We start from the raw sequence: 54028 nt of genomic DNA on the forward strand, positions 1-54028 counted from the left end.
CCTCCGGCTTTGCGCCAGCGAGAGCGGCGCTCGCCTTGAGCTTGGCGTCCTCGCCGCCGCGGTCGCCCCGCTCGCCCTTCTCCGGGGTCACGAATCGATAACCGACGTTCCGGACGGTCCCGATCAGCGACTCGTGCTCGGGCCCGAGCTTGGCGCGCAGCCGTCGTACGTGGACGTCGACCGTGCGCGTACCGCCGAAGTAGTCGTAGCCCCAGACCTCCTGGAGCAGCTGGGCGCGCGTGAAGACGCGGCCCGGGTGCTGGGCGAGGTACTTGAGGAGCTCGAACTCCTTGAAGGTCAGGTCGAGGACCCGGCCCTTGAGCTTGGCGGAGTACGTCGCCTCGTCCACGGAGAGATCGCCGTTGCGGATCTCCATGGGGGAGTCGTCGTTGACGATCTGCTGGCGGCCCATGGCGAGCCGCAGCCGCGCCTCGACCTCGGCCGGTCCGGCCGTGTCGAGGAGCACGTCGTCGATGCCCCAGTCGGCGGTGACGGCGGCGAGGCCGCCCTCGGTGACGACGAGGATGAGCGGGCACCCCGGTCCGGTGGAGCGGAGGAGCTGACACAGGCTGCGCACCTGAGGCAGATCCCGGCGGCCGTCGATGAGGATGACGTCGGCACCGGGGGTGTCGACGAGAGCGGGGCCCTCCGCCGGTGCCACACGCACGTTGTGCAGTAGCAGGCCGAGGGCCGGAAGCACCTCCGTGGACGGCTGGAGGGCATTGGTCAGGAGCAGCAGAGAACTCATAAGTCTGGTTCCTCCTCGGTCCCTGCGAGGACGTGTGTCGTGCGGCACAGCGTTTGCGATCCCGAGGGCCCTGTATCACCGGCGGCCACCTGTGGTTTCCCGTGGTGTACCGCTTCGTATACAACGCTCCCGGAAGCACAAAAGGACCCGGGGGCTTCGCTGCCCGAGTCCTCTGTCCAGCAGAATAGCCCACATGAGCGCTGGTACGGCAGGTCATGTGGCACGATCCACCGTTCGTCCGAACTCTGAGACGATCAGACGCACACCTTTGCGGACGTTTCTGCACACCGACGACGGGGTGACGATCGATTCCGTATACGACCCGGGGGTGGCCGTATACGACGCCTCCCCGCCACCTTCCGGTGACCTGGTGTTCGTCGTCGCGCACGGTTTCACGGGCGACGTGGACAAGCCGCACGTGCGCCGGGTGGTCGAGGCGTTCGCCCAGTACGGGGCCGTGGTCACGTTCTCGTTCAGGGGGCACGGAAAGTCCGGCGGACGCTCCACCGTCGGTGACCGCGAGGTCCTCGATCTGGCCGCGGCGGTCGCCTGGGCGCGGGAGCAGGGGCACGCGCGCGTGGTCACCGTCGGCTTCTCGATGGGCGGTTCGGTGGTGCTGCGGCACGCGGCGCTCTACGGCCCGGAGGGTGAAGCGGACGGTCAGGGGCGCAGGGGGCGCACGGAAGCGCACACGGACGCGGTGGTTTCGGTGAGTGCGCCGGCCCGCTGGTACTACCGGGGCACCGCCCCCATGCGGAAACTCCACTGGCTGGTGACCCGCCCCGAGGGCCGCCTGGTCGGCCGCCTCGGCCTCAAGACCCGTATCCAGCGCAGCGGTTGGGACCCGGTCCCGCTCTCCCCGGTCGAGGCGGTCCCGCGCATCGCGCCCACCCCCCTCCTCGTCGTGCACGGCGAGATCGACGGCTACTTCCCGCTCGACCACCCCCGCATGCTGGCCGAAGCCGCCGGTGACCACGCCGAACTCTGGCTGGAGCCCGGCATGGGCCACGCCGAACACGCGGCCTCCGACGACCTCCTGGCCCGCATCGGTCACTGGGCCGGTTCACAGGACAGTTAGCCTGGCCGTTGCAGCCCCCGATCGATTGAGGAAGCGGATGGCAAAGGTCACGGTGCGCTACTGGGCCGCCGCGAAGGCCGCGGCCGGGATCGCCGAGGAGCCGTTCGACGCGGCCACCCTCGCCGAGGCCCTGGCCGAGGTGCGCGAGCGACACCCCGGGGAACTCGCCCGCGTACTGCTGCGATGCTCCTTCCTCGTCGACGGTGACCCCGTGGGAACCCGCGGACATGAGACGGTACGGCTGGCCGAGGGCGCCACGGTCGAGGTGCTCCCGCCGTTCGCAGGAGGATGAGCGAAGCGATGAGCAACCAGCCGTACGAGGGCTATGGCGAGGGCTACGACCCCTACGCCCAGCAGCAGCAACAGCCGCAGCAGGCCCAGCAACAGCAGGCACAGGCCTGGCCCGGGCAGCAGCAGGCGTACGAGGACCCGCAGGCGGCCCAGCAGTACACCCAGCAGTGGCAGGGCCAGACCTGGGACACCCAGGTCCAGCAGTCCAGACCCTCCGCGTCCGACCTGGCGTACTTCCCGCCGCAGAACTACCAGGCGCCGACGCCGAGTTACGACTCCTACGCGCAGGCCCCCGTGACCGCGCCCCCGGCCCCCGCCGCCGCGGACGAGGCGGTCGGCTACGGCCCGCCCTCCCTCGCCGGGAACGCCCGCATCACCGACGCCCAGCGGGCCCGCCTCGAAGGCCGCTCGCCGATCATCGAACCCGGGATGCAGCCCGCCGGCCTCACCGCCCTCCTGGCGCTGCTCCTCTCCGGCACCGCGCAGATCGGGTCGTACGCCCTCGTCGTGCCGCTCGTCGTGCTCCAGGCGGTCACGGCCGCGGGCTGGTTCCGGCTGAACGGGATGTGGCCCGCGCGGCAGGGCATCGCGCTGGCCTTCGCGGGCGCGCTCGTCGCGGACGTGGCCCTGCTGGCGGCCGGCCGGGACAACGGCCCCGCCGCGATCCTCGGCACCCTCGGCGTCTGGGTCCTGCTCTCCCTCGTGATGCAGCTGCGCTCGCACGCCGACCCGGACACCCGCATCACGAGCCTGATGGCGACGGTCGCCTCGGCGGCCCTGGCCATCGTCGCGACCGGCCACCTCGCGGCCGACCCGGACGCGGTCACCGTCGGCGCGGCGGCGGTCGCGGTAGCGATCCTGGCCCGCGCGCTCCCGCTCCCGACCGTGGCGTCGGTCGTCGTCTCGCTCCTCGCCGCCGCTGGTGCGGGCATCGCGGTCGGCGGGGCGACTGGCCTGGGCGCGAAGGGCGCGTTGCTGGGCGCGGTCGCGGCGGGTTGCGCGCTGATCGGTCACCGGGTGGCGAGCTACGACTACCCGTCCCGCTTCGTCCACTTCACGGCGGGTGTGGCCCTCCCGCTCGCCGCGGCGGCCCCGGCGGTCTACGTACTGGGCCGCGCGCTGGTGTGATCGCGCCGCGTGTCACAGCGGCGGTGGCGGTAGCGATCCTGGCTTGCGCGTTGCCGTTGCCGACCGTGGCGTCGGTGGTCGTCTCTCTGCTCGCCGCCGCCGGCGGGATGACCGGCATCGGTGCGAAGGGTGCGTTGCTCGGTGCGGTCGCGGTGGCCCCGGTGGTCTACGTACTGGGGCGTGCGCTGACATAAACACGCCCCGTGTCACAGGTGATCGACAATTTCCTGCTGCACGCATCTCGCGGGACTACGCTCGCGATTCGCGGCCACAAGGTCGTTGAACCGCTTTTCGTCTTTCGTCGATGACAGCCAGGTGGGGGAACACCGTAAATGCGTGGGCTACGAATACTTCTGACCGTAGTGGTGATTCTGGGTGTTTTGTTTGTCGTGGTGGACCGGGTCGCGGTCTACTTCGCGCAGGACGAGGCCGCGGGCAAGGTGAAGACGAGCGAGAACCTCGCCTCCACCCCCGACGTCTCCATCAAGGGCTTTCCCTTTCTGACCCAGGTCGCCTCCGGTGAGCTGGACGACGTGGAGCTGGGCATCAAGACCTACGAGGCGACGACGGCGAACACGACCGGCGCCGGGACCTCCACGATCCGGATCGACGATCTCAAGGCCGACATGAAGGACGTCAAGTTCTCCAACGGCTACAGCACCGCGACCGCGGCCAGCGCTACCGGCTCCGCGAGCATCGCCTACGACCAGCTGCTCAAGGCGGCCAAGTCCGAGCCGACGAACATCTTCACCGGGGTCGACGCCCAGGTCGTCAACCTCTCCGACGGCGGTGACGGCAAGATCAAGGTCGACGTCAAGATCTCAGTCGGCGGCCAGGAGACGACGTATCCGGTGCTCAGCACGGTGACCGTGGACGGCGACACCGTGAAGGTGCACGCCGACAACCTGCCCAAGCTGGTCGTCGACCTCGCCGACTCCCGGATCCGTTCGATCACCGACTTCCAGCAGACGATCGACCAGCTGCCGGGCGGTGTGAAGCTCGACAGTGTGCAGGCCGCGAAGAACGGTGTGGAGATCAAGGTGAAGGGTTCGAACGTCAGGCTGGCCGGGTAGGACGCACGCCGGGTAGGACGGACGAGGTCCGGCGGACGGCGGCTGTCCGAGGAGCGAGACGGCAGTGTCCGTACGGCAGTTGCCGTAACGGCGAAGGGCGCGCGGATTCCCGGTGACGGGGCCGCCGCCCGCCCGCTGATCTCACATCACGGACGATCGCGTCTCAAAATACGACACACCGGTGACATGCCCCGTCGTCCGTCCCTACGATCGACCCTATGAGGCAACAGGCGGATCTCACGAAGCGGCGGGCAGTGGACCTGTGCCGCGTCGCCGCCATGCTCTGTCGCACTTTCTGAGCGGAAGCGCAGGCTTCCGTCTTCCCCCGTGCCCGTATGCCAGGGCACCCGCGCGAGCGCGCACCCCTCTCTCACGCACCGCACCGCCGTAACTGCCCCGGAGGAGAAAAGCATGAGCCGCAGTGACGTCCTGGTCGACGCCGACTGGGTCGAGGCCAACCTCGACAACGCGGACATCGCCATCGTCGAGGTCGACGAGGACACGTCCGCGTACGAGAAGAACCACATCCGCAACGCCATCCGGATCGACTGGACCAAGGACCTCCAGGACCCGGTACGCCGTGACTTCATCGACCAGGAGGGCTTCGAGAAGCTCCTCTCGGCCAAGGGCATCGGCAACGACACGCTGGTGATCCTCTACGGCGGCAACAACAACTGGTTCGCCTCGTACGCGTACTGGTACTTCAAGCTCTACGGCCACGACAGCGTCAAGCTGCTCGACGGCGGCCGTAAGAAGTGGGAGCTGGACGCCCGCGAGCTGGTGGAAGAGGTCCCCGCGCGTCCCGCCACCGACTACAAGGCGAAGCCGCAGAACACGGCGATCCGCGCGTTCCGCGACGACGTCGTGGCCGCGATCGGCGCGCAGAACCTGGTCGACGTCCGGTCGCCCGACGAGTTCTCCGGCAAGCTGCTCGCCCCGGCCCACCTCCCGCAGGAGCAGTCGCAGCGCCCGGGTCACGTCCCGTCCGCCCGCAACATCCCGTGGTCGAAGAACGCCAACGACGACGGCACCTTCAAGTCGGACGACGAGCTGAAGGAGCTCTACGCCGAGGAGCAGGTCGACCTCGCCAAGGACACCATCGCGTACTGCCGTATCGGCGAGCGCTCGGCCCTGACCTGGTTCGTGCTGCACGAGCTGCTCGGTGTCGAGAACGTCAAGAACTACGACGGCTCGTGGACCGAGTACGGCTCCCTGGTCGGCGTCCCGATCGAGCTGGGCGCCAACAAGTAAGCCCGACCAAGCCCAAGCCCCAAGCCCCAAGCCCCAAGCCCTAACCCGTAAGGACAGACCATGTGTGGAGCGAAGGCCGGCGGCCCCGACGCCTCGACGATCAAGCCCGGTGAGACCACCATCCAGGGCCAGGTGACGCGCAACGGCGAGCCGGTGACGGGCTACGTCCGTCTCCTGGACTCGACCGGCGAGTTCACCGCGGAGGTCCCGACCTCCGCCACGGGCCAGTTCCGCTTCTACGCGGCCGAAGGCACCTGGACCGTCCGCGCCCTCGTTCCGGGCGCCACCGCCGACCGCACGGTCGTCGCCCAGACGGGCGGGCTGGCGGAGGTGGCGATCGCGGTCTGATCGCGACAGCCGACCGCTGATGACCGCTGAGGGGCCGCACCTTTTCCTGGGTGCGGCCCTTTCGCGTGCCCAGGCCTACCCTGGAAACATGCTGGCACGCCGCCGTCGCACCTACTTCGTCATGATGGGCATCTGCATCGGACTCTTCGTCCTGGCCTGGGGAGTCGTGCGGATCTGGTCGGTGCCCGTGGCCGTCGGCATGTGTGTGGTCGCGATGGTGATCCCGCCCGTCGCCGCGATGGTCGCCAACCGCCGTGGCCCGGACGACCGTTGGTGGGACGACCCGTCCGGTGACCCGAAGTCCGACGAGTGGTGGGACGAGCTGGACGGCAAGAAGCGGCGCCAGTAGGAAGGCAGGCATGTCGCCTACGAGACTGTCCACCGTGGTGCTCGACGCGTACGACGCGCACGAGCTGGCCGGCTTCTATCTCCGCCTCCTCGGCTACGTCGTCCGGGCCGAGGAACCCGACTGGGTCCTGATCGGCCCGCCCGACGGCGGCACCGGCCTCTCCTTCCAGACCGAGCCGGAGTACGTCCCGCCCGTGTGGCCCACCCGCAACCCCGGCGAGCAGCAGATGATGCTGCACCTCGACATCGAGGTCGACGACCTGGAGGCCGAGGTCGAGCGGGCCCTGGGCCTGGGCGCCACGCTCCACGCCCACCAGCCGCAGGACGACGTACGGGTCCTGCTGGACCCCTCGGGGCACCCGTTCTGCCTCTGGCGGCCTACACCACCGGTGGGTTGAGGCGGGCGAAGCCTTCCTGGCGTTGGTAGGGGAAGTACGGGTAGGGCGCCGTCCTGGCACTCGCCGCGTCGAGTTTCGCCATCTGGTCGGGCGTGAGCGTCCAGCCCACGGCACCGAGGTTCTGGCGGAGCTGCTCCTCGTCGCGGGCGCCGATGATGACGGAGGAGACGGTCGGCCGTCGCAGCAGCCAGTTGATGGCGATCTGCGGAATGCTCTTGCCGGTCTCCCGCGCGATCTCGTCGAGGGCGTCGACCACGCGGTAGAGGTGTTCGTCCTCGACCGGCGGGCCGTAGTCCGCGGTGTGGTGCAGTCGGCTGCCGGCCGGCAGTGGTTGGCCGCGGCGGATCTTGCCGGTGAGCCGTCCCCAGCCGAGCGGGCTCCAGACGAGGGCTCCGAGGCCCTGGTCGAGCCCGAGGGGCATCAGCTCCCATTCGTAGTCCCGGCCGACGAGGGAGTAGTAGACCTGATGTGCGGCATAGCGCGGGTGGCCGTATCTCTCCGCGATCGAGAGGGACTTCATCGCCTGCCAGCCGGAGAAGTTGGAGATGCCGAGGTAGCGGACCTTCCCCGCTCGTACGAGGTCGTCGAGTGCGGACAGGACCTCCTCGATCGGCGTGCCGGCGTCGAAGGCGTGCGGCTGGAACAGGTCGATGTGATCGGTGCCGAGCCGGCGCAACGCGTTTTCGCACGCGGTGATCAGGCGCGAGCGGGAGGAGCCCGCGTCGCCCGGGCCGTCGCCCATCGGCAGGCCGGCCTTGGTGGACACGATCACCTGGTCCCTGCGGCCCTTGATCGCCGCGCCCAGCACCTCCTCGGAGGCGCCGCCGGAATAGACGTCGGCGGTGTCGAACATCGTGATCCCGGCGTCGAGGCAGATGTCCACGAGACGGCGTGCCTCTTGTGCGTCGGTGGTGCCCCAGGCGCCGAACAGCGGCCCCCGCCCGCCGAAAGTTCCGGCGCCGAAGCTCAGTGCGGGGACCTTGAGGCCGGATGCGCCCAGCCGCCTGTATTCCATGGCTGTTCCTCTCTCGCCGTCGACTCTCACCGCCGACTTGGCTAATGGTTCTAGAGTTCCATTAGTGTGGGGGTCAACGTAGCAGGCGTGAGCGATTAACGAAACCGGAGTCCCGTTATGGCGTTCGATGGTGCGGATCCCGGGACCGTCCGTCCCGGAGGGCGTACGGCACGGGTGCGTACGGCGGTGCTGCGGGCGGCCGGAGACGCCTTGGCCGAGCACGGCTTCGCACACCTGGACCTCGCCGACGTCGCGCGCCGTGCCGAGGTCGGCAAGACCACCGTCTACCGCCGCTGGGGAACGGTGACCGGCCTGGTCGCCGATCTGCTGCTGGACATGGCCGAGCAGTCACTCCCGCGTACCGAGACGGGCTCGCTGCTCGGTGACCTCAAGGCCAACGCCCGGCTCGTGCGGCGCACCCTGGCCGACCCGCGGCAAGGAGCGCTGTTCAAGGCGGTGATCGCCGCCGCCACCTGCGAGGCGAAGACGGCCGAGGCCCTGCACCGCTTCTACGACATCCGCGTCGAGGAATGGGCACCCTGCGTCCAACAGGCCGTCGACCGGGGCGAGTTGCCCGAGGGCACCGATGTCCGCGAGGTCGTCCGCGCTGTCTCCGCCCCGCTCTACTATCGCCTGCTGACCACCGGCGACCGCCTCGACGAAGCCGCCGCGGACCGGGCCGCCGAGGCCGCGGCGGCGGCGGCGCGTGCGGGAGCGTACGTGCGGATCAAGCCGTCGCGATGATCGCCATCAGCAGGCCGCCGATGCAGAGCGCGGTGAGCGCGCCGGACCAGAAGGCGTCGTCGCGGAGGGCCCGGGGTGCGCGGAACCGTCGTCGGCGGCGGGTGGGGGGTGTCTGCGGTTCGGGTGCGGCCGGTGGTGGTTCCGGGGGATCTACGGCCGGCATGAGCGGGGGCGGGAGCGTCTGGACCGGGAGTACCTGGATCAGTTGATGCGGGAGCGGGCGGTTCATCCGGGGTGGGCCTCGATCTGGTGCTTGCGGAGCAGGACATTCGCGTCGGTCTCGGCGCTGTAGTCCTGTTCCGTGCGGGCGGTGGCCCGGAGCCCGGCCAGTTCCGTGCAGGTGGGGCAGTCGGCGACGGGCCGGGGCGGGATGGCGACGAAGAACGGCACGTCGGTCCGCGCACGGGCGTTCACGGCACGGACCTCGGCGCTGAGCCGCTCTGCGTCCGTGGCCGGTCGCAGCGAGGCGGGGTCGGCCTGCCACTCGCGCCCACCGCCGACGGGGCGGAGCAGGGCGTAGGGCCCCGACTTGTCCTGGTACTCGCCGACCTTGTCGGTGGCCGGGTCGTACAGCAGCGCTCCGGTTTCCATCGGCTCCTCCTCCTTTTTGTGTAACTTCCATACAGAATGCGACAGTTGAACTACTCTGTGCATTCGCGGGTGTTACGAGGATGACCCACGTCGGAGGCCAAAGCAGCGCCAACGGGCTCAACTTCCGTACAGGGCGCGCCAAATTCCACAAATTCCACAGGAGGTCGTAATGCCGCAACGGCTGGTGGTCACGGAGATGAGCCATGAGCCCAGGAAGCGGTTCGCCGAGGAGTTGCGGCGACTGAGGAGCGAACGGGGCTTGACCCTGCGGGACTTGATGAGGGCGGTGGGGTGGGATGCGTCGCTGTTCGGAAAGATGGAGCGAGGGGGCACGTTGGGCGGGCCCGAGGTCGTGCAGGCGCTGGACCAGTACTACGGAACGGGGGCCCTGCTGCTCATCTTGTGGGAGCTGGCAGTTGGCGACCCGACACAGTTCAAGGAGCAGTACCGGCGCTACATGATGCTGGAGGCCGAGGCGGCGAGCCTGTGGCACTACGCGGTGAGCGCCCCGCCAGGTCTGCTCCAGACGGACGGGTATGTTCGCGAAGCCCTTGCGGCGGGTGGGCTCCAGGGCGAAGAGCTAGAGCAGCAAGTCGAAGCGCGAGTTCGGCGACGAAAGTTGCTGGAGGGTCATGACGCGCCGCCGTTCCGCACCATCATGTCCGAAGCGGTCCTGCGTCTGGCGCTGCGCGACAAGCGGTCCTGGAGTGAGCAGTTGAGGTTCCTCGCGGAGGTCGCTGAGCGCCCGGACGTCACGATCCACGTGTTGCCGTTCGGTACCGGACTACACGGCCTGACGAACACCGACACCATGTTCCTGAGGCTGTCCGACGGTCGTACCGTGGCCTACACGGAGAACGATGTACGTGGCGAACTGATCGAAGAAACCGAACGGGTTGAGCGGCTCCAGCGTGCATATGATGCGGTACGCGACCTGGCGCTATCTCCGGCCGAGTCGCGATCGTTCATCCTGCGGATGTTGGAGGAAGTGCCGTGCGAGCCATCGACCTGAGCAGCGTGACGTGGCGCAAGAGCAGCTACAGCAACACGGACGGCGGCCAGTGCGTCGAGTTCGCCCCCAACCTCCCCGCCCTCGTCCCCGTCCGTGACAGCAAGGACATCGGCTGGGGCGTCCTCCTTTTCGAGGCGGGTACGTGGTCGGACTTCGTCGGGGCCGTCAAGCGTGGGGAACTCGACCGCTGACCCTCGGAACCCGTAGGCCGGCCCGTTCAGATCCGGCTGAGGTCGACCTCCAGCGGGAACGGCGCCGTCACCTTGACGATGCCGGTGAACACGCCCGCGTCCCGGTAGACCCTGGCGGCCGGATCGAGAACGTAGGTGTATGCCAAGGGCACGCCCGTGGCCGCCTGCTCGATCCGCCAGTAGAAAGCGATGCCCGCCCTGGCGTACTGGTCCACCTTCACCACCCGGTCCGTGGTCTCCGAACCCGGCGAGACCACCTCGACGACCAGCAGTACATGCTCGGGACGGGTGGGCGTGAGATCGATGGTGTCCGCGCGGTACACCACCACATCCGGACGACGATTGGTCAGCGGAACATCTTGCAGCCGCACGTCGAAGTCCGTATCGGCGTTCCATTCCGCACCAGCGGCCTCGTCGAGCGCGTTCGCCAGAAGCCGCGCCAGACGATTGTGGCGCTTGGACGCACTCGGGCTCACTACGATCATCCCGTCCACGATCTCGATGCCCGCGCACTGCTCCTTTGACCAGGAGTCGTACTGTTCCGCGGTGACCTGCTCATGCATCCATGCCGGGGCGACCATCTCAGCAGCCATGAGGTGCCTCCTGAACGAAACTGCGGGCGAGCCCGGTCCTGCTGTCGTGAGTCTCCCACAGGCACATCAGGCATTCGTTCAGTAGACCAGCGCCTGCGTCCCGTCTCCCAGCGCTTCCTGTACGAACACCTGTGCCCCCGCGATCCGTACGCCCTCCAGCACGTCCTTCTCCGTGATGTCCCGGCGGGCCGCGCACTGCGTGCACAACGTCACGCGGCCCGCGGCGAGGATCGAGTCGATCAGGTCGGGGAGCGGTGCGGCGTGCGGGAGTTGGAACTCGGCGGCGCGGCCCGGCAGTGCGAACCACGCGGACTCGCCGGTCAGCCACAGGGAGACGTCGACCCCGCTGGCGACGGCCACCGCCGCCACCGTGAACGCCTGTGAGCAGCGTTCGGGGGCGTCGGCCCCCGCGGTCACCTTGATCACGAGCTTCTTCGACATGACCGAATCGTAATCAACTTCCTTACAACTCCCTGCAACGGCCACGAGTCTCCTGTGCGCGCATATGGAATGCGCATGCCAGGTTCCGTGGGGGACGTTGTGGAAGTACCAGAAGTACCAGAAGTACCAGAAATACCCGAAGAAACAGTCTCGGAAGTACCTGAAGTACTTGAAGTACCCGAGGACTCAACCGAATTGGTGCCCCGGCCGCCGCGCCGCCGTGGCCGCACCACACTCCTGATCGCCGTAGCCGCCGTACTCGGTGTGGTCGCCGGAACCTGCACGGGTTACCTCGTGCAGGCGGACCGCGCACCCGACAAGCTGCCCTCGCTCTCGCAGTCGACGCTGACGCAGGCGAAGGGCCCGGCGCCCGAGCCGCTGTCGGCCGCGCAGGACCGTAGGGTCAAGACGGACGGTGACCTGCGCAAACTGCTGCTGAAGAAGCCGAGCGGGGCCACCGGGACGCTCATTCCGCTGGGCGTCGACGGCTGGATGGACCTGGCCAGTTACTCGGAGACGTACACGGAGCCCGACGGGGAATTCGCCTACGAGCACAGTGCGGAGTTCCGGCGCGTGGCCGTCACCGACTGGTCGGAGGGCTCGCGGGAGGTGGACATCTACCTGGTGCAGTACCGCCAGGAGGACACGCTCGGTGCCATGGACGCCATGAAGGGCGCGTTCTCCTATGCCGACGTAGAGCCCGACACCGACAGCTGGACCGTGCCCGGTACGGCGGACGGGAAGGCGTACGTCCACCACGCGGACCACGACGGGTACAGCGCCGAGGCGCACGCGTACCGCGGCGACATCTACATGGAGATCTGGGTCAACGACTCCAAGCCGATCACCAAGGCGAAGATCATGGACCTGGCCAAGCGGCAGATGGAGCGGCTGTGACGGAGAACCAGTTCGGTGAGGTCGGACCGGTGGAGCCGGAAGGGCCGACCGAGGTGCTGGCGTCAACTCCCGTGCCCGGGACCGGAGTCGACGCCGAGGCCGCGAGGAGGAAGCGCGCCCGGCTGGGCCGTGTCGCCGCGGTCGTCGGCTGTGCCCTGCTCGCCGTGGCGGTCGTCGGCGGGGTCGGCTACACGGCCGTCACCGTGAACGGCGCGGACCGGGACGCGGGGGCGCCCGTGTGGAAGTTCCCCAAGTCCCGGGCGGAACGGAAGGCCGCGCCGGCGAAGGGGCTTGCGGCGATGCTCCAGCCGTACGACTACTCGTACGAACGCGGCCCCGACATCGCGGAGTTCGGCGCGGACGTCCAGCTGAGCGGGCGCGAGGCCACGGCGCTGCGCAAGCAGGCGATCAGCGGGCTGCCCCGCTCCGAGCGGCTGCTGCTGGAGAAGCAGATCGACAAGGAGCAGATCAAGGGCATCGCGATGCGCAGCTACGCCTACCAGGCGTCCGAGGACTCCAACGCCTACACCATCGAGGTCCAGTTGGCCCAGATGGACGAGAAGGCGGCGCGGACCATCGCCACGTACGAGAACGAACTCCTCGACAACACCCCGGACACGTTCCGCAAGGGCCCGACCGTCCCCGGCCACAAGGAAGCACGGTGCTTCCTGCCGACCCGCGCGGACGACGAGAAACTCGACGAACTGCGCTGCTTCGCCAACGTGGGCGACGTCCTGATCACCGTCGACTCGTCCGGCACCAACTCCATGGACAAGAAGGGCATCGCGGCCTTCCTCGCCGGACAACTCAACCGCATCAAGACGACGGGGACAGCGGTATGACCAACGAACACCACCCAACACCCCTGCCTCCGACGGAACTTCCGGAGGAGCCCACGCCCCTGCCCACGCCCCCGCCCACGCCTCCGGCGACTCCTCCGGCGACGGAGACCCAGACCGAGCCCCTTCCCGTCGCCCCCGTCGCCCCCGTCGACCTCCTCGCCCCCCTCGCCGCTCCTCCCGTGCGCAAGGAACGGCGGGTTCTGCGGGCCGTTCTGCGCTGGACCGCCGCCGTCGTGGTGTTCGCGGTGGCCGGGACGGGGACGGCGTACGGGATCACGCAGATGAAGCGGACGGACGTACCCGGTCTCGCGACCGCGTCCGACGGGCGCTGGGACTACCCGGAGATCACCAGGCCGCCCCTGCCCTCGGGCAGCCCGGGACCGTTCGCCACGGACAACAAGGCGAACGCCCACTACGCGGACCAGCGCGCGCTGCTGCTGCCTGCGCCGAAGGGCGCGAAGGCCGACGCGACGCTGCGGGGCACGGACGGGTGGTTGCCGGCGAAGAGCTTCCTCGCGCAGTACGCCGACCCGGACGACCGCAAGGAACTCGGCCAGAAGCTCACCGACGACGGCCTGCGGCACATCGCCGCACGCGGCTGGACCACCCCGGACGGCACGCACACCCGGATCTATCTGCTCCAGTTCGACTCGGCGGCCGTGGCCGACGAACTGTTCTCACCGGACCTGATCTCCTACGACACCCCGGTCTACGCCCTGGCCGCCGCCCCCGCCACCACCTACGACGACGCGGTCAAGTCGGAGATCCTCGACGGCAACGTCAAGGCCTCGGCGTACACCGAGGACAAGCCGTACGGCGCCGAGGACGTCCGCCAGGCCTACCTCTCGGCGGGCGACACCCTCGCGCTGGTCGTCCAGTCCCGCAAGGGCGCCGCGAAGAAGATCCCGTTCCTCCAGACCATCGCCCTACAGAGCCAGCTGCTCGGCTGATACCCGCACAGCCGTACCTCGCAGAGAGCACCGGGCCCCGGCCGACTAAGCTGGGGCCCGGCCCTGATTACGCGCATCGCTCAAGGAGCACCCGTGGAGATCTTCTTCGAAACCCTGCTGGTCCTGGTCTGCGTCGGCGTCCTCGCCTTCGCCGGGCTGACCGTGAAGAAGCTGTACCAGGGCCAGCGCTGACCCCCACCGAGGAACTGCTGACGTCATGATCGAGATCCCCTCCGACCTCCACAAAGACCTGGTCCCCCTCGTCTTCCTGCTCGGCGAGTGGGCAGGCGCGGGCGTGCACGACTTCCCGGGCTCCGAGAAGTGCAACTTCGGCCAGGAGGTCTCCTTCACGCACGACGGCCGCGACTTCCTGGAGTACCGCTCCCACACCTGGGTCCTGGACAACGACGGCAACAAGATCCGCCCCCTGGAGACCGAGTCCGGCTTCTGGCGCATCGACGCGGACCGCAAGGTCGAGGTCACGATGACCAGGGACGACGGAGTCGTCGAGATCTGGTATGGCGAACTGGCCAAACAGAAACCCCAGATCGACATCGTCACGGACGCCGTCGCCCGCACCGCCGCCTCCGGCCCCTACACCGGCGGCAAGCGCCTCTACGGCTACGTCAAGAGCGACCTCATGTGGGTCGGCGAGAAGCAGACCCCCGAGGTCGAACTCCGCCCCTACATGTCCGCCCACCTGAAGAAGGTCGTCACCCCCGAGGACGTCGAACGCTGGGCGAAGGCCCTCCCGGACGACATGCCGGACGACGGAATCGCTTTCTTCAAGTAGGCCTAGACTCGTGGGTGTGGTGAGCACCCAAGGCACTGACTGGAAGAGTGATCTGCGGCAGCGCGGTTACCGGCTGACTCCGCAGCGGCAGCTCGTGCTCGAAGCCGTGGACACCCTGGAGCACGCGACCCCCGACGACATCCTCATCGAGGTGAGGAAGACGGCGTCGGGGGTCAACATCTCCACCGTGTACCGGACCCTGGAGCTGCTCGAAGAGCTCCAGCTGGTCAGCCACGCCCACCTCGGGCACGGGGCGCCGACGTACCACCTCGCCGACCGGCACCACCACATACACCTCGTCTGCCGCGACTGCACGAACGTCATCGAGGCCGATGTCGAGGTCGCCGCCGAGTTCCGGGCCAAGCTGCGCGACACCTTCGGCTTCGAGACCGACATGAAGCACTTCGCGATCTTCGGCCGCTGCAAGGACTGCGCGGGCGGGAACGCGAACGGCGAGACTTCGACCGAGTCTTCGATTACCGAGTCGTAGGCTTACCCGTATGAAGAGTCCCCTGCTGTCCCTGCCCGGCGCCGTCTCCGCCGAAGGAGTGGACGAAGGCGTCGCCGCCCACTACGGCGATCTGTTCCGCGAGCAGCGCGCCCTCGCCGACGGCACCGGTTTCGTGGACCTCTCGCACCGCGGTGTGGTCGCCGTCACCGGCGACGACCGGCTGAGCTGGCTGCACCTCCTGCTCACCCAGCACGTCACCGACCTCCCCGTGGGCGTCGCCACCGAGGCGCTGATCCTCTCCGCGCACGGCCACATCGAGCACGCCCTGTACCTCGTCGACGACGGCACCACGGTGTGGATGCACACCGAACCCGACACCCAGGACGCGCTGATCGCCTACCTGGAGTCGATGAAGTTCTTCTACCGCGTCGAAGTCGCCGACCGGACAGGGGAGTTCGCGGTCGTCCACCTCCCCGCCGGGTCCATCGCCCCGGTCCCCGACGGCGTCGTCGTACGCGAGACAGCGTACGGCCGCGACCTCTTCCTCCCGCGCGCCGACCTGGAGTCGTACGCCGAGAAGGCGGGCCCGCCGGCCGGACTCCTCGCCTACGAGGCGCTGCGCGTCGAACACCACCGCCCCCGCCTCGGTTTCGAGACCGACCACCGCACCATCCCGCACGAACTGGGCTGGATCGGCACGGCAGTTCATCTCCAGAAGGGCTGCTACCGGGGGCAGGAGACGGTCGCCCGCGTCCAGAACCTCGGCAAGCCCCCGCGCCGCCTCGTCTTCCTCCACCTCGACGGCAGCGAGGTCCATCTCCCGGGCCACGGCACGGAGTTGAGGCTCGCGGGGGACGGGGAGGACGGCCGGAAGATCGGCTTCATCACCACCTCCGTACGGCACCACGAACTCGGGCCGATCGCCCTGGCCCTGGTGAAGCGGAACGTGCCCCTGGACGCGCCCCTGCTGGCCGACTCGACGGCGGCGGCCCAGGAAGTAGTCGTAGAGCCCTAGTAGTAGTCGTAGGGCGCTAGGAGTCGTAGGGCCTAGAGGTCGACCACGACCGTGAACGGGCCGTCGTTCGTCAGCGCGACGCGCATCTGCGCGCCGAAGCGGCCCGTCGCCACCGTGGCGCCCAGGGCGCGGAGTTGGGCCACGACCTCGTCGACGAGCGGCTCGGCGATGTCTCCGGGAGCGGCGGCGTTCCAGGTGGGGCGGCGGCCCTTGCGGGCGTCGCCGTACAGCGTGAACTGGCTGATGACGAGCAGAGGCGCATCAACATCACTGCACGACTTCTCGTCGTGCAGCATGCGGATCGACCAGAGTTTGCGGGCCAGTTGGGCCGCTTTCTCCTTGGTGTCCTCGTGGGTGACCCCGACGAGGACGCACAGTCCCTCGCCCTCGATCGCCCCGACCGTCTCGCCCTCGACCACGACGCTCGCGCCGTCCACCCGCTGCACCACTGCTCGCATGGACCCCATGATGCCGTGCGGACGGGAACGACCTCCGGCGGGCCTATTTTTGTTCCTTAACCCCCCATCTGGGGCCGTTCGGGGGCACTCGGTCACATAGCGGCCACTTGGGGTGGCACGATGCTGTCACCACGCCGGTCGAGGGGACGGGTAGAGGCACATGAGCACACCGAGTACCGGGCAGCCCCCCGGGACTGTCTCGCTGATCCGCACGGGAGCACCGGCCACGCGCCGCCCGCCCGTGCAGCGCGTCGACAGCCCGCTGCTGCCCGCCGAACCGGACGCACCCGACCTGACCGCACTGCGCCTCCCGGAACTGCGCGCGCTGCGCCGCGACGCCCAGCGCGACGAGGCCGACCTGAGCTACGTACGACGGCTCCTCCAGGGCCGTATCGACATCCTGCGCGCCGAACTGGCCCGCCGATCCCCGGCGGGCGCGGCCTCCGTGGTCGACCGTCTGTCGGAGATCCTCACCGACGCGCCCGCCCGCCACCGTTCCTCGGCCCGGCACGTCACGCTCGGCACCCCGCACAGCGAGGAGTACCGGCTGCTGGCCGCCGAGATGCTCGCCGAGGTCGAACTGTCCGACCTGGAGGCCCGCACCGACGTCGAACTGACCACCGCGATGGGCCGCCTCGTACGGTACGAACAGCAGGTGTCCCGGCGCCGTCAGGTCCTCCAACACACGGCCGACGGCTGTAGCGCGGAGATCGCTCGCAGGTACCGTGAAGGTGAGGCGCAGGTGGACGACCTGCTCGTGTGACTCGCGTGAGGGGTGCCCGAAGTGACGGCTGAAGGTTCCGCTGTGGCACCCCCGGTGCTCGCCGAGGTGGTCCGCTCCGGTTTCGTCGAGAGCCGCCACCGGGGCAGCCTGGTGATACTGGCGCGGGACGGCTCGGTGGAACTCTCCCTGGGCGCCACGGCCACCCCCGTCTTCCCCCGCTCCTCCAACAAGCCCATGCAGGCGGCCGGAGTCCTGCACGCGGGCCTCGACCTCACCGGCGAACGCCTCGCCCTCGCCGCCGCGAGCCACTCCGGCGAACTCTTCCACAGAGACCTAGTACGCCGACTTCTCGCCGAACACGGCCTGGACGCGGGCCAGTTGCAGTGCCCGCCGGACCTCCCCCTCGACCCCGTCGAGCAGGAGACGTACCTCGCCTCGGGCGCCGTACGCGACCGGATCGCCATGAACTGCTCCGGCAAACACACCGCGATGCTGGCGGCGAGCGCGCTGCGAGGCTGGCCGCTTGACTCGTACCTCGACCCGGACCACCCACTCCAGAAACTTATCCACAGGGTTGTGGAAGAAGCGGCGGGCGAGCGGGTGGCGGCCGTAGGCATGGACGGCTGCGGCGCCCCGCTCCTGGCGATCACCCTCACCGGCCTGGCCCGCGCGTTCCGCTCCTTCGTCCTGGCCGCCCCCGCCACCCCGGAACGCCGGGTCGCCGACGCGATGCGCGCCCACCCCGAGTACGTCGCCGGCACCCGCCGCCCCGACACCCACCTGATGCGCGCGGTACCGGGCCTGCTGTCGAAGATGGGCGCGGAGGCTGTCCAGGCGGTCGCCCTGCCGGACGGCCGGGCCCTCGCCTTCAAGGTGGACGACGGGACGGGCCGGGCGCTACGACCCGTACTGGGCCGCGCGCTGGACCTGATGGGCGTACGGGTGCCGGACTTCGGCAAGGTCGCAGTGCTGGGAGGGGGCCGTGCGGTGGGGGAGATCCGCGCGGCCTTCTAGGCTTTTCAGCCCGTTGGGGGTCCCCCCTCTGGGGGAGCTTGAGGACGAGGCCCCTTCAGGGCCGAAGCGGGGGTCTGGGGGCGGCAGCCCCCAGGGACGGGACGGGTAGGGGCGGCGGGGGCGAAAAAATCCCCGCCGAACCCACCCCCACCCGCCCTACCGTGACCCCATGACCACCACCCGCCAGCACGACCTCCCCGTACGCCCCGTAACCACCCCCGAGATCCCCGACTGGATCCGCGCCCTCAACACCGGCTTCCTCCGCACCCCCACCGTCTCCGAAGCGGAGCGCGCGGACCGCACCAGCTACATCGACCCCGCCCGCACCCTCGGCGCCTTCGACAACGGCCGCTGCGTGGCGACCTTCCGCTCCTTCCCCCAGGAACTCACGGCCGTGGGCGGCACCCCCGTCCCCGCCGACGCCATCACGAACGTCAGCGTGACGGCCACCCACCGCCGCCGCGGTCTGCTCACCCGGATGATGAGCCAGGACCTCGCCGCGGCGAAGGAGCGCGGCGACGTCGTGGCGACGCTCATCGCCGCCGAGTACCGCATCTACGGCCGCTACGGCTTCGGTCCGGCCACCACCGCGACCCAGTGGGACATCGATGTCCAGCGCGCGGGCCTGGACCCGCGCTGGTCGGCCCCGGAGGACGGCGGCCGTATCGACCTGGTGGACGCCGAGGACGTCCGCAAGCTCGGCCCCGAACTGCACGAGCGGCTGCGCCGTCTCCAGCCCGGCGCGATCAACCGCGAAGACCGCTGGTGGCAGGTCGCCACGGGCGCCGTACGATCGGACCGGGTGTCGTGGCACGACCCGTTCTACGCCGTGTACCGCGCGGCGGACGGCGAGGTGCGGGGCCTGGCCGCGTACGTCTGCGACGACTCCTGGACCGACGCGAAGCAGCCCGGCGACACGGCCACGGTGAAGGGCCTCATCGCGACCAGCCCGGCCGCGGAGCGCGCCCTGTGGCAGCACGTCTGCTCGCTGGACTGGGTGACGAAGGTGAAGTCGGACTGGCGTGGCCCCGACGATCTGCTGCCCCACTTCCTGCCGGACCCGCGCGCGGCCACGATCACGAGCCGGGCGGACTGGCTGTGGGTGCGGATCCTGGATGTCGTACGGGCCATGGAGGCGCGGTCGTACGAGGGGGAGGGCATGCTGGTCTTCGAGGTGACCGACGCGGGCGGACTGGCGGGCGGGCGCTACCGGTTGACGGCTTCGACGCAGGGGGCGTCCTGTGCGCCGACCACGGAGAGCGCGGAACTCGCCCTCGACGTGCGGGAGTTGGCCTCGCTGTGGCTCGGCGACGCGTCGGTGCCGAGACTCGTGGCGCTGGGCCGGGTCCGGGAAGAACGAGCGGGCGCCGCCCGAGTGGCCGACGCCCTGCTGCGTACGTCCGGGCGGCCTTGGTGCCCGGACATCTTCTGAACGCTCCTTGCTGTGCGGCCGGTTGGCGGCGGGTGGGTGGACTCAGTGGACTCATCCGTAGCTGTTCAGTTGTGGTTGTCGCCATGCGGTCGAGCCGGCCGACCGGGCTCTCGGCTCCCCTCCAGGAGAGAGGTCCGGTCGGCCAAGTTACCTAAGTTGGTAACCAACTCTTCTCTAGTTATCTCCTCTTGGATGCGTCTCATAACCACCTTTCCATGAACTGCCCAAAGATGGCGAGAAGTTGTAGGGTTTGGTCGTGGAGCCCGAACACGCCACCGTCAATGGACGGTCGAGGTCACCACGGCCACAGTGGTCACACCATGAACTGGCCGACGAGCTGCGCACCCGGATCAGGTCCGGTGTCCTGCGGCCCGGCCAGCGCATGCCCACCCAGGCCAAGCTGGCGGACGAGTTCGGCGTCGAGCGCGGGGCCGTACGGCAGGCGCTGCGCATCCTTCAGTCCGAGCGACTGCTCACCAATGTGTCCAAGGGGAGCCCGGCGACCGTGGCCCCCGACCTCGGACTGGCCCTGACCGGCCCCGGAGCCCCGCCGCAGCCCACGATGGTGGGCCTGGCGCCGCGTATCGCGGAGGCCTTCGCGCAGCCGCACGTGGAGATCGAGGCGCTGTGTCTGACGGCGGTCTCGCTCACGCTGGCCATCGGCGAGCCGCTGCGTCAGATCCACGCCGGGCTACTGAAACCGGCCAAGGTCGACATGCGGGTGCTGCTGCCGAGCAGCGACATCGAGCTGGCGTTCCCGTCCCTGGTGGACTCGCCGGAGGACGGCCGGCCGCAGCAGCGCTGGCTGGCCCAACGCAACGCGCAGGGGCAGGTGTTGCGGCACAATCTGCTGGCCCTGCGCGCGACGCACGACATCGACGTGCACATCACGTTCCGCGCCCTCCCCTTCACCCCGCCCGTGAAGCTGTACCTGCTCAACGGCTCGGAGGCGTTATTCGCGTACTACACGCTGAGCCAGCGCGAGGAGGAGATCGGTCAGGAGCAGGTGGAGATGTACGACGCGGAGGGCACCCAGTCGATGCTCTTCGCGTTCGAGCAGGGCGCGGGACTGCGGGACACGACGTTCGTGGAACAGTCCCAGCTGTGGTTCAACGCACTGTGGGAGACGATCAGTTCGGAGCTGAGGCTGACGAGCTGATCGCCTCCCGCGGTGGCTGATCCGGGGGGCGGCTTTCGGATCACAGAGCGGGTCCGGTGAACAGCAGGGCCAGGACGACGGCCCCGATGGAGCTGATGGCCGGGCTCTTGGCCTTGATGCCGATGGAGATCAGGAGCAGGCCGATGATGCCGGTGGCGCCGAACTTCCACTGGACGATCTGTTCGAAGCCGACGACGAAGACGGCGGACAGGAGGGCGATGGCAGGCACGGTGGTTCCCCCTTCGGGCTACGGAAGCAAAACTTCCACCAACTCGGAGAAGTTGGCAACCAACTCTGCTTAAGTTGTTCCCGTTTGGTACCTACTCACACCTACTCACAATCAAGTTCCAAACAACTCCCCTTAGATGGGGCAGAGTTATACCGTTTGGTCGTGACCCAGGAGAACGTGGCAGTGAACGGCAGCAGAAGCTTCTCGCCCCAGGAGATCGCCGACGCCCTACGGGACCGTATCCGTGCCGGTGACCTCAAGGCGGGAGACCGCCTGCCCACCCAGGCCGACCTGGCGGAGGAGTTCGGCGTGGCCCGGGGCGACGTACGACAGGCCCTGCGGGTCCTCCAGGAGGCCGGGCTGCTCACCAACGTCAGCAAGGGGAGCCCGCCCAGGATCGCGGAACCGCCGGCCCCCGCGCTCGGCGAACCCCAGACGACGATGGTCGGGTTGGCGCCACGTCTGGCGGCGGCGTTCTCGGCGACGCACGTCCGTATCGATGTCGTGTGCCACACCGCCGAGACCCTGATGCTGGCCATCGGCGAAACCCTCCGCCAGATCCACGAGGGCCGCCTCACCCCCCGGTCGATAGAGGTCCGCATCCTGGTTCCCTCCAGGGAGATCACCCTCGCCTTCCCCGTCCCGGTCGACGACACCGGCGAGGACGACTCGGTCCACCAGCGCTGGCTGTTGATGCGCAACTCCCAGGGACAGGTGCTCCAGCACAACCTGCTGTCCCTGCGCGCCACCCACGGCATGGACGTCAAGGTCACCTTCCGGGCCCTGCCCTTCACCCCGCCCGTCAAGCTGTATCTCCTCAACGGCGAGGAGGCGCTGCTCGGTTACTACATGCTCACGAGACGGGAGGAGGAGTACGGCAGCCAGACCCTGGACATGTACGACGTGCTCGGCAGCCAGTCCCTCCTCTTCTCCTTCCAGCGGCAGGCCGGTCAGCGCGACGCCTCGTTCGTCGAGGAATCCCAGAAGTGGTTCGACGCCCTCTGGGAAACCATCACGACCGACCTCACACTCGCTTAGTGACCCCTTATGCGGCGCAGACTGTTCCGGTGACAGAAGAGACAGGCAACGTACGGGAATTGATCAACGGTGCTCGCTTCGTCCTTTTCGACTTCGACGGCCCGATCTGCCGGCTGTTCGCGGGACTCTCGGCGGAGGATGTGGCGAAGGACCTCGTGTCCTGGCTGGAACGGCAGGGGCTGAGAGAGCTGTTGACGCGGGAGGAGCGTGAGCACCCCGATCCGCAGTTCGTCCTGCACGCGGTCAACAAGCGGCACCCGCGCAGCGATCTGGTCGACGAACTGGGGGAGTTGCTCACCCAGCACGAACTCAAGGCGGTCGACTCGGCGTACCCCACCCCGTACGCGGACCCGCTGATACGCACCTGGAGCGCCGTCGGCGTCCATCTCGCCGTCGCCACCAACAACTCCCCGCGCACGGTGATGGATTACCTCCACGGCCGGGGCCTGCTCGACTGCTTCACCCCGCACGTCTACGGCCGCACGAACGACCTCGACCTTCTGAAGCCCAACCCCTACTGCCTCAACCGGGCCCTGCGCGCGATGGGCGCCGCCCCGGCCGACGCCCTGATGATCGGCGACACCCCCTCGGACTTCGAAGCGGCCCGCCAGGCGGGCATCCCGTTCCTCGGCTACGCGGGTAAACCGTCCAAGGAAACGTTGCTGCGCCGAGCGGGAGCAGAGGCCGTCGTGGACTCCTTCGAGCCCCTACTCGACTTTGTACGGCGGCCGTAGCGGGACAGTAGGGCGGGCCACCCCGGTCGGATGTACGTGCCGTCCCCCGCGGCGGTTCAAATGGGCGGGTTCTCCGGCGTCGCTCCAGACCTCTGGAGTAACGTGCGTCATCCCTTACATCGGCTCAACCGGAACGGGCTGAAACCAGCGAATGACATCCCAACTCACCGGTGTCCGGCGGCGAGCCGTCGCACTGGTCGGCGAAAGCGGCGTGGTCGCCGGCCCCCTTGAGGGCTACCACCACGAGACCTATGTGCTGACCATGCCGGGCGAGACGCGGACCGTGAAACTCAGGGAACCGCGCGAGCGGATCCTGTGGTTCGACCGCAGGTGCTTCCGGTCGGAAGAGGCCCTGCTCCGCGCACTGGACGGACGCATCACCCGCATCCCCGTCGTCCACGAGGTGGAGGGCATGGCGTTGCAGGTCTTCATCGAGGGCCGCACCCTCAAGTCCCGCGCGTGGGACGACCGGCGGGTCCCGGACGCGGTCCACCGTCAGATCGTCGCCCTGTTCGGGGAGTTGGCGCAGGTAACACCGGACACCCTTGAAGTGGAACGCAGTTGCGAGGTCCAGGACCGCGCGGAGGACGGCGACTGCGACGGCTTCCTGGAACGGCTCATCGTCTTCGTGGAGAAGCAGGTCTACGAGAAGAACTCCCCCGACTTCGGGCGGCTCTTCACGGCCCTCGGCCTCCACCCCGACGCGTTCGTCCAGCTCAGAAAGAACGTTTCCGGACTCACCCGACGCGACTTCTCCCTGCTCCACGCCGACCTGCACCGGGAGAACTTCGTCCTCGACCCCTTCGATCAACTCTGGTCCATCGACTGGGAGTTGGCGATGCTGGGAGACCCGCTCTACGACCTCGCCACCCACCTCTACCTGATGTCCTATCCGGCGGAACAGAAACGCCGTATGGCCGAGGACTGGGCGGAAGCCGTCGGCGACGTACGTCCCGGCAGCGTGCGGGGCTGGCAGGACGACCTCGACCGCATCCTCGCCTTCAAGCGAGCGCAGTCGGTGTTCACCGACGTCATCCGGCTGTCGCTGTCCCTGCGCGACGGATCGCGGGTCGACGAGGCCCGGCTTCCGTCGGCGGTCCGGAAACTGCGGACGATCATGCGGGCCGCCGCGAAGCCCCTGGGCCTGGCCGAGGTTCCGAGCGGACCCCTGATCGCCGAGGCACTCGTACGCTGGGTCGCCACGGCCGCCCCGACGGCCGTCGAAGGGGCGGTAGCGTCCGGGGCATGACTGATGCCACCGACTTCACCGACTTCGAGGACATCCCCACCACCACGCTCGCCGAACTCCTCGGCCGTGAACGGGTCATGGACATCGGCATCCGGCCCCTGTGGGGCCCTCTGCCGCGTCTCACGGGACCGGCCTTCACCGTCCGCTGCCCGCCCGGCGACAACCTCATGCTGCACGCCGCCATCTACCGCGCCGAGCCGGACTCGATCATCGTGGTGGAGTCGGGCGACCTGGACTACGCCCTCGCCGGCGGAAACGTCTGCGCCATCGCCCAGCGACGCGGCATCGCCGGCTTCGTCCTCGACGGCGTGATCCGCGACCTCGGCGAGGTACGGGCGGCAGGCTTCCCCGTCCTCGCCCGCGGAATCATCCCGATTCCCGGTATCAAGAAGGCCGTACTCCCCCTCAACGAACGCGTGCGCTGCGGCGGCGCCACGGTCGACGCCGGAGACATCGTGGTGGCCGACGAGGAGGGCATCGTCGTCGTACCGGCCGACCGCCAGGCGGAAATCCTCACCGCTGCCCGGTCCCGCCTGGAGAAGGAGTCCACCGAGACCCTCGACGACTGGGAGACGGCGCATCGGGCGCGGGTGGATGAGTTGTTGCGCGCGGGCGGTTTTGAGGGGTGACGGTTTGGAACTCCGACCGCTGCCCTGACATTCTCGGGGGCTGTGTCGTCGTAGACGTATGAACAGAATCCGGTACGTCAGCCTCGGTCTGTTGGCCGTGGTCGCGCTGTACACAGGAACCTGGGCCTATTTCGCGCCGACGCAGTGGTACGCGAACTTCCCGGGCCTCGGACTGAGCTGGTTGCCCCAGCTGGGCCCCTACAACGAGCACCTCGCCAAGGACGCGGGAGCCATGTTCCTCGCGCTGGCCTGTCTGACGCTCGTCGCGCTGCGCCAGGCGCACAACACCAGGCTGGTGCAGACGACGGGTGCGGTGTGGCTGGTCTTCAACGTGCTGCACTTCAGCTATCACGTACAGCACCTCGACATGTACGGGACGCGGGACCAGGTCCTGAACGTGGTCTTCCTGGCCGCGCTCGTACTGCTGGCGGCCGTGCTGCTGGTGCCGGTGACCGCCCTCTCGGCGCGACGGGGTGACACCAAGTGAAGGAGCGGAACGGTATGCGGATCGCGGTGGCGGGCGGAACCGGGCTGGTCGGCCGGTACGTGGTCGAGGAGCTGGCCGCGGCCGGACAGGAACCCGTGGTGCTCAGCCGCTCGCGGGGCGTGGACCTCCTCGCGGGCGGCGCCGGGCTCGATGCCGCGCTGGAGGGGGTGGACGCGGTCATCGACGTCAGCAATGTGACGACGACCAGCGCGAAGAAGGCCGTCGCGTTCTTCGACACCGTCGGGCACCACCTCCTCGACGCGGGCGCACGGGCCGGCGTACGGCATCACGTGGTGCTGTCGATCGTCGGCATCGACCGGGTCGGCCTCGGCTACTACCGGGGCAAACTCCGGCAGGAGGACGTGGTGGCGAGCGGCCCGCTGCCGTGGACGGTGCTGCGCGCCACGCAGTTCCACGAGTTCGCCGCGCAGACCCTCGACCGGGTCCCGGGGCCCCTCGCCGTGGTGCCCCGGATGCGGACCCAGCCGGTCGCGGCCCGCGAAGTGGCCCGGCACCTGGTCGAACTCGCCCTCGCCCCGGCCCGGGGCATGGCCCCCGACCTCGCCGGGCCGCGCGTCGAGCAACTCGTCGACATGGTGCGGCGGTTGCTGCGGGCCCGGCACCAGCGTCGGCTGCTGCTGCCGGTACGGATGCCGGGCGCGACCGGGACGGCGATGACGGGGGACGGGCAACTGCCGCTCCCCGGCGAGCCGTTGGGGCCGCGGGGCAGCCAGACCTTCGACGAATGGCTCGCACAGCATGTCCAGCACATCGAGCCACCCGCCGTCCAGGGAGGATGACCACGCCGTGCCCACCCCGCCGCCGCTTTCGCCGCCCGGATCGGGCGATCCCACCCTCGGTTCCCTCATGGCCGAGCGTCGCCGACTGCTCAACCTCGGGTACCGGATGCTCGGTTCGGTGCAGGACGCCGAGGATGTCGTACAGGAGACGTACGCCCGTTGGTACGCCCTGTCGGAGGAGGCGCAGCGGGAGATCGAGGCGCCGCTCGCGTGGCTGACCCGGGTCGCCTCGCGGATCTGCCTCGACCAGCTCGGGTCGGCGCGGGCCCGGCGCGAGCGCTACACCGGGGAGTGGCTGCCCGAGCCGGTCCGGCACAGCGGCACCTGGGCCAGCACGGGCGGCGCGGGCGCGGACGATCCCGCCGACCGGATCACCCTCGACGAGTCGGTCAGCATGGGCATGCTCGTGCTGCTGGACTCGATGACTCCGGCGGAGCGCGTCGCCTTCGTCCTGCACGACGTCTTCGGCCTGCCGTTCACCGAGATCGCCGAGACGGTGGGCCGCACCCCGGCCGCCTGCCGCCAACTCGCCTCGTCCGCGCGCCACCGGCTCGCCCGCAGGCCGCCCGGCGGCAGTACGGCCGAGGAGCACGGGCGGGTCGTCTCCGCGTTCCGCGAGGCCTGCGAGACCGGTGACCTCGACGCGCTCGTCGCCCTGCTCGACCCCGACGTCGAGTCGCGCAGCGACGGCGGCGGCAAGGTGCGGGCCGCGCTGCGACCGGTCGTCGGCCGGGACAAGGTGGCCCGCCTCTTCCTCGGCCTCATGCGCCGGGAACCCGAGATGGAACTCGTCGAGGAGGACGTCAACGGCACGCCCGGTGTCTCGGTCCGCATCGCCGGCACGACCTTCGCCGTGCTCGCGGCGGATGTGCGCGAAGGGCTGATCACCGACCTGTGGCTGGTGGTCAACCCGGACAAGCTGCGGGCCTGGACGGGGCACGAGGGCGAGGGCGAGGGCGAGGGCGAGGACGAGGGCGGTGCGCGTGGATTGGACTAGCTAGGCCGACAGCTCTCCTTCCAGGATCGTCTGGACGATCAGGGGGCGGTCCCAGAGGGCGAGGATCTCGTTGGCGAGGGTCACGTACGGCAGCGGGTTCCATTCCCCGTGCGCGATGATCTCGGCGGCCGACAGGCCGCGGGGCACGGCGTCGGCGTCGAGCAGGACCCGCCAGTCCTCCGGGCCGAGTTCCAGGAACTCCAGTCCGGTGAGCCCGGCGATCTCCAACGGGTCGGCCAGCGTGCCCGGGTAGGCGGTCAGGGTCCGCAGGCCGGGCAGCCCGAGGACCGGGGCGAGGCTGAGCGGCGCACCCTCCCACACCCCGATGGACAGCACTTCGAGACGGGGGTGCGCAGCGGCCTCGACGCTCTTCAGGTTGCGGATGTTGACCCGGGCCACCATGGGTGGTTGCCGCTTCCGAGGGCCCGCGGGTTCCGCTTCCGCGGCGAGTCGGCCCAGCACCAGGTCCGTGAGCGAGTCGGCGATCAGCGCGGCGCCGGTGTCCTCCTCGTGGGAGAGCAGGATGACCTGTCCCACGTGCCCCCGCGGGCCGGGGGTCAGGTCCACGGCCAGCCGGTCGCCGCCGCCGTTGTCGCCGAAGACGATCCAGCCCGGTGAGCCGACGAGGCCCTGCACCGCCGCGTCGGGCGGGGTGTTGACGGCTTCCAGCGCCCCGATTCCCCAGGCGCTGCGGCGGTACGACGCGTCGGCGACGTACAGGCCGTCCAGGTCGAAGGGCTCGCAGCCGAGCGCCTCGGCTTCGCGCTCCTCCGACTCGTCGTCGCCGTCGTGGTCCTCCCAACGGGCCCGTGTCACGCCGTAGAGCGCCTTGAGTTCGGCGGGCAGCGCGAACCCGAGGCGGGTCTCGGCGGCGGCGATCTCCTCCTCCGTCGCGCCGATGGCGCCGGGCAGCCGCTCGCGCAGCGACCTCGCCAACGCCTCCGGGTCCGCCGAGGGCGCGGGCGCCGCCGCCGTCCCGGTCACCGGGTCGGGAAGCCGCCGCCAAGGCTCGGGAACGGCACCGTCGACCAGGACGAGCGCGCCGGGGTGCGGGTTGCCGACGCCCGCTTCGACCGCCGGGCTCGGGTCGAACAGGTGCAGGATGACCCGTCCGGTCCGGTATATCTCCGCGGAGAAGGAGACGTTGTCGATTCCGGCGTCCGCGAGCGCGCCCTGCACCCGCTCCGCCGCGTCGTGCTCCTCCTGCACGTCCTCCATCTGGAGGGCCCGGCCCGGCGCCGGCCGCGGTCGCCGTAGGTCCAGACTCCAGCCGTGCTCCCTGATACGTCCCGCCACTCGGACGGAACCCGCGGACGCGCCGCCGTCCCGCCTCTCGCGGTCGGCGCCCAGCAGCCGTAGCAGGGGTTCCCAGGTCGCGAAGTCGTGTATCGACGACGGCGACTGCCTTTGATCAGCCATGCCGACGACCGTACGCGCCGCCACTGACAACGGGTTCACCGCTACTCGAACTGTCGGTGTCGGGCGCGCGCGACCCGCTCCGTACAGCTGCGGGCGACCGTGTCCGCGAAGGTGCGGGCGAGCGGGGTGAGGGCGTCCCAGCGGCGGACGGCCCAGCCGACCGGGAGCGGGGGCAGGTCGGGGAGGGGGACGAGGCGGAGCGGGCCGGTGCCAGGTGTCTCCCAGCCGGGCAGGAGGGGGACGAGGGCGTGACCGAGGCCGAGTTCGGCCAGCAGGAGCGCGGTGTCCCAGTCGGCGACCCCGGTGTCGGAACTGCTCCGGACGCCGAGTCCGGCCAACGCGGCGTCGAGTCGGGCGCCCGAGGTGGAGTTCGGGGGGAGGCGGATGAGGCTGATGCCGTCGAGTTCGGCGGTGTCGACGCGGGGCCGGGCCGCGAGCGGATCGTCGGCGCGGACGGCCAGCACCCACGGCAGTTCTACGACGGGACGCTGCTCGATCCCGCGCACCGGGCCGTCGATCGTGACCCACGCGAGGTCCAGGTGACCGGCGCCGAGCGCGTCGAAGCAGGCGCGGCTTGAGGTCTCCGTACGGAACTCAAGACCCACCTTCGGGTAGCGCTGCCGGAAGGCGACGACCGCCTCCGCCATGAAGTGCCGCACGGTGGTCCCGCCGGTCGTGACCCGCACCGAGCCGCCGTCGCCGTTGACGAGGTCCCCGAGCCGCCGCATGGCCAGCTCCAGCCCGGCCACACTCTCCGAGGCGGCCTCGCACAACACCCGCCCCGCGTCCGTCGGTACGACACCTCGCGGCCGACGCTCCAGCAGGCGCACGCCGGCCTCCCGCTCCAGCCGCTTCACATGCTGACTCACCGCCGACTGGGTGCGGCCCAGGTCACGGGCGACGGCGCTGAGACTCCCCGCCCGGCACACGGCCACGAAGACACGCAGATCCTCCAGAGTCACAACCCCAAGCTACAGCTTGGGTGTTGACGGAAATCCATAGGATTGACGGGGGTCACGGACTCGACGACGATCAGTACAGGGCCCGGGGCCCAGGGCCCAGGGCCCAGGCGGCAACCCGTCCGGCGCCTTCGCCTGCCGGTCCGGACCCAAGGCGAAGACACGGACGGGTGCCGACCTCCTGGTTCCTGCCTCCTGCCTCCGACGAGCGACGGAAGGAGACCGGTTCGTGTCTGACTCTCCTACGTCAACTGGTCACTCCGCCCGTGGTGTTGGCGCTGCCGACGCGGCCGTGGCACTGCTCCTCCGGCTCGGCGCCGCGGACATCACGCACCCGGGCGGCACTCTCGCCGCCCACCTCCGACGCGTCCGGGACCGCCTCGCCGACTGGGGCGCCCGTCCGGCCCTCCAACTCGCGGGCCTGTGCCACGCCTGCTACGGCACCGACGGCTTCCCCATCGCCCTGTTGCCGGTGGACACGGGCCGCGCCGAACTCGCCGAGGTGATCGGCGCGGAGGCGGAAGGCATCGTGTATCTCTACGGGGCGTGCGACAGGAAGGCCACCTACCCCGGGCTCGCGGAGGCCGACGGGGTCTTCCGGGACCGTTTCACGGGCCGTGCCCACACTCCCGACCCGCGCCTGCGCCGGGACCTCGCCGAACTGACCGCGGCCAACGAACTCGACCTGGCCCACCACGACTTCGCCTTCCGTGAGAGATGGGGACCCGAACTCCTCGCCCTCCTCACCGGGTTCAGGCCCCTGCTGAGCCAACCCGCCTGGTCGGCCTGCCGGTTGGGCCTCACGCCGTGATGGACTCCGTGACGGACTCCGCGACGGACTCCGCGATCCGCCGGGCGGCTTGGGCGGGCGTGAGGTGGGTGGTGTCGACGACATGGGCCTCGCGGTGCAGCCAGGTGCGGGCCGCGTCGGCGTAGGGCTCAAGGTAACGGAGCCGGAACGGGGAGTCGGGGCCGAGGACGGTGTCGCCCGCGATCCGTCCGCGGAGGGTGTCCTGGTCCGCGTGGAGGACGAAGTGCCGTACCGGAATGGCGTGTTGGGCCAGGCCGGTGCTGATCTCGCGCCAGTACTGCTCGACCAGGACGGTCATGGGGACCACCAGGGTGCCGCCGGTGTAGTCGAGTACGCGCCGTGCGGTCTCCACGACGAGCTGCCGCCAGGGCGGCCAGTGCTGGAAGTTGTCCGTCGCGGGCAGCCCCGGCGAGATGTCCATGAGCGTCTCGCCGACCTTCTCGGCGTCGAACACCCGTGAATCCGGGATGAGTTGCTGCACGAGCGGACTCGTCGTCGTCTTGCCCGCGCCGTGGGTGCCGTTGAGCCATACGATCATGGGCTCGACGCTAGCGGCTGGCGGGGGAGCGGGGAGCGGGACATCGGGTCCGCCGGTTACATCGGGTCCGCCGGTTACGTCGGTGGCCCGTCGAGCTTGGCGGCCACCGCGTCGAGGACCCAGTCCAGGCCGGTCGCGAAGGTGGTCTCGGCGTCCACGTCCGTGCCGTCGTGCACGGCCTTGGACAGTGCCGGGAAGCGGCCCGTGGCCAGCATCCTCGTCACGTGCGGGCCGGAGGCGCGCTGCCAGTCGAGCTTGGACAGGCCCGTGGCGCGCTCGGCCCGCAGGTTCGCGGTCTCGCGTCTGATCGCGCCGGTGAAGTACGCGCTGACGGTCTCCACCGCGCGCATGACGGTGTCGATGTCGGCGTGACCGTCGAGGGCGGCCAGCGTGGCCTCGGTCACGGCGAGGCCGTTCGGGCCCAGGCTCGGACGGTTGCCGAGCAGGTCGGCCAGCCATTCGTGGCGGAGGGCGGCCAGCCTGGTGCGGTGGGCGAGGACGCGCAGCGCCTCCCGCCAGTCACCGGCCCGCTCCTCGGGGAGGATCTCGGCCTGGACCTCGTCCACCATGAGGTCGAACAGCTCCTCCTTGGTGGAGATGAAGCCGTACAGCCGCATCGGGCCCGCGTTCAGCCGGGCGGCGACCTTGCGCAACGACACCGCCTCCAGCCCGCCCTCGTCGGCCAGCGCGACGGCGGCGGCGACGATCCGCTCCCGGTCGAGCGGCACGGGCCGGGTCGGCGGCTCCGGACGGTCCCACACAGTCATGAACGCATCGTACTGTTGCGATACGGCGCACCGAATCAATACAGTGTATCGGTATGAGACATCGCATCGCAGTCGTCGGGGCTGGCCCCGCCGGCCTCACCTTCGCCCGCGTCCTGCACCGCCACGGCCACCCCGTCACCGTCCTCGAACGCGACCCCGGCCCCGACGCCCGTCCCCCCGGCGGCACACTGGACCTGCACGAAAAGCTGGGCCAACTCGCCCTGGACAAGGCCGGGTTACTGGCGGAGTTCCAGGCGCTCGCGCGTCCCGAGGGACAGGCCATGCGCATCCTGGACCCGGACGGGACCGTCCTGCGCGACTGGCTGCCCGGCCCGGACGACCTGGCCAATCCCGAGATCGACCGCGGTCAACTCCGTGACCTGCTGATCGGCACCCTCGACGCCCTCGACGCCCGGTGGGGGCAGGGCGTGACACGGGTGGTGCCGGGGGCCCGGGACGGCGTACTCGTCGAGTTCGCGGACGGGCGACAGGAGTCGTACGACCTTGTCGTCGGCGCGGACGGCGCCTGGTCCCGGGTCCGTCCGGCGGTCTCGCCGGTGGTGCCGCACTACACCGGCGTCACCTCGATCGAGACCTCCCTCGACGACGTCGACACCCGCCACCCCGACCTCGCCCGGCTGATCGGCGACGGTTCCGTGGCCGTGTACGGCGCGAACCGGGGCATCGTCGCCCAGCGCAACAGCGGCGGGCACGTGAAGGTGTACAGCAAGTTCCGCGCACCGCTGGACTGGCACACGGAACTGGACGTGGACCCGGCCGACGCCGAGGCCGTGCGGTCGAGCCTGCTGACCCTGTTCGACGGCTGGTCCGCCCCCGTCCTCGACCTCCTCCGCCGCGGCACCGCCTTCGCCCACCGCCCCTTCTACGTCCTCCCCGTGTCCCACACCTGGACCCACGTCCCCGGCGTGACACTCCTGGGCGACGCGGCCCACCTGATGCCCCCACTGGGCGTCGGCGCGAACCTCGCGATGCTGGACGGCGCCGAACTCGCCGAGTCCATCGCCATCGCTACCGCCACCGGTACCCAGGATCTGGACGAGATCGTCCGCGCCTTCGAGGAACGGATGTGGGCACGGTCAGGCAAGTGGGCCGAGATCACGACGGCCGGCCTGGAACGCCTGGTGAGCCCGGACCCGGCCGAAGCGATCGCGGTCTTCGACGAGGTGCAGTCGTAGCGCCAGTCGTAGCGCCCCCCAAGGGTTTCTGCAGACTGGCTTCCACGCTTCCACTGACTGGTTTCTACTGGCCGCCCAATCGCGCGTGCAGCGTGTCGAGTGTCGGCCAGGGCGGACCGTCGTGCAGTGCGCGCAGGAGTTCCTCCCCGAACCATCTCCCGTTCGGAAACTGGTCGCCGAGTTCCCAGCGCCACGCGGCGACCATCGCGAGGACGACCTGCCGGCACTCGTCCAGCAGCCCCTGGTCGATGTCCGGGTAGTGCTCCCACACCGCCTCGGGAACATGGGCGAGGTCGAACTCGACGGGTCCGCGGCAGCACGTCTCAAGGTCGATGAACAACGGGCCGTTCCTCGTGCCGAGCACATTGCCCGGATGCGGCTCGCCGTGGAGCAGTTGCTCCACGGCGCCGCGGTCCTCGATCGCCCGCCGCAGGCCCGCCAGCCTGCCGCCGAGGAACACGCGTTCCGCGTCGGCGAGTTGGGGCGAGCGATCCGGGTCGGCGACGACTTCTTCGGCCTCCGTGATCCGGTCCGTGAACCTCGGGCCCGGCACATCGACCTCGCGCATGCCGGCGTGCAGTTGCTCCAGCGCCTTGGCGTAGTCGACCGGTGCGGTGCGAGGTGACACGGGCTCGCAGTACGTCCACAGCGTCACCGCGAAGCCGTCGCGCGTGTACACCCGCGGGTCCACCCGGGGCTCCAGGGGACACACCGGGCATCCGGCCTCGACGAGCCGCTGGGCGAGTTCGACCTCGAACCCCGCGACCTCTTGCCCCACATGGGCGACCCGGGCGAAGACGTCGCACGGCGACAGCCGCAGAGCCAGCTTGTTCGAGTTGTGCAGGACGACGGCGTCGTCGGCGGCCAGACCGATCGACACGGCGATCGCAGTCGCGGCCGCGATCGCACGCGTGACGTCGGTCGTCTCCATCCCCGCATCCTGACATGGTTCACCGAGGGCGGTGCCGAATAATCGGCGGCCATGATCGCCTCCGTCGACGAGGCTCAGCTTCCTTACAGGGAACGGGAGTTGGCGCCTCAAGGGGTCGGGCGGGCGGCGAACCTTGTCCCACCACGACCCGGCGGGGATCATGACCGCGTGCAGCGCCAAGAGAAAGTCCATGAACTGCTCGCGCGTGCCGGACTCACGGTCGTCGAGGACGTGGGCCCGGGCAGCCTGTTCCCGCCGGAGGCCGGCTGGCGCATCGCGCGGGGGATCGCGGCGCCGGACGGCGCGGCCCGCGAAGCGCTCGACGCCGAGTGGTGGCGGCGCCTCGCGGATGCCGACGGCGGCTTCCTGGTGGCCGTCCTCGGGTACCGGATCGGCGGCAACGACGACTGGTGGACCCACGTCCGGTACACGGGCGACGGTGTGCCGGAACTGACCGACGACCCCGGGTTCGTGGCGCTCTCCCTCGACGGACAGGTACTGCTGGCAGCGGTGCCCAGCGCGGACGGGCCGCGGGTGACGGCTCGTGACGGGCGGGTGGACGGGTCGCGGGTGGCAGCCCGTGACGGGCAGGCGGACGGGTCGCGGGTGGCGTCCATCGACCGGCAGGCTGACGGGCCTCGCGCGGCGGCCTTCGACGGGCAGGCGGGCAGGCCCCGGGTGACGGCCTTCGACCGGCTGCCCGAGCGGCTGGTGGAGGCGGCCGAGGCCGCCGGGCGCGAGACGGAGGACGAGCGTGCCGAGGTGTGGGCGGCGGTGCCCGGTCGGCCCGCGTGGCCCGTGCGCTGGGCGGAGGGGATCGGTTTCAATCCGGCCGCACCGGACGACCTGCTGATCCGGCTGCTGGACGTGACGGAGGGCTTCCTGGACGGCTGCGACCGGCCCGCCGTCCTCGACGCCGCGCTCACGCACCCCGATCCGCGGGTGCGGTCGGCACCCGCCGACACCTTCCGGCCCAAGCTCACGTCCGACCAGTGGACACGCCTGGTCCGCGCCGAACCGTCCCCGAGCCGGCGCGTGTTCTGGGCCGGGCGGGCCCACGACTGGGGCGCCGAACTCCCCGAGGACCTGTACGACGACCTCCTCGCCGGTACGTCCCGAGCCCAGGCCGCCGCACTCCCCGGGCTCCCCGCCCGTCACCTCCCGAGCCTCGCCGCCGACACCGATCCCCGGGTGCGGGCGGCCGCCTGCGCCCGCTGGGAGGACCTCGCCGCACCCCTGCGGGAACGGCTGCTGGCCGACACCGCCGACGCGGTGCGAACGGCGGCACTGCTCGCCCACCACACCGCCGTCCCCATGCCCCGTGAGAACTTCACCGCGCTCCCCGCGCCCCGGCGAGCGCTCGAACAGTGCCGTCTCGCACCCGAGTTGGAGGCGGAACTGGTCCGGGACGAGGACGCGGAGGTACGCCGGACACTGGCCGCCAACCCGGGGCTCGGAGCGCACGGTGTCGCCGTCCTGGCACAGGACCCCGACGACGCCATCCGCTCGACGGTGGCGCTGCGGGCCGACCTCACCGAGGAACAACGTGCCGAGGTGCGCCACGACTTCGACCCGGCGTCGATGTCGATGTCGCACGCCCTGCCCTGGGTCGCGAGCCTGCACGGCGACGCCGACGCGATGCGCCGCCTGGCCGTGTCGCCGCATCCGCTCGTCCGCCGCAGCGTGGCCCGCGCCCGGCATCTCCCACCGGACGTGGTGGAGCGGCTGGCCGGGGACGAGGACCGGGTGGTCGGCCTGTTCCTCGCCGAGTCGTGCGACGACGCGCCGGCCGAGTTGCTGCTGGAGGTCTGGCGCTGGTGGGACGGCAGCTTCAGCCACCCCGGCCGCCCCCGCAGCCACCCCAACTTCCCCCGCACGGGCCTGCTGCGCTACGCCGACGACCCCGTCGGACGGATGCGCCGCCTGGCCCTGGACGATCCGGAGTCCACGCCCGCCGACGTCGCGCGTCTCGCCCGCGACCCCGAGGCCGAGGTCCGCCACCGCGCCGCTCAGGACCCCCGCCTGTCACCGGCCGACGCGGTACGGCTGCTCAACGACCCGGCGAGCCACGTCCGCGCGACCGCGACACGCAACCCGCAACTGCCGTCCCGCGTCCTCGCCGACCTGCTGCACGACCGCGTCACGGCCGGGGACGCGGTCATGAACCCGGCCATCCCGATCCCGGTCCTGCACCGCATCGTGTCTGTGACCGCGGCAGCGGCAGCGGGGGCGGCAGCGGCAGCGGCGCGGTGAGTGGCGTGGCGCACTTTTGCAAGCAGGTGCTTGCAATAGTTAGCAAGGGTGGTGCAAGGTGAAGGCATGGCATCGCTCAACGTCGGCAATCTTGGTGAGTATCTGCGGGAACAGCGGCGCACCGCGCAGCTGTCCCTGCGGCAGCTCGCCGATGCCGCCGGGGTGTCCAATCCGTATCTGAGCCAGATCGAGCGCGGGCTGCGCAAGCCGAGCGCGGAGGTGCTGCAACAGGTCGCCAAGGCCCTGCGGATCTCCGCCGAGACGCTCTACGTGCGGGCCGGCATCCTCGACGCCGAGCGGGACGGAGAGGAGCGCCGACGGGAGGACGCGACACGTGCGGTCATCCTCGCCGATCCCACGCTCACCGAACGGCAGAAGCAGGTGCTGCTTCAGATCTACGAGTCCTTCCGCAAGGAGAACGGGTTCGAGATCGCCGACGGGGACCAGGGCGTGGAGAGCGGTCCCGGCGTGAGCGACGGTGCCGACGGCAGCGACGCCGACCCGCGGGAGCAGACGGCCGGTTGACGAAGACGACGAAGACACAGCCTGTCGACGACGACTCGGCCCGTCCGCCGAACGCGGAAGCAACTCAAAACCCTCAGCTGACAGAAACCGGGAGAACCATCACCATGGCCATCACCGATGACCTCCGCAAGACCCTGAGCGACCCCACCCCCCTCTACTTCGCCGCCGGCACCGCCGACCTCGCCCTCCAGCAGGCCAAGAAGGTTCCCGGCCTGGTCGAGCAGTTGCGTGCCGAGGCCCCGGCCCGGATCGACGCCGTGCGCGGCACCGACCCGAAGGCCGTGCAGGAGAAGGCCGCCGCCCGCGCCAAGGAGGCCAGTGCCAAGGCCAAGGAGGCGCAGGAGACCCTCCAGACCAAGGTCAACGAGTTCCTCACCAGCCTCGACGGCGACCTCAAGAAGCTCGGCACCACGCTCGACGCCGACCTGAAGAAGTTCGGCGAGTCCGCCCAGGACTTCGCGCTGCGCGGGGTCGGTGTCGCCGCCGAGTACGCGGTCAAGGCGCGTGAGGCGTACGAGAAGGTCGCCGAGCACGGCGAGCAGGCCGTGAAGACCTGGCGCGGCGAGGCGGCCGACGAGATCGAGGAGCTGGCCGTCGCGGTCGAGCCCGACCCCGAGCCGGTCGTCGTGAAGGCCGAGGAGCCCGCTCCGGCCCCGGCTCCCACCGCCGCCGCCCCGGCGAAGAAGCCCGTCGCCAAGAAGGCTCCGGCCCGCAAGACCACCGCGAAGAAGACCACGCCCCCCGCGAAGTGACACGAACGGGTGATCGGTGACGGGTCGGGCACTCGACGAGCGCCCGGCCCGTTCTGTCTTCAGCGGCAATCCGGTTGCGGGTACGGTGACCGCGTAATGACTAGCCGAGTCTGGTGGTGGACGTAGTGCTGATGCAGGGCTTCACAGGGTTCATGTGGCTGTTGAGCACCGCCCTGATCGTGTTCAGCGGCTTCGCGCTCGTCGACGCCGCGACGCGCCGCGAGGACGCCTATCGCGCGGCGGACAAGAAGACCAAGCCGTTCTGGCTGATCGTTCTCGGGCTCGCCTTCGTGGTGAACCTGATCTTCAACATCCTGTCGTTCCTGCCGATCATCGGCCTCGTCGCGACGATCGTGTACATGGTCGACGTCCGCCCGGCCCTCCGCGGCCTCTCCGGCGGCGGCCGCAGCCGCAGAGGCGGCTCCAGCAGCGACGGCCCCTACGGCCCGTACAACGGCGGACGCTGAAGTCCCACGGCCGGACGCTGACGCCCTACGGCGGCCGTTGAAGTCCTACGGCGGACGCTGACGCCCTACGGCCAGGTGGCCGGGGTCACGGTGCCCGGTCCAGCAGTACCACCGCCACGTCGTCCGTCAGCTCGCCGCCGTTGAGGTCGCGGACCTCGTTCACCGCCGCCCGCAGCAGCTCCTCGCCCCGCAGGCCCTCCGCGAGCTGGCGGCGGACCATCGCCACCATGCCGTCCTGGCCGAGCCGTTCGCGGCGGCCCCGGCCGATCCGGCCCTCTATCAGGCCGTCCGTGTAGAGCATCAGGCTCCACTCCGCGCCCAGTTCCACCTGCATCCGCGGCCAGCGGGCACCGGGGAGCAGGCCGAGGGCGGGGCCGTTGTTGTCGTAGGGGAGGAGTTCGGCCGGGCGGCCGGGGCAGGCCAGCAGCGGGGACGGGTGACCGGCCAGGCACAGGCCCGCGCGGCGGCCGTCGGGGGCGATGTCGACCGTGCAGAGCGTCGCGAAGATCTCGTCGTCGGAGCGCTCGTGCTCCAGGACCTGTTGCAACGTGCCGAGCAGTTCGTCGCCGCACAGCCCGGCCAGCGTCAGCGCCCGCCAGGCGATGCGCAGTTCCACGCCGAGCGCGGCCTCGTCGGGGCCGTGGCCGCAGACGTCGCCGATCATCGCGTGCACGGTGCCGTCGGGGGTGCGCACGGTGTCGTAGAAGTCGCCGCCGAGCAGCGCGCGGGAGCGGCCGGGGCGGTAGCGGGCGGCGAAGTGCAGCGGGGAGCCGTCGAGGAGGGGCGTGGGCAGCAGGCCGCGTTCGAGGCGGGCGTTCTCCTGGGCGCGCAGCTTGGACTCGGTGAGCTTGCGCTCGGCCCTGTCGGAACGTTTCCGCTCCACCGCGTACCGGATCGCGCGGCTCAGCAGCCGGCCGTCCAGCTCGTCCCGGAAGAGATAGTCCTGGGCGCCCACCCGGACCGCCTCGGCGCCGCGCTCGGTGTCGCCGGACGCGGTGAGCGCGAGGACGGCGTGGTGGGGCGCGATGCGCAGCACGTGCTTGAGCACGGCCAGCTCGTCGTCGGCGCCGTCCGCGGCCCGGCCGGGGGCGGGCAGCGCGAGGTCGAGCAGGATGCAGTGGACGTCGTCGGTGAGCAGCCGCTCGGCCTCGGTGAGGTTGCGGGCGGTGCGGATCCGGATCGGTTTGCCGGTCGGATCGACCAGCTCGGGCACGATCGGCGAGCCGCCGGGGTCGTCCTCGATCATCAGCAGGGTGAGGTGACCGGCGGGGCCGCCGGGACCGGCGCCGGTGACCGTGCCGTCGTTCACCGTGTTCACCGTGTCCTGCGTGCGCGGGGCTTCCGGGCGCGGGGCTTCCGCGCCTTCGGAAGCGCTCCCCGGCAACTCGCCGGAGGTCGCTCCCGAGGTCGCTCCCGAGGTCGCTCCCGAGGTCGCTCCCGAGGTCGCTCCCGAGGTGTCGCCGATCGTGGGCGCGGCCGGCGCCTGACCACTCTCCGCGGCCGGGATCGCTCTCTGCCGCGGTATGGGTGCGGGCATCGTCCTGTTCCTTCCCTCCCCCCGAGGGCGCGGTGGGGCGAGGGACCTCGACCCACCGACCGGGACCATAGCGTTAGTGGGCGCCGGAAAGGAATGGTGTGAGACAGGTCGCCCGGCAGGCAGCCACAGTCATATGCCGTGTTCTGTACCGCAGTTGGGCAGGACGGCGGTGGGGCCGGGATGACGAAGGTCACGCCGGGTCGGGGTTTGGGGCGGTTGGTGCGTGTGCTGTGTCACGTGGCTCGGGTCACCGGTCGCCACCGCGTCCACCGGCAGGACATATCACGCATCCGGTCGCACAACACCCAATATCGGCATCGAACCGGCCCCCGCGACCGTCACCGTACGCCCCGGGCGCGGGGCGTGGATGATCGCGCCGTCCCCGATGTACATCGCGACATGGCTGGCGTCGTCGAAGTAGATGATCAGGTCACCGGGGCGCATGTCCTTCACGTCCACGTGCGGCAACTGCTTCCACTGCTCCTGCGAGGTGCGCGGGATCGGATCGCCGGCGCTCGCCCAGGCCTGCGAGGTCAGCCCCGAGCAGTCGTACGACTTCGGGCCCTCCGCGCCCCACTCGTACGGCTTGCCGAGCTGGGCCGTCGCGTACGCCACCGCCGCCTTGCCCTCGGTGGACGCCTTGCCGCTGATGTCCTTGAGGACACCGGAGTCGAGCCAGTCGGTCTGCGCCTTCAGCGCGGCCTGCTGCTCCAGCGCGGCCAGGCGTTCCTTCTCCTTCTTCTCCAGCTGGGACTCCAGCTTCTCGGCCGCCGCGATCTGGGTGGTGATCGTCTTCTGGGCCGCGGCCTTGGCCTGGCGGTTCTTCTCCAACTGCTGCCACTGGGTGGAGGCGTCGGCGGTGTACTGCTTCAAGTCGTCCTGGGTGCGGGTCAGTTCGGTGATCAGACCCTTGGTGGCACGCTGGCCCTGGAGTATCCGCCCGGCACCGTCCAGAAACGCCTGCGGGTTGTCGCTCAGGACCAGCTGCGCCTCGTCCGGGAGCCCGCCCGTGCGGTACTGGGAGCGGGCCGCGGCACCTGCGCGATCCTTCAACTCGTCCAGTTTCTCCTGGCCCTTGACGATCTTCTTGGCCAGCTCGACGATCTGCGCGGACTGCTTCTGAGCCTGCTCCTCGGCCGCGTTGTAGGCGTCGGTGGCGACGGCGGCGTCGTGGTAGAGGTCGTCGAGCTTCGCGCGCACGGCCTCAAGGTCCTTGTTGGTCACGGGGGTTGGGGGTGCGGTCGTCGAGGGAGTCGGTGTGGGAGTGGGCGACGGGCTCGCGAAGGCGATGCCGGGTGCCGCCAGCACGGTGACCGCGCAGACGACCGTGACGGCCGTCGTGATCAGGGCTCGCCTGCCCGCTCCCATACCCCTGCCCCCACATCACGTATCTGATTGACCGTCAGTAACTTACGGACGCCTGGGGGATCGTGCCATGTCCGCACAGAAAACGACAGAGGTAGTACTTCCCGTACTTCTTCCCTTTCCTTCCAGGTCATGACCTGTCACGGCGATTTCCCCGCCCGTGTGACGAACGGCCGACGGAGATCGTTCCCCCGCCGGACGACCATTCACCCCAGCGGAGCCAACGCCCCCCACTCCACGGTCACTTCGCCCTGCCGCCACCGCACCGGACCGTCCACCACCGGCCAGTCGGCGGTGAGATCCCGCACCGCGCGGATCCAGCGCTGACGGGCGCCGTAGGAGACGTAGGGCGCGGCGGCGGCCCAGGCGCGGTCGAAGTCGCGGAGGAACGCGTGCACCGGTTCGCCGGGCACATTGCGGTGGATGAGGGCTTTGGGGAGCCGTTCGGCGAGGTCGGACGGCCGCTCCAGGGAACCGAGCCGCGCCGCGAAGGTGACCGTCCGAGGCCCCTCGGGCCCGAGCGCGACCCACACGTGCCGCCGCCCGATCTCGTCACAGGTCCCCTCGACCAGCAGCCCGCCCCGGGAGCCCCCGCCCGTCGGCGCGAGCCGTCCGCACAGCCGCGCCCAGACCTCGGCGACCTGCGCCTCGTCGTACTGCCGCAGCACGTTCGCCGCGCGGATGAGCGACGGCCGTCGCGGCACGGGGATCTCGAACCCGCCGTGCCGGAACACCAGCCCCTCGCGCTCGTACGGCTTGGCCGCCGCGACCCGCGCCGGTTCGATCTCGACACCGACCACGTGCGCGTGCGGGGCGACGGTACGGAGTCGCGCGAGCAGTTCCACGGCGGTCCAGGGCGCGGCACCGTACCCGAGGTCGACGGCGAGGGCCTCGCCCGCCCGCCGCAGCTCCGCCCCGTGCGTCGCCACGATCCAACGGTCCATACGGCGCAGCCGGTTGGGGTTGGTCGTCCCGCGCGTCACTGTTCCCAGGGGGCGGGCGGCTGCGCGGGCTGTCATACGTACGAGGGTAGGCGGACGCGGACGCGGACGGGGACGCGGACGCCGAAGCGGACGGGGAGGCGCCGCACGTCACGTCCGGGATGACGACCATCGGCGTGATGTCGGCGTCGACCTTGTCGCCCGCCTTGACGCGGACCCGGAAGGTCACGTCGGCGTGCCAATCGTCGATCTTGAAGTCGACGCTGGCGCCGTCGGCGGTCGGGTGCGCGATGGTCCGGGTGCCCGTGTTCCCCTCCAGACCCGCGATCAGCCTGTACGTCGAACCGCCGTGAAGTTGGCGGACGGGTGGTCGGCGTAGGCCCTGCGACTGGTCAGGCGATGGTCATGGGCATGACCGACCGCGGTGCGGCGCGCCCCAGCCGCCCACGCCGCAACGGCTCGAACGGTTGAGCGACACCAGGTAATGTCCAGGCAAAATCCCCATGCGCCGGAATGAGAATCCCGCCCGTCGGCGTTGCACCCCCTTGGAGGGAACCCCACACCCTCCTTCCGGCATGCCCGCAGCGAGGAGGAACGCCACGTGAGCCAGTACGGCAGCAGGCTCGGGCGCCGTTCCCCGGCCGCGTCCGCCCGGCTGCGGCTGCACCGCAAACCCCGCCGGGTCGCCATGCTCTCCGTGCACACCTCGCCGCTGCACCAGCCCGGCACGGGCGACGCGGGCGGCATGAACGTCTACATTGTGGAACTCGCGCAGCGCCTCGCCGCGATCAACATCGAGGTGGAGATCTTCACGCGCGCCACCACCGCGGTCCTCCCCCCGACCGTCGAACTGGCCCCGGGCGTCCTCGTCCGGCACGTCGACGCGGGGCCGTACGAGGGTCTCGCCAAGGAGGAACTCCCCGCCCAGCTCTGCGCGTTCACGCACGGAGTGATGCAGGCGTGGGCCGGTCACCGCCCCGGGTACTACGACCTCGTCCACTCGCACTACTGGCTCTCCGGCCACGTCGGCTGGCTCGCCGCGCAGCGTTGGGGCGTGCCCCTCGTGCATGCGATGCACACGATGGCCAAGGTCAAGAACGCCAACCTGGCCGACGGCGACACCCCCGAGCCCGCCGCGCGCGTCATCGGCGAGACCCAGATCGTCTCCGCCGCCGACCGCCTCATCGCCAACACGGCGGAGGAGGCCGACGAACTTGTACGGCACTACGCGGCCGACCCCGCCAAGGTCGCCGTGGTGCACCCGGGCGTGAACCTCGAACGCTTCCGGCCCGCGGATGGTCGAGCGGCGGCCCGTGCCCGTCTCGGGCTGCCGCAGGACGCCCTCATTCCGCTCTTCGCGGGCCGCATCCAGCCCCTCAAGGCGCCGGACGTGCTGCTGCGCGCGGTCGCCGTGCTGCTCGACGAGCGGCCCGAACTGCGGTCGAACATCGTCGTCCCCGTCGTCGGCGGCCCCAGCGGCAGCGGCCTCGCCAAGCCGGAGGGGCTCCAGAAGCTGGCCGCGCGGCTGGGCATCGCGGATGTCGTACGGTTCCGGCCGCCGGTCGGGCAGGAGCAGCTCGCGGACTGGTTCCGGGCCGCGTCCGTGCTGGTCATGCCGTCGTACAGCGAGTCCTTCGGGCTGGTCGCCATAGAGGCGCAGGCGGCCGGCACGCCGGTGCTGGCGGCCTCGGTCGGCGGTCTCCCGGTGGCGGTGCGCGACGGCGAGACCGGCTTCCTGGTCCAGGGCCACGACCCCGCCGCCTACGCGCGCGTCCTGCGCACCCTCGCCGACGACCCGCACCTCGCGCCCCGCATGGGCGAGGCCGCCGCCCGGCACGCGCAGTGCTTCGGCTGGGACACGGCCGCCGCCGCCACGGCCGACGTCTACGCGGCCGCGGCCCAGGCCCACCGCCGTCACGTACGCTCGCACCATGGGTGAGGCGGTGGCGGACCAGGAGCGGGCGGCGCAGGTCATCGAGGGTTTCCTCAAGGGCGCCGAACTCGACTGGGAGAGCCCGGAGTCGGGCACGTTCGTGGTCCAACTCCCGGGCACCCGCAAGCTGTCGACGACCGTCTCCCTCCTCGTCGGCCGCCACTCCCTCTCGCTCAACGCCTTCGTCATCCGCCACCCCGACGAGAACGAGACGGGCGTCCACCGCTGGCTCCTGGAGCGCAACCTCAAGCTGTACGGCGTGAGTTACGCCGTCGACCGACTCGGCGACGTCTACGTCACCGGCCGCCTCCCCCTCGCCGCCGTCACCGAGGCCGAGATCGACCGCCTCCTCGGCCAGGTCCTGGAGGCCGCCGACGGCAGCTTCAACACCCTGCTGGAGCTGGGTTTCTCCGCCGCGATCCGCAAGGAGTACGCGTGGCGGGTGGCGCGCGGGGAGTCGACGCGGAACCTGGACGCGTTCACTCATCTGACCCAGCGGCCGACCAACTGACCGTCGACTGACTGCGTTCTCCCTCTTCCGCTGTTTCCTGGCCTCGTGGCATGCTCACCGCTGACGCAGATCTGAACGTCGTTCACATCCATGAAAAGCCGCATGGGAGGACGTACGTACATGAGCCACATCCCCCTCACCAGACGAACCCTGCTCGGCGGCGCGCTGGCCGTCGCGGTCCCCCTCCCGAGAACCGCAACCGGCGGTGAAGTCCCTTCCCTCTGGCGGGAGTTCACCCGCACCCCCTTCACCCACCCGCAGATCCCGTACATCGGCAGGGCGGGCGCCCGGCGCCACCCCCGCCGCCCCCGCGCCTTCGACGTCCTCCGCTACGGCGCTGTCGCGGACGGCGTCACCGACTCCGCCCCCGCGATCAACCGTGCCATCGCCGCTGCCGGTAGGGCCGGCGGTGGCACGGTCCACCTCCCGCCCGGCACCTTCCGCATCGACGACGTGATCCGCGTCGGCCACTCGAACGTCGTGGTCAGGGGCGCGGGCAGCGACCGTACGAAGCTCTACGCGACGCGGAATCTGACGGAACTGATCGGCGTCTACGGCTCCCGCTACGGCGGCGACAAGTCGTCCTGGTCCTGGGCGGGCGGCCTCATCTGGCTCGCCCCGACGGCCCGTTGGGACTCACTGGTCGCCGCGATCAGGGCGAAGGCCTGGCCCTTCGAGGGCTGGACCGGCAACAGGCGTGACGAATGGCGGCAGTTGACGACGGTCGAACCGGCGAGGCAGGGCGCGTGGACGGTACGGGTGGCGGACGCCTCCCAACTCAGGCCCGGCACCCTGGTGTTGCTCCGCCTCGCCGACGACCCCGCCCACACCCTCCTCCAGCACATGGCGGGCGGCGGCCCCGGCCCCGAGGCGTACTACTGGGACGACAAGACGAAGCTGCTGTCGTACGTCCCCTACGAATGGCCGGTCCGCATCGCGCACGTCCACGGCCGGACGGTGACCCTGGAGCGCCCGCTGCCCCTCGACCTCCGCCCCGAGTGGAACCCCCAACTGACCACCCACGTGCAGGAGTTGACGGGCTCGGGCGTAGAAGGCCTCACCCTGGAGGCCATCGAGACCCCGCAACAACCCCACCTCCTCGACAAGGGCTACAACGGTGTCGTCCTCCAATGCGCCTACGACTGCTGGCTGGACGACGTGACGGTCCGTCACGTCGACAACGGCTTCGGCCTGGTGGCGGCCTCGGCCTGCACCCTGCGCGGTACGACGGTGGCGGGCCGCGGCTCCCACCACCCCTACTTCTGCCGCGAGGGCTCGCACGACAACCTCGTCGAGGACTTCACGATCGAGGACCGGACGGTCCCGGCACCGCCCAACACCCAGCTCCACGGCATCAACGTCGAGGGCCTGTCCTCATACAACGTCTGGTCGCGCGGCGACATGCGCATGGGCACCTTCGACAGCCACCGCGGCCTGCCCTTCGCCAACGTCCGCACCGACATCACGGTGAACAACAACGGCCGCCACGGCGGCGACGCGAACGCGGGCCCCCTCTTCGGCGCCCGCTTCACCCACTGGAACATCCGCGTCACCAACGGCCGCGCGGGCCTGCTGAAGATCGACCAACTGGCGCCGTACAGTGCCACGGTGGGCCTGAACACGGTCACCGAGTTCGACCAGATCGACGTCCCCGACTTCACCGGCGACCTCCACTCCCGCCTGGAGCTGTACGGCACGACGGACGCCGTACGGCCGCGAAACCTGTACGAGGCGCAGCGGGAGCTGTGACTCAGGTGCGCCGCAGGACGTCGTAGCCGATGAAGTCGAACATGCGGGTCCCGGGCGGCAGTTGGCGCTGTCGGCCGGTGAAGCGGTGGGCGCCGACGGCCTGGGGGATCGAGGGGTCGGAGACCCACAGCCGCTCGAACCCGCGGTCCTCCAGCCAGGCGCAGACCTGGGGCACGAGGTCGGTGGCCAGGTCGCGGCTGCGGGTCCATACGAGCGTGCCGCCCGTCCGGCACAACGCGGTGCAGTGGTCGAGGAGGCGTTCCACGTCGGCGTCGGTGATGTTGCCGAGGACGCCGCAGGCGAGGGCGAGGTCGGCGGGCGCGAGGTCGGCGTACTGGTCCGTCGACGAGGCGTCCCCGGCGACGACTTCGACGCACGGGAGGTTGGCCTCCCGTGCGGCTCGCGTCGCGTCGGCGACGTTCCGTTCGTCCAACTCGACCAGCCGGGCGCGGACTTCGGCCCCGCGCGGATGGTCGGCCAGTACGCCGATCAGGTCACGGCCCTGTCCGGCGCAGAGACTGATCGCGGTGAGCGGTCCCGGCGGGGCGGTGTCGAGGGCGAGTCGTAGGCGTTCCTGGATGCGGGCCAGGCGCTGACTGAGGTAGGAGTCGGGGGAGTTGTAGGAGTCGTGCCATTCGTGCCAGTCCATGCGGGGAACCTAGCTGCGGAGTCGATCTCTGTCGCGTGAATATCGCCCCGGTGTGACCCCCACCAACTTCCGGAAATGGCGGGTGAGATGGGACTGGTCGTAGAAGCCGGTGGCCGCCGCGACCTCGCCCGGTGGGCGGCCGTCGAGGAGCAGGCGGCGGGCGCGGTCGACGCGGCGGGACATCAGGTACTGGTGCGGTGCGATGCCGTACGCGCCGCTGAACGCCCGTACCAGATGGGCGGGATGGGCGTGCACGAGCCGAGCGGCCTCGTCGAGCGCGATGCCCTCGGTGACGCGTTCGTCGAGGAGTTCGCGGAGGGTGCGGGCGAGGGCGGGGTCCCCGGTGGGGGCGGGGGAGGACGGTCGCGGCCGTAGGTGGGCGTGCAGTCGTTCGGCGATGAGGGTGAGGCGGCTCGCGGCCTCCAGTTCGTCACCGGGGTGGTCGAGCGCGGTGTGCAACTGGCCGACGCGTAGCCGGAGTTGGGGATCGCGGAGATCGGGCCGGTCGACGGCGGACCCGATGAGACCGTCTGGGAGGTGGGTGTCGTCGAGATAGAGGACGCGCTTGCGGAAGCCGTGCGGGGTGGCGGGGGAGCCGTTGTGCGGGATGTGCGGCGGCAGCAGCGACACCGTGTCGTGCGGGGTGCCGTGCTCGTGCCGGTCGAGGTCGTACCGTACGGCACCGTCGTCCACGATCAGCAGCGTCCACGCGTCGTGCACGTGCATCGGGTAGGCGTACTCGGTGAAGTGGGCGTGGAAGACCTCGACGACACCGGGGATACGGGGCCGCCAGGCGGAGACCTCCTGCTGCGGGGCCATGCAAAGAACGTACAAGACGGGGGCGCGGAGCGGTCGGCAGTCTCGACGCATGAGCACTGATGACATCCCTGGCCCTGATGAACCGATCCGCTTCGACACGAAGATCGCCGTGCTGCTGCGCGACGACCTGGAGCCGTGGCAGCGGCTGAACGTCACGTCCTTCCTGGTCAGCGGCCTGGGCGCGCAGATCCCCGAGGTGATCGGAGAGCCGTACGAGGACGCGGACGGGGTGGCGTATCTGCCGATGTTCCGGCAGCCGGTGATGGTCTTCGAGGCGACGAAGGAGGTGCTGGCGGCGGCCCACGCCCGGACCCTGTCCCGGGCCCTGCCGCGCGCGGTCTTCACGTCCGACCTGTTCGCCACGGGCAACGACCGCGACAACCGGGCGGCGGTACGGGCCGTGCCCACGGCCGACCTGGATGTGGTCGGACTGGCGGTCTACGGGCCGCGGAACGGGGTGGACAAGGTGGTGAAGGGGGCGCGGATGCATCCGTGAGAGGGAGTTGGCGAGGGGTGATTCGGTGAGTACTGCCCGAGTCGGATGACGGTGATGCGCGCACGGGGGGCGGCTTGATCAGTTCGAGTGGCGGTCGCCGCGAAGCCTTCTGTGCGCGCACCGGGAGGGAGGAGAGTCCTCCCCGGTGAGCCCTTACCCGGGGTGGGCCACCCGCACCGATCCATTCTTCGGCAATCGGCAGGGAGAGAACCATGAACCGATCCACGAAGCTGGCCCTGGGAGCTGTCGTGACGGCACTCACCATCGGCGGCACGGTCGCGGCCTCGGCCCCACCGGACCAGCCCCACCGGGCGGCGGCCACCGCCGACTGGGCCAAGGTCTCCGCGAGCGGACACATCCTGGGCGGGCAGGGCATCCGCGGCATCAACAAGTTCGGCCACGGCCGCTACAACATCACCACGACACACAACCTCAACGGCTGCGCCCTCCTCGGCACCATCAACACCAACGGCGGCAGCGACCCCGGCCCGGGCAGCTCGTCCATCCTCGTCGGCCAGGTGAACGGGAACACGCTGTTCGTCCGGACGGCGACGCCGTCCGCTGGCGGGAACGCGGGGGTGGACAGTGATCGGCCGTTCTCGATCACGGTGGTGTGCTGATCAGCGGCGGCGCTTTTTCGGGGGGTTGCGGTGCTTGAGGGAGGCTCGTAGTTGCTGGGCGTCGTAGGTTTTGCCTTGGGCTGCCAGAGTGTTGGCGAGAGCTCTGGTGAGGTCGCTGTACATACGGTGGTCGACTCCATAGGCCTCCCGGGCGAAGCCTCTAGTGGCGCGTAGAAGTTTCTCCGTCTCGGAGTGACAGCCGAGAGCCGTGAGGGTCTTGCAAAGATTCTCGGCGCTGATCAGCGTGTGAGTGTGCCGGTTGCCGACCACCTGTTGACACAGCGCCAGGACATCGGTCAGGACGACACGGGCTTCGTCGAACCTATGCATCCTGTACAGGGTGGAACCGAGAACCCTGGTGGCGTCGAGAGCGGCAGGGTGCGCGTCGTTCGACGTATTCCGGAACCGCTCCAAGACGTTCGTCAGTGTGCTGTGGGCTTCGTCTAGACGACCCAGTTGCATCAGGGTGAAGCCAAGTGCGCCGACGGATCGGAGCGCATCAAGGTGGTCTTTGCCCAGCGTCTCTTCGCGACGCGGCACGATGTCCACCAAGAAGGCGTAGGCCTCGATGCACCGTTCCAGTTGGCTGTAATTGACGGCGAGGTCGTGGGCGGTACTCAGCGTGTCGGGATGGTCTTCGCCCAACACTCGGCGGCGTCTGTCCAAGAGGTCCAGGGCCAGGGGCAGGGACTTTTCGAACGCGCCCATGTCGTACAGTGCCAGGCCCATCAACTGAGCCGCGTGCAGTGTGTCGCGATGGTCCTCGCCCAGAGACGCGGTCCATGTCTCGTACAGGATCTCGCTGAGCCCGAGGGCCACCTCGGACTGGGCGGAGCGGGCTAGATACACGGCTGCCTTCAGCAGCATCGGCCGTAGCCCGGCCCTGTCTACCAAGCTGTTCAGCGCGGCCGTCAGATGCGGAATGAGCAATGACCACTCCGGCCAGTTCTTCGGCAACTCGGGGTCACCGGGATCGACGGTGCTGAGCAGCCCCGCCACATCGTCCTGGACCGGCCCCACGGCCTGATCACCCGCGCGGTCCCGTACCACGGCCTGCGTCAGCCGGTGCACCTGGAACGTGTCCGGCCCGACGACCGCCAGCCCGTAGCGGGCGAGCGGCTGGAGTGCGTTCCTCGGCCAGCTGATGGCGTGTCGGCCTCCCGGCACGCTGGTCAGCGCATCGCGCGCCTCGACGAGCCACGTCGTAGGAATCGGCTCAGGCCCCAGGAACGCGGCCAGCCGAAGCACCGCCGCCGCCTCCGGATGGTCCGCGTCCAGGCGGTCCGCCGCGATCGTGACCGTGGCGGCCACCGAGAGCGGATAGTCGTAGACCTCCCCGTCGGCGAGGAGTTGGGCGGTGTTGGTCCTGAGCAGTTGCAGATAGTGGTCCGGCGGCATCCCTTCGCTGAGCGCGCCGGCGGCCTGGGCCAGGGCGAGCGGCAGATCACCGAGGGCGTCGGCCAGGGCGTCCGCCGTGCCGCTGCTCAAGGTGGGCAACTGGCCGTTCAGGTACGCCAGCGACTCCGCGCGGCTGAACACGCCCAGCGCCAGTCCTGTGGCGACCTTGTTCCACGCCGGATCGCGCGCCGTGATCAGCACATGCCCGGGCCCCTCCGGCGGCAGCCAGCTCCGCAACTGCTTGGGATCCTCCGCGTTGTCCAGCACGAGGAGCCACCGCTCATGGGTGCGCAAGTACTCCAGGGCGTACCGGGCGTTGATCTCGGCGCCCGCCTCCGGCTTGGCCACGTCGACGCGGGCCGCGAGTTCCGCGTACCGGGCGGGGACCTGTTCGCCCTGTTCTGCGTCGACCCACCACACCAGGTCGTACTGTCCGGCGAAGCGGTGCGCGTACTCCAGCGCCACCTGGGTCTTGCCGACGCCGCCCGGCCCGTGCAGCACCCGGACGGCGGCCCGGCGCTCGCCGAGCAGACCGGTGCGCACCTTCTCGATGATCTCGTCGCGGCCGGTGAAGTGCGGGTCGCGTCGTTGTCGTACGTCCCATACGGCTGGGTCGTTTGTAGTGGAGGGGAACCGCGGGCGGAGGCCCTGCGGGGCGGTCGACCGGCTGGACGACGATGACTTGGTGCCGGGGAAGGTGGGCGGAGTGGTCGGGGGCAGTGGCCCGCGTACCGCGTCGAGCAGCGCCTTGAGCGCCTCCGGCTCGTCCAGGTCGTGCAGCTTCTGGCGGATCAGGGGTCGTAGGATCGCCGGCAGTTGTTCTGGCTCCAGAGGCTCGACGACCAGCGGAACGAAGCGGTCCCGGCCGGCTACGGCGGCGGTCCATTCCTCCTCGGTGTAGCGGCCCGGAGCGAAGTACTGGGGGGAGAACAGGGCGACGACAGCGGACGCCTTCTCCAATGCCTCGTTCATCTTCTTGACGAAGTCCTCGCCCGGACGCCAGTGCCAGATGTCGAGTTCGACCTGGTAGCCGTTCCCCTGGAGATGCCAGGCGACCCATTCCGCCCATTGACTGTCGAGCCCGGCATGACTGACGAACATCGGTCCGCAACTGTCGGTCATGCCTGTCTCCCACCCCAACGCCCCCAGCGGCCCTCGTACCGCACCTCCTTGTATACCTCGTGAAACGCGGATGGCGTGGGCGGAGTGGCGAGCCGGTCTCAGGCCGCGCTGACCTCCGCCTCGGCCGCCGCCACGTGACTCTCGACCCCTGCCGGTCCATCGACCGGCAGCCGTCGCATCAGCAGCCCGTACCCCACCGCCGCCCCCGTCCCCACGACCGCGCACAGGCCCCACAGCCACTCCGCGCCGAAGTGGTCGATGACGAAGCCCGACATCAGTGGGGCGACCAGTGCGGCGACGGCCCAGGACAGGGTGTACATGCCCTGGTAGCGCCCGCGGCCCTGGACCGGGGAGAGGCGGACCACGAGGCCGGTCTGGGTCGGGGCGTTGATCATCTCGCCGAGGGTCCACACGCACACCGTGAGGGCGAAGACACCGACCGAGCCGGCGAACGCCGTGAGCCCGAAGCCGTAGCCCGCGAGGAGGGACGAGACGACCAACAGGCGCTTGGCGTCGCGGTGTTCGATGAGGCGGGTGACCGGGATCTGGAGGGCGACGATGAGGAAGCCGTTGACGGCGATCGCGGTGCCGTAGTCGGCGGGGGTGAACCCGGCCTCGCCCATCGCGACCGGCAGTCCGACCGAACCCTGCTGGAAGACGAGCGCGACGAGGAAGGACAGCCCTACGACACTCATGAACCGCCCGTCGCGCAGGACGGTCCGCAGGCCGACCGCGTCGGCGGGCCGCTTGCCGTCGGCGTCGGTCACGACGCTCGGCCGGGACTCGGGCAGCCGTAGGAACACGACGACCGCGCAGGCCGCCGTCATTCCGGCCTCCAGCAGGAACCCGGCGCGGTAGCTGACCTCGGCGATGAACCCGGCGGCCATGGAGGAGATCGCGAAGCCGAGGTTGATGGCCCAGTAGTTGAGGGAGAACGCTCGGACCCGGTCCTCGGGGCGCACGATGTCCGCCATCATCGCCTGCACGGCCGGGCGGGACGCGTTGCTCGCCGCGCCGACGAGGAACGCGACGCCGGCGATGGCGAGGGGGTCGTACATGAAGCCGAGCAGTGCCACGGACGCAGCCGTCGACGACTGGGCGACGAGGAGGGTGGGGCGGCGGCCGATCCGGTCGGTCATCACGCCCGCGCCGATCGACGAGACGACCCCGCCGAGCCCGTAGAGGGAGGCGACCAGGCCCGCGTAGGTGGCGGAGTAGCCGCGGTCGAGGGTCAGATACAGCGCCATGAACGTCGAGACGAACGCCCCGAGCCGGTTGACGAGAGTGCTGGTCCACAGCCACCAGAACTCGCGGGGCAGCCCGGAGACGGTTTCCCGGGCGGCACGTCTCAGGGCGGCGAGTGACATGGCGGATCCCCCACGGTCGGACAGGCGGTGTGTAAGTGGCCAAGGCGGCGATCACAACTTACGAAGGGGAGGGTCCGGCGGACCACTCAATTAACAGAAGCCGTCAACTGGCGGACCGGGAGGCGGGCACCCGACACCGGCCCGAATGCGTGGATTACGCTCTGAGGCATGGCCGACGCACCGTACAAGCTGATCCTCCTCCGCCACGGCGAGAGCGAGTGGAACGCGAAGAACCTGTTCACCGGCTGGGTGGACGTCAACCTGAACGAGAAGGGCGAGAAGGAGGCGGTCCGCGGTGGCGAACTCCTGAAGGACGCCGACCTCCTCCCCGACGTGGTCCACACGTCCCTCCAGAAGCGCGCGATCCGCACCGCGCAGCTCGCCCTCGAATCCGCCGACCGCCACTGGATCCCGGTCCACCGCAGCTGGCGCCTGAACGAGCGCCACTACGGCGCCCTCCAGGGCAAGGACAAGGCGCAGACCCTCGCGGAGTTCGGCGAGGAGCAGTTCATGCTCTGGCGCCGTTCCTACGACACCCCGCCGCCCCCGCTGTCCGACGACTCGGAGTTCTCGCAGTCCGCGGACCCGCGCTACTCCTCCATCCCCCCGGAGCTGCGCCCCCGCACGGAGTGCCTGAAGGACGTCGTCGTCCGCATGCTCCCGTACTGGTACGACGGCATCGTCCCCGACCTCCTCGCGGGCCGCACGGTCCTGGTCGCCGCCCACGGCAACAGCCTCCGCGCCCTCGTCAAGCACCTCGACGGCATCTCCGACGCCGACATCGCGGGCCTGAACATCCCGACGGGCATCCCGCTGGCCTACGAACTGGACGCGTCCTTCAACCCGGTCAAGCCCGGCGGGACGTACCTCGACCCGGACGCGGCCGCCGCCGCGATCGAGGCGGTCAAGAACCAGGGGAAGAAGAAGTAACTCCGGCTGATCAAGCCCCTCACCTGCGGTTTCTATGCAGGTGAGGGGCTTTTTGGTGAACTGGGACCGTCTGTGGGCCGTCAGACGCGTTGGCGCCGGCGGGGGACGCGGATGTCGAGGGCGATCAGTAGGGCCGTCGGAACGGTGACCTTGGCGGGGCGTAGACCCGGAGCGTGAACTGGGTCCGCGTGGCTGAGGTACTCGGCGAGGACCTTGACGTTCCTCTCCTGCGTCCAGGCGGGCACCTTGCGCTCGCGGTGTCCTCGCAGGTGGTCGCACAGCCGGTGACTGGGCATGGCCAGCGCCATAGCCCTCCGGGTCGTGATCCACGACAGCGACGACAGCGACGACAGCGACGACAGCCACACGGTCACCGCGGAAGTCTTCACGGACGTACGACAGGGAGCACGCCCAATGTTGGGGGTCACGGCCGGTCGCGGGTTCTGGTGCGAGTGCTGGACGGAAGGGTTTGACGGACGGCTGCCGCCAGTCTTGTTCGGTTCCTTCGGCGCGTACTCGGAGCGTGCGGCGGACAGTTGGGTGTCGACGATTCCGCGCACCGTCTCACCGGCCCTCGCGCAGGCCAAGCCCCGCGCGATGTCAGTCACCCACGTAAACACGCGTATCACCTGGACGATACGGCTCGCGATCTTCGTTCCGCTTGCCCACGGTCAAGGCGTCGAACTCCCACCCGAGGGCTGATTTCGGTTGATGCTGAACCGTTCAGGTTCTTAGGAATCTCAATGCCGGAGCTGGACGATCACTCTGAGGACGGTGGGCCACACATTCACATCGGCAGTGCGCAAGTCGAGTCAGCGGCAGAGC

The 54028-nt window shown here is 70.1% G+C and carries 63 protein-coding genes (2 of these 63 cut by a window edge); 41 read left to right on the forward strand and 22 right to left on the reverse strand.

Translation table 11 applies throughout. The features are described 5' to 3' along the window. Positions 1-748: the 5' portion of a winged helix-turn-helix transcriptional regulator gene (locus ACWIHT_RS40215; RefSeq protein WP_456173513.1), read on the reverse strand. Its footprint begins 62 nt before the window's first position; the window shows 748 of its 810 coding nt (coding positions 1-748); its start codon is at positions 746-748; its stop codon lies beyond the left edge, outside the window. A 193-nt stretch (positions 749-941) separates the two neighbouring features. Between ACWIHT_RS40215 and ACWIHT_RS40220 the strand changes: the two genes are divergently transcribed. The 9 genes from ACWIHT_RS40220 to ACWIHT_RS40260 all read left to right on the forward strand — a co-directional run bounded on the left by ACWIHT_RS40220 (position 942) and on the right by ACWIHT_RS40260 (position 6663). Next, positions 942-1826: an alpha/beta hydrolase gene (locus tag ACWIHT_RS40220; protein ID WP_456173514.1), complete on the forward strand. Its 885-nt coding sequence runs from the start codon at positions 942-944 to the stop codon at positions 1824-1826. Positions 1827-1863: 37 nt separating this feature from the next. Then, positions 1864-2118: a MoaD/ThiS family protein gene (locus tag ACWIHT_RS40225; protein ID WP_456173515.1), complete on the forward strand. Its 255-nt coding sequence runs from the start codon at positions 1864-1866 to the stop codon at positions 2116-2118. Between the two features lie 8 nt (positions 2119-2126). Then, on the forward strand, positions 2127-3245 hold the full coding sequence (locus tag ACWIHT_RS40230; RefSeq protein ID WP_456173516.1) for a hypothetical protein: 1119 nt from the start codon (positions 2127-2129) through the stop codon (positions 3243-3245). 332 nt (positions 3246-3577) lie between these two features. After that, a complete protein-coding gene (locus ACWIHT_RS40235; RefSeq protein WP_456173517.1) occupies positions 3578-4318 on the forward strand; it encodes an LmeA family phospholipid-binding protein in 741 nt (246 codons plus the stop codon). A 218-nt stretch (positions 4319-4536) separates the two neighbouring features. After that, positions 4537-4617 carry a putative leader peptide gene (locus ACWIHT_RS40240; protein WP_353963781.1) on the forward strand — a complete coding sequence of 27 codons (81 nt, stop codon included), beginning with the start codon at positions 4537-4539 and terminating at the stop codon, positions 4615-4617. Positions 4618-4729: 112 nt separating this feature from the next. Continuing rightward, positions 4730-5569 (forward strand): sulfurtransferase, encoded by an 840-nt coding sequence (locus tag ACWIHT_RS40245; protein WP_456173518.1) that lies wholly within the window; start codon positions 4730-4732, stop codon positions 5567-5569. Positions 5570-5629: 60 nt separating this feature from the next. After that, on the forward strand, positions 5630-5917 hold the full coding sequence (locus ACWIHT_RS40250) for a DUF1416 domain-containing protein (protein WP_019064558.1): 288 nt from the start codon (positions 5630-5632) through the stop codon (positions 5915-5917). Positions 5918-5936: 19 nt separating this feature from the next. Beyond that, entirely contained in the window at positions 5937-6266 is a 330-nt protein-coding gene (locus ACWIHT_RS40255) for a DUF3099 domain-containing protein (RefSeq protein ID WP_456173519.1), read from the forward strand. Between the two features lie 10 nt (positions 6267-6276). Next, complete coding sequence (locus tag ACWIHT_RS40260) at positions 6277-6663, forward strand: VOC family protein (RefSeq protein WP_456173521.1); 387 nt, start codon at positions 6277-6279, stop codon at positions 6661-6663. Here the strand turns inward: ACWIHT_RS40260 and ACWIHT_RS40265 are convergent. Next, positions 6644-7678: an aldo/keto reductase gene (locus tag ACWIHT_RS40265; RefSeq protein ID WP_456173522.1), complete on the reverse strand. Its 1035-nt coding sequence runs from the start codon at positions 7676-7678 to the stop codon at positions 6644-6646. The two genes, ACWIHT_RS40260 and ACWIHT_RS40265, sit on opposite strands and share 20 nt — an antisense overlap. 117 nt (positions 7679-7795) lie before the next feature. Between ACWIHT_RS40265 and ACWIHT_RS40270 the strand changes: the two genes are divergently transcribed. Next, positions 7796-8422 carry a TetR/AcrR family transcriptional regulator C-terminal ligand-binding domain-containing protein gene (locus tag ACWIHT_RS40270; RefSeq protein WP_456173523.1) on the forward strand — a complete coding sequence of 209 codons (627 nt, stop codon included), beginning with the start codon at positions 7796-7798 and terminating at the stop codon, positions 8420-8422. Here the strand turns inward: ACWIHT_RS40270 and ACWIHT_RS40275 are convergent. Both ACWIHT_RS40275 and ACWIHT_RS40280 read right to left on the reverse strand, forming a co-directional pair. Next, the gene (locus ACWIHT_RS40275) at positions 8406-8651 is read right to left on the reverse strand and encodes a hypothetical protein (protein WP_456173524.1); all 246 of its coding nucleotides are present in this window, start codon (positions 8649-8651) and stop codon (positions 8406-8408) included. The two genes, ACWIHT_RS40270 and ACWIHT_RS40275, sit on opposite strands and share 17 nt — an antisense overlap. After that, positions 8648-9013, reverse strand: coding sequence for a hypothetical protein (locus tag ACWIHT_RS40280; protein ID WP_456173525.1), 366 nt, complete (start codon positions 9011-9013; stop codon positions 8648-8650). The genes ACWIHT_RS40275 and ACWIHT_RS40280 overlap by 4 nt, the downstream gene beginning before the upstream one ends. Before the next feature lie 169 nt (positions 9014-9182). On the opposite strand from ACWIHT_RS40280, the gene ACWIHT_RS40285 reads away from it, so the two are divergent. Continuing rightward, positions 9183-10025, forward strand: coding sequence for a helix-turn-helix domain-containing protein (locus ACWIHT_RS40285; RefSeq protein WP_456173526.1), 843 nt, complete (start codon positions 9183-9185; stop codon positions 10023-10025). Beyond that, positions 10007-10216 carry a DUF397 domain-containing protein gene (locus ACWIHT_RS40290; RefSeq protein ID WP_456173527.1) on the forward strand — a complete coding sequence of 70 codons (210 nt, stop codon included), beginning with the start codon at positions 10007-10009 and terminating at the stop codon, positions 10214-10216. The genes ACWIHT_RS40285 and ACWIHT_RS40290 overlap by 19 nt, the downstream gene beginning before the upstream one ends. Positions 10217-10242: 26 nt before the next feature. Here the strand turns inward: ACWIHT_RS40290 and ACWIHT_RS40295 are convergent, their stop codons facing one another. Both ACWIHT_RS40295 and ACWIHT_RS40300 read right to left on the reverse strand, forming a co-directional pair. Beyond that, positions 10243-10809 carry a Uma2 family endonuclease gene (locus tag ACWIHT_RS40295; RefSeq protein WP_456173528.1) on the reverse strand — a complete coding sequence of 189 codons (567 nt, stop codon included), beginning with the start codon at positions 10807-10809 and terminating at the stop codon, positions 10243-10245. A 78-nt stretch (positions 10810-10887) separates the two neighbouring features. After that, positions 10888-11250 (reverse strand): DsrE family protein, encoded by a 363-nt coding sequence (locus ACWIHT_RS40300; protein ID WP_456173529.1) that lies wholly within the window; start codon positions 11248-11250, stop codon positions 10888-10890. Positions 11251-11448: 198 nt separating this feature from the next. On the opposite strand from ACWIHT_RS40300, the gene ACWIHT_RS40305 reads away from it, so the two are divergent. The 6 genes from ACWIHT_RS40305 to ygfZ all read left to right on the forward strand — a co-directional run bounded on the left by ACWIHT_RS40305 (position 11449) and on the right by ygfZ (position 16198). Beyond that, complete coding sequence (locus ACWIHT_RS40305) at positions 11449-12147, forward strand: hypothetical protein (protein WP_456173530.1); 699 nt, start codon at positions 11449-11451, stop codon at positions 12145-12147. Next, positions 12144-12989 carry a hypothetical protein gene (locus tag ACWIHT_RS40310; protein ID WP_456173531.1) on the forward strand — a complete coding sequence of 282 codons (846 nt, stop codon included), beginning with the start codon at positions 12144-12146 and terminating at the stop codon, positions 12987-12989. Before ACWIHT_RS40305 ends, ACWIHT_RS40310 begins: the two co-directional genes overlap by 4 nt. Then, positions 12986-13939, forward strand: a complete 954-nt coding sequence (locus ACWIHT_RS40315) for a hypothetical protein (RefSeq protein ID WP_456173532.1) — start codon at positions 12986-12988, stop codon at positions 13937-13939. The genes ACWIHT_RS40310 and ACWIHT_RS40315 overlap by 4 nt, the downstream gene beginning before the upstream one ends. A 217-nt stretch (positions 13940-14156) precedes the next feature. Next, positions 14157-14732: an FABP family protein gene (locus tag ACWIHT_RS40320; protein WP_456173533.1), complete on the forward strand. Its 576-nt coding sequence runs from the start codon at positions 14157-14159 to the stop codon at positions 14730-14732. Between the two features lie 16 nt (positions 14733-14748). After that, positions 14749-15222, forward strand: a complete 474-nt coding sequence (locus ACWIHT_RS40325; RefSeq protein WP_456173534.1) for a Fur family transcriptional regulator — start codon at positions 14749-14751, stop codon at positions 15220-15222. A 10-nt stretch (positions 15223-15232) separates the two neighbouring features. After that, the gene (ygfZ, locus tag ACWIHT_RS40330; protein ID WP_456173535.1) at positions 15233-16198 is read left to right on the forward strand and encodes a CAF17-like 4Fe-4S cluster assembly/insertion protein YgfZ; all 966 of its coding nucleotides are present in this window, start codon (positions 15233-15235) and stop codon (positions 16196-16198) included. Positions 16199-16230: 32 nt separating this feature from the next. Here ygfZ and dtd read toward each other — a convergent pair whose 3' ends face one another. Continuing rightward, complete coding sequence (dtd, locus tag ACWIHT_RS40335; RefSeq protein ID WP_456173536.1) at positions 16231-16656, reverse strand: D-aminoacyl-tRNA deacylase; 426 nt, start codon at positions 16654-16656, stop codon at positions 16231-16233. A gap of 160 nt (positions 16657-16816) precedes the next feature. On the opposite strand from dtd, the gene ACWIHT_RS40340 reads away from it, so the two are divergent. The 4 genes from ACWIHT_RS40340 to ACWIHT_RS40355 all read left to right on the forward strand — a co-directional run bounded on the left by ACWIHT_RS40340 (position 16817) and on the right by ACWIHT_RS40355 (position 20985). Then, the gene (locus ACWIHT_RS40340; RefSeq protein ID WP_456173537.1) at positions 16817-17419 is read left to right on the forward strand and encodes an RsiG family protein; all 603 of its coding nucleotides are present in this window, start codon (positions 16817-16819) and stop codon (positions 17417-17419) included. A 21-nt stretch (positions 17420-17440) separates the two neighbouring features. Further along, a complete protein-coding gene (locus tag ACWIHT_RS40345) occupies positions 17441-18394 on the forward strand; it encodes an asparaginase (RefSeq protein WP_456173538.1) in 954 nt (317 codons plus the stop codon). 169 nt (positions 18395-18563) lie between these two features. Further along, a complete protein-coding gene (locus ACWIHT_RS40350; protein WP_456173539.1) occupies positions 18564-19826 on the forward strand; it encodes a GNAT family N-acetyltransferase in 1263 nt (420 codons plus the stop codon). Between the two features lie 250 nt (positions 19827-20076). After that, a complete protein-coding gene (locus ACWIHT_RS40355) occupies positions 20077-20985 on the forward strand; it encodes a winged helix-turn-helix domain-containing protein (protein ID WP_456173540.1) in 909 nt (302 codons plus the stop codon). Positions 20986-21025: 40 nt separating this feature from the next. Here ACWIHT_RS40355 and ACWIHT_RS40360 read toward each other — a convergent pair whose 3' ends face one another. Then, the gene (locus ACWIHT_RS40360; protein ID WP_200715320.1) at positions 21026-21214 is read right to left on the reverse strand and encodes a hypothetical protein; all 189 of its coding nucleotides are present in this window, start codon (positions 21212-21214) and stop codon (positions 21026-21028) included. A gap of 156 nt (positions 21215-21370) precedes the next feature. Here ACWIHT_RS40360 and ACWIHT_RS40365 point away from each other — a divergent pair, with 156 nt between their 5' ends. The 7 genes from ACWIHT_RS40365 (at position 21371) to sigJ (ending at position 27148) form a co-directional block, all read left to right on the forward strand. Then, complete coding sequence (locus ACWIHT_RS40365; RefSeq protein WP_456173541.1) at positions 21371-22252, forward strand: FadR/GntR family transcriptional regulator; 882 nt, start codon at positions 21371-21373, stop codon at positions 22250-22252. After that, a complete protein-coding gene (locus ACWIHT_RS40370; RefSeq protein ID WP_456173542.1) occupies positions 22252-22986 on the forward strand; it encodes an HAD family hydrolase in 735 nt (244 codons plus the stop codon). Before ACWIHT_RS40365 ends, ACWIHT_RS40370 begins: the two co-directional genes overlap by 1 nt. A gap of 151 nt (positions 22987-23137) precedes the next feature. After that, positions 23138-24235 carry a phosphotransferase gene (locus tag ACWIHT_RS40375; RefSeq protein ID WP_456173543.1) on the forward strand — a complete coding sequence of 366 codons (1098 nt, stop codon included), beginning with the start codon at positions 23138-23140 and terminating at the stop codon, positions 24233-24235. After that, a complete protein-coding gene (locus ACWIHT_RS40380; RefSeq protein ID WP_456173544.1) occupies positions 24232-24864 on the forward strand; it encodes an RraA family protein in 633 nt (210 codons plus the stop codon). The genes ACWIHT_RS40375 and ACWIHT_RS40380 overlap by 4 nt, the downstream gene beginning before the upstream one ends. A 58-nt stretch (positions 24865-24922) precedes the next feature. Next, the gene (locus ACWIHT_RS40385) at positions 24923-25351 is read left to right on the forward strand and encodes a hypothetical protein (protein ID WP_456173545.1); all 429 of its coding nucleotides are present in this window, start codon (positions 24923-24925) and stop codon (positions 25349-25351) included. A gap of 14 nt (positions 25352-25365) precedes the next feature. Next, positions 25366-26151: an SDR family oxidoreductase gene (locus tag ACWIHT_RS40390; protein WP_456173546.1), complete on the forward strand. Its 786-nt coding sequence runs from the start codon at positions 25366-25368 to the stop codon at positions 26149-26151. 67 nt (positions 26152-26218) lie between these two features. Beyond that, positions 26219-27148: an RNA polymerase sigma factor SigJ gene (sigJ, locus tag ACWIHT_RS40395; protein ID WP_456173547.1), complete on the forward strand. Its 930-nt coding sequence runs from the start codon at positions 26219-26221 to the stop codon at positions 27146-27148. Here sigJ and ACWIHT_RS40400 read toward each other — a convergent pair whose 3' ends face one another. After that, positions 27149-28567: an SMI1/KNR4 family protein gene (locus ACWIHT_RS40400; RefSeq protein WP_456173548.1), complete on the reverse strand. Its 1419-nt coding sequence runs from the start codon at positions 28565-28567 to the stop codon at positions 27149-27151. It abuts the gene before it with no gap. Between the two features lie 41 nt (positions 28568-28608). After that, a complete protein-coding gene (locus ACWIHT_RS40405) occupies positions 28609-29529 on the reverse strand; it encodes a LysR family transcriptional regulator (protein ID WP_456173549.1) in 921 nt (306 codons plus the stop codon). Positions 29530-29818: 289 nt separating this feature from the next. Between ACWIHT_RS40405 and ACWIHT_RS40410 the strand changes: the two genes are divergently transcribed. Next, positions 29819-30337, forward strand: coding sequence for a DUF6817 domain-containing protein (locus tag ACWIHT_RS40410; RefSeq protein WP_456173595.1), 519 nt, complete (start codon positions 29819-29821; stop codon positions 30335-30337). On the opposite strand, the gene ACWIHT_RS40415 is transcribed toward ACWIHT_RS40410, so the two are convergent. Together ACWIHT_RS40415 and ACWIHT_RS40420 are read right to left on the reverse strand one after the other, a co-directional pair. Then, complete coding sequence (locus ACWIHT_RS40415; protein WP_456173550.1) at positions 30327-30875, reverse strand: AAA family ATPase; 549 nt, start codon at positions 30873-30875, stop codon at positions 30327-30329. The two genes, ACWIHT_RS40410 and ACWIHT_RS40415, sit on opposite strands and share 11 nt — an antisense overlap. Positions 30876-30949: 74 nt before the next feature. Continuing rightward, complete coding sequence (locus tag ACWIHT_RS40420; RefSeq protein WP_456173551.1) at positions 30950-31642, reverse strand: TetR/AcrR family transcriptional regulator; 693 nt, start codon at positions 31640-31642, stop codon at positions 30950-30952. Between the two features lie 53 nt (positions 31643-31695). Between ACWIHT_RS40420 and ACWIHT_RS40425 the strand changes: the two genes are divergently transcribed. Continuing rightward, positions 31696-32838, forward strand: coding sequence for an FAD-dependent oxidoreductase (locus ACWIHT_RS40425; protein ID WP_456173552.1), 1143 nt, complete (start codon positions 31696-31698; stop codon positions 32836-32838). A 64-nt stretch (positions 32839-32902) separates the two neighbouring features. On the opposite strand, the gene ACWIHT_RS40430 is transcribed toward ACWIHT_RS40425, so the two are convergent. After that, positions 32903-33769, reverse strand: coding sequence for a phosphotransferase enzyme family protein (locus tag ACWIHT_RS40430; protein WP_456173553.1), 867 nt, complete (start codon positions 33767-33769; stop codon positions 32903-32905). Between the two features lie 168 nt (positions 33770-33937). On the opposite strand from ACWIHT_RS40430, the gene ACWIHT_RS40435 reads away from it, so the two are divergent. The 4 genes from ACWIHT_RS40435 to ACWIHT_RS40450 all read left to right on the forward strand — a co-directional run bounded on the left by ACWIHT_RS40435 (position 33938) and on the right by ACWIHT_RS40450 (position 37766). After that, positions 33938-36022, forward strand: coding sequence for a hypothetical protein (locus tag ACWIHT_RS40435; RefSeq protein ID WP_456173555.1), 2085 nt, complete (start codon positions 33938-33940; stop codon positions 36020-36022). A gap of 66 nt (positions 36023-36088) precedes the next feature. Further along, complete coding sequence (locus tag ACWIHT_RS40440; RefSeq protein ID WP_456173556.1) at positions 36089-36547, forward strand: helix-turn-helix domain-containing protein; 459 nt, start codon at positions 36089-36091, stop codon at positions 36545-36547. Positions 36548-36651: 104 nt separating this feature from the next. Then, positions 36652-37299, forward strand: a complete 648-nt coding sequence (locus ACWIHT_RS40445) for a hypothetical protein (RefSeq protein WP_456173557.1) — start codon at positions 36652-36654, stop codon at positions 37297-37299. Positions 37300-37430: 131 nt separating this feature from the next. Then, positions 37431-37766, forward strand: coding sequence for a DUF2516 family protein (locus ACWIHT_RS40450; RefSeq protein WP_456173596.1), 336 nt, complete (start codon positions 37431-37433; stop codon positions 37764-37766). An 85-nt stretch (positions 37767-37851) separates the two neighbouring features. On the opposite strand, the gene ACWIHT_RS40455 is transcribed toward ACWIHT_RS40450, so the two are convergent. The 3 genes from ACWIHT_RS40455 to ACWIHT_RS40465 form a co-directional block, all read right to left on the reverse strand. After that, positions 37852-39303: a PP2C family protein-serine/threonine phosphatase gene (locus ACWIHT_RS40455; RefSeq protein WP_456173558.1), complete on the reverse strand. Its 1452-nt coding sequence runs from the start codon at positions 39301-39303 to the stop codon at positions 37852-37854. A gap of 282 nt (positions 39304-39585) precedes the next feature. Beyond that, positions 39586-40671 (reverse strand): NlpC/P60 family protein, encoded by a 1086-nt coding sequence (locus ACWIHT_RS40460; RefSeq protein ID WP_456173559.1) that lies wholly within the window; start codon positions 40669-40671, stop codon positions 39586-39588. 203 nt (positions 40672-40874) lie between these two features. Beyond that, positions 40875-41687 carry a class I SAM-dependent methyltransferase gene (locus ACWIHT_RS40465; protein WP_456173560.1) on the reverse strand — a complete coding sequence of 271 codons (813 nt, stop codon included), beginning with the start codon at positions 41685-41687 and terminating at the stop codon, positions 40875-40877. Positions 41688-42210: 523 nt separating this feature from the next. Here ACWIHT_RS40465 and mshA point away from each other — a divergent pair. From mshA to ACWIHT_RS40480, 3 genes are all read left to right on the forward strand, one after another. Further along, entirely contained in the window at positions 42211-43548 is a 1338-nt protein-coding gene (gene mshA / locus ACWIHT_RS40470) for a D-inositol-3-phosphate glycosyltransferase (protein ID WP_456173561.1), read from the forward strand. Then, positions 43541-44053, forward strand: a complete 513-nt coding sequence (locus ACWIHT_RS40475; protein ID WP_456173562.1) for a YbjN domain-containing protein — start codon at positions 43541-43543, stop codon at positions 44051-44053. Before mshA ends, ACWIHT_RS40475 begins: the two co-directional genes overlap by 8 nt. Before the next feature lie 120 nt (positions 44054-44173). Beyond that, on the forward strand, positions 44174-45802 hold the full coding sequence (locus ACWIHT_RS40480) for a glycosyl hydrolase family 28-related protein (RefSeq protein WP_456173563.1): 1629 nt from the start codon (positions 44174-44176) through the stop codon (positions 45800-45802). Position 45803: 1 nt separating this feature from the next. On the opposite strand, the gene ACWIHT_RS40485 is transcribed toward ACWIHT_RS40480, so the two are convergent. Together ACWIHT_RS40485 and ACWIHT_RS40490 are read right to left on the reverse strand one after the other, a co-directional pair. Next, positions 45804-46451, reverse strand: coding sequence for a class I SAM-dependent methyltransferase (locus ACWIHT_RS40485; protein ID WP_456173564.1), 648 nt, complete (start codon positions 46449-46451; stop codon positions 45804-45806). Between the two features lie 9 nt (positions 46452-46460). Further along, positions 46461-47270 (reverse strand): AraC family transcriptional regulator, encoded by an 810-nt coding sequence (locus ACWIHT_RS40490; RefSeq protein ID WP_456173565.1) that lies wholly within the window; start codon positions 47268-47270, stop codon positions 46461-46463. Between the two features lie 49 nt (positions 47271-47319). Here ACWIHT_RS40490 and ACWIHT_RS40495 point away from each other — a divergent pair, with 49 nt between their 5' ends. Beyond that, positions 47320-47766 carry a DUF2000 family protein gene (locus ACWIHT_RS40495; RefSeq protein WP_456173566.1) on the forward strand — a complete coding sequence of 149 codons (447 nt, stop codon included), beginning with the start codon at positions 47320-47322 and terminating at the stop codon, positions 47764-47766. Positions 47767-47978: 212 nt separating this feature from the next. Beyond that, complete coding sequence (locus tag ACWIHT_RS40500; protein WP_456173567.1) at positions 47979-48386, forward strand: hypothetical protein; 408 nt, start codon at positions 47979-47981, stop codon at positions 48384-48386. On the opposite strand, the gene fxsT is transcribed toward ACWIHT_RS40500, so the two are convergent. After that, positions 48387-50906: an FxSxx-COOH system tetratricopeptide repeat protein gene (fxsT, locus tag ACWIHT_RS40505; RefSeq protein ID WP_456173568.1), complete on the reverse strand. Its 2520-nt coding sequence runs from the start codon at positions 50904-50906 to the stop codon at positions 48387-48389. 98 nt (positions 50907-51004) lie between these two features. Beyond that, entirely contained in the window at positions 51005-52273 is a 1269-nt protein-coding gene (locus ACWIHT_RS40510; RefSeq protein ID WP_456173569.1) for an MDR family MFS transporter, read from the reverse strand. 168 nt (positions 52274-52441) lie between these two features. Here ACWIHT_RS40510 and ACWIHT_RS40515 point away from each other — a divergent pair, with 168 nt between their 5' ends. Continuing rightward, positions 52442-53203 (forward strand): phosphoglyceromutase, encoded by a 762-nt coding sequence (locus ACWIHT_RS40515; protein ID WP_456173570.1) that lies wholly within the window; start codon positions 52442-52444, stop codon positions 53201-53203. 80 nt (positions 53204-53283) lie between these two features. Here the strand turns inward: ACWIHT_RS40515 and ACWIHT_RS40520 are convergent, their stop codons facing one another. Both ACWIHT_RS40520 and ACWIHT_RS40525 read right to left on the reverse strand, forming a co-directional pair. Further along, positions 53284-53592: a hypothetical protein gene (locus tag ACWIHT_RS40520; RefSeq protein ID WP_456173571.1), complete on the reverse strand. Its 309-nt coding sequence runs from the start codon at positions 53590-53592 to the stop codon at positions 53284-53286. Between the two features lie 423 nt (positions 53593-54015). After that, a protein-coding gene (locus ACWIHT_RS40525; protein ID WP_456173572.1) for an SMI1/KNR4 family protein crosses the window boundary here: on the reverse strand, positions 54016-54028 show its end. Its footprint extends 512 nt past the window's final position; only the last 13 of its 525 coding nucleotides appear in the window; its start codon lies off the right edge, out of view; its stop codon occupies positions 54016-54018.

The organism is Streptomyces sp. NPDC002276, assembly GCF_053891435.1.

Coding starts and splice junctions, on each gene's coding strand:
- ACWIHT_RS40220 (WP_456173514.1), top strand. CDS start 942: ATGAGCGCTGGTACGGCAGGTCATGTGGCACGATCCACCGTTCGTCCG.
- ACWIHT_RS40225 (WP_456173515.1), top strand. CDS start 1,864: ATGGCAAAGGTCACGGTGCGCTACTGGGCCGCCGCGAAGGCCGCGGCC.
- ACWIHT_RS40230 (WP_456173516.1), top strand. CDS start 2,127: ATGAGCAACCAGCCGTACGAGGGCTATGGCGAGGGCTACGACCCCTAC.
- ACWIHT_RS40235 (WP_456173517.1), top strand. CDS start 3,578: ATGCGTGGGCTACGAATACTTCTGACCGTAGTGGTGATTCTGGGTGTT.
- ACWIHT_RS40240 (WP_353963781.1), top strand. CDS start 4,537: ATGAGGCAACAGGCGGATCTCACGAAGCGGCGGGCAGTGGACCTGTGC.
- ACWIHT_RS40245 (WP_456173518.1), top strand. CDS start 4,730: ATGAGCCGCAGTGACGTCCTGGTCGACGCCGACTGGGTCGAGGCCAAC.
- ACWIHT_RS40250 (WP_019064558.1), top strand. CDS start 5,630: ATGTGTGGAGCGAAGGCCGGCGGCCCCGACGCCTCGACGATCAAGCCC.
- ACWIHT_RS40255 (WP_456173519.1), top strand. CDS start 5,937: ATGACCGCTGAGGGGCCGCACCTTTTCCTGGGTGCGGCCCTTTCGCGT.
- ACWIHT_RS40260 (WP_456173521.1), top strand. CDS start 6,277: ATGTCGCCTACGAGACTGTCCACCGTGGTGCTCGACGCGTACGACGCG.
- ACWIHT_RS40265 (WP_456173522.1), bottom strand. CDS start 7,678: ATGGAATACAGGCGGCTGGGCGCATCCGGCCTCAAGGTCCCCGCACTG.
- ACWIHT_RS40270 (WP_456173523.1), top strand. CDS start 7,796: ATGGCGTTCGATGGTGCGGATCCCGGGACCGTCCGTCCCGGAGGGCGT.
- ACWIHT_RS40275 (WP_456173524.1), bottom strand. CDS start 8,651: ATGAACCGCCCGCTCCCGCATCAACTGATCCAGGTACTCCCGGTCCAG.
- ACWIHT_RS40280 (WP_456173525.1), bottom strand. CDS start 9,013: ATGGAAACCGGAGCGCTGCTGTACGACCCGGCCACCGACAAGGTCGGC.
- ACWIHT_RS40285 (WP_456173526.1), top strand. CDS start 9,183: ATGCCGCAACGGCTGGTGGTCACGGAGATGAGCCATGAGCCCAGGAAG.
- ACWIHT_RS40295 (WP_456173528.1), bottom strand. CDS start 10,809: ATGGCTGCTGAGATGGTCGCCCCGGCATGGATGCATGAGCAGGTCACC.
- ACWIHT_RS40300 (WP_456173529.1), bottom strand. CDS start 11,250: ATGTCGAAGAAGCTCGTGATCAAGGTGACCGCGGGGGCCGACGCCCCC.
- ACWIHT_RS40315 (WP_456173532.1), top strand. CDS start 12,986: ATGACCAACGAACACCACCCAACACCCCTGCCTCCGACGGAACTTCCG.
- ACWIHT_RS40320 (WP_456173533.1), top strand. CDS start 14,157: ATGATCGAGATCCCCTCCGACCTCCACAAAGACCTGGTCCCCCTCGTC.
- ygfZ (WP_456173535.1), top strand. CDS start 15,233: ATGAAGAGTCCCCTGCTGTCCCTGCCCGGCGCCGTCTCCGCCGAAGGA.
- dtd (WP_456173536.1), bottom strand. CDS start 16,656: ATGCGAGCAGTGGTGCAGCGGGTGGACGGCGCGAGCGTCGTGGTCGAG.
- ACWIHT_RS40340 (WP_456173537.1), top strand. CDS start 16,817: ATGAGCACACCGAGTACCGGGCAGCCCCCCGGGACTGTCTCGCTGATC.
- ACWIHT_RS40350 (WP_456173539.1), top strand. CDS start 18,564: ATGACCACCACCCGCCAGCACGACCTCCCCGTACGCCCCGTAACCACC.
- ACWIHT_RS40375 (WP_456173543.1), top strand. CDS start 23,138: ATGACATCCCAACTCACCGGTGTCCGGCGGCGAGCCGTCGCACTGGTC.
- ACWIHT_RS40380 (WP_456173544.1), top strand. CDS start 24,232: ATGACTGATGCCACCGACTTCACCGACTTCGAGGACATCCCCACCACC.
- ACWIHT_RS40385 (WP_456173545.1), top strand. CDS start 24,923: ATGAACAGAATCCGGTACGTCAGCCTCGGTCTGTTGGCCGTGGTCGCG.
- ACWIHT_RS40390 (WP_456173546.1), top strand. CDS start 25,366: ATGCGGATCGCGGTGGCGGGCGGAACCGGGCTGGTCGGCCGGTACGTG.
- sigJ (WP_456173547.1), top strand. CDS start 26,219: ATGGCCGAGCGTCGCCGACTGCTCAACCTCGGGTACCGGATGCTCGGT.
- ACWIHT_RS40400 (WP_456173548.1), bottom strand. CDS start 28,567: ATGGCTGATCAAAGGCAGTCGCCGTCGTCGATACACGACTTCGCGACC.
- ACWIHT_RS40415 (WP_456173550.1), bottom strand. CDS start 30,875: ATGATCGTATGGCTCAACGGCACCCACGGCGCGGGCAAGACGACGACG.
- ACWIHT_RS40420 (WP_456173551.1), bottom strand. CDS start 31,642: ATGACTGTGTGGGACCGTCCGGAGCCGCCGACCCGGCCCGTGCCGCTC.
- ACWIHT_RS40425 (WP_456173552.1), top strand. CDS start 31,696: ATGAGACATCGCATCGCAGTCGTCGGGGCTGGCCCCGCCGGCCTCACC.
- ACWIHT_RS40430 (WP_456173553.1), bottom strand. CDS start 33,769: ATGGAGACGACCGACGTCACGCGTGCGATCGCGGCCGCGACTGCGATC.
- ACWIHT_RS40440 (WP_456173556.1), top strand. CDS start 36,089: ATGGCATCGCTCAACGTCGGCAATCTTGGTGAGTATCTGCGGGAACAG.
- ACWIHT_RS40445 (WP_456173557.1), top strand. CDS start 36,652: ATGGCCATCACCGATGACCTCCGCAAGACCCTGAGCGACCCCACCCCC.
- ACWIHT_RS40450 (WP_456173596.1), top strand. CDS start 37,431: ATGCAGGGCTTCACAGGGTTCATGTGGCTGTTGAGCACCGCCCTGATC.
- ACWIHT_RS40455 (WP_456173558.1), bottom strand. CDS start 39,303: ATGCCCGCACCCATACCGCGGCAGAGAGCGATCCCGGCCGCGGAGAGT.
- ACWIHT_RS40460 (WP_456173559.1), bottom strand. CDS start 40,671: ATGGGAGCGGGCAGGCGAGCCCTGATCACGACGGCCGTCACGGTCGTC.
- ACWIHT_RS40465 (WP_456173560.1), bottom strand. CDS start 41,687: ATGACAGCCCGCGCAGCCGCCCGCCCCCTGGGAACAGTGACGCGCGGG.
- ACWIHT_RS40475 (WP_456173562.1), top strand. CDS start 43,541: ATGGGTGAGGCGGTGGCGGACCAGGAGCGGGCGGCGCAGGTCATCGAG.
- ACWIHT_RS40480 (WP_456173563.1), top strand. CDS start 44,174: ATGAGCCACATCCCCCTCACCAGACGAACCCTGCTCGGCGGCGCGCTG.
- ACWIHT_RS40485 (WP_456173564.1), bottom strand. CDS start 46,451: ATGGACTGGCACGAATGGCACGACTCCTACAACTCCCCCGACTCCTAC.
- ACWIHT_RS40490 (WP_456173565.1), bottom strand. CDS start 47,270: ATGGCCCCGCAGCAGGAGGTCTCCGCCTGGCGGCCCCGTATCCCCGGT.
- ACWIHT_RS40495 (WP_456173566.1), top strand. CDS start 47,320: ATGAGCACTGATGACATCCCTGGCCCTGATGAACCGATCCGCTTCGAC.
- ACWIHT_RS40500 (WP_456173567.1), top strand. CDS start 47,979: ATGAACCGATCCACGAAGCTGGCCCTGGGAGCTGTCGTGACGGCACTC.
- fxsT (WP_456173568.1), bottom strand. CDS start 50,906: ATGACCGACAGTTGCGGACCGATGTTCGTCAGTCATGCCGGGCTCGAC.
- ACWIHT_RS40510 (WP_456173569.1), bottom strand. CDS start 52,273: ATGTCACTCGCCGCCCTGAGACGTGCCGCCCGGGAAACCGTCTCCGGG.
- ACWIHT_RS40515 (WP_456173570.1), top strand. CDS start 52,442: ATGGCCGACGCACCGTACAAGCTGATCCTCCTCCGCCACGGCGAGAGC.